At 40.6% G+C, this 41,995-nt stretch carries 36 protein-coding genes; 14 read left to right on the plus strand and 22 right to left on the minus strand.

Annotation, left to right across the window (positions count from 1 at the left end; translation table 11 throughout):
- Nucleotides 1-7: 7 nt before the first annotated feature.
- Nucleotides 8-247, minus strand: a complete 240-nt coding sequence (locus ACFE93_RS18470; RefSeq protein WP_375474949.1) for an SDR family NAD(P)-dependent oxidoreductase — start codon at nucleotides 245-247, stop codon at nucleotides 8-10.
- Between the two features lie 70 nt (nucleotides 248-317).
- The gene (locus tag ACFE93_RS18475) at nucleotides 318-548 is read right to left on the minus strand and encodes a hypothetical protein (RefSeq protein WP_375474951.1); all 231 of its coding nucleotides are present in this window, start codon (nucleotides 546-548) and stop codon (nucleotides 318-320) included.
- Nucleotides 549-962: 414 nt separating this feature from the next.
- Here ACFE93_RS18475 and tatC point away from each other — a divergent pair, with 414 nt between their 5' ends.
- Complete coding sequence (tatC, locus tag ACFE93_RS18480) at nucleotides 963-1,757, plus strand: twin-arginine translocase subunit TatC (RefSeq protein WP_375474953.1); 795 nt, start codon at nucleotides 963-965, stop codon at nucleotides 1,755-1,757.
- A 251-nt stretch (nucleotides 1,758-2,008) separates the two neighbouring features.
- Here tatC and ACFE93_RS18485 read toward each other — a convergent pair whose 3' ends face one another.
- From ACFE93_RS18485 to ACFE93_RS18495, 3 genes are all read right to left on the minus strand, one after another.
- A complete protein-coding gene (locus ACFE93_RS18485; protein WP_375474955.1) occupies nucleotides 2,009-2,926 on the minus strand; it encodes a DUF1350 family protein in 918 nt (305 codons plus the stop codon).
- A 416-nt stretch (nucleotides 2,927-3,342) separates the two neighbouring features.
- Nucleotides 3,343-3,900, minus strand: coding sequence for a hypothetical protein (locus ACFE93_RS18490; RefSeq protein WP_375474957.1), 558 nt, complete (start codon nucleotides 3,898-3,900; stop codon nucleotides 3,343-3,345).
- Nucleotides 3,901-4,033: 133 nt separating this feature from the next.
- Nucleotides 4,034-4,342 (minus strand): DUF3067 family protein, encoded by a 309-nt coding sequence (locus ACFE93_RS18495; protein ID WP_375474959.1) that lies wholly within the window; start codon nucleotides 4,340-4,342, stop codon nucleotides 4,034-4,036.
- 228 nt (nucleotides 4,343-4,570) lie between these two features.
- Here ACFE93_RS18495 and petC point away from each other — a divergent pair, with 228 nt between their 5' ends.
- The 4 genes from petC (at nucleotide 4,571) to ACFE93_RS18515 (ending at nucleotide 7,820) form a co-directional block, all read left to right on the plus strand.
- Nucleotides 4,571-5,110: a cytochrome b6-f complex iron-sulfur subunit gene (gene petC / locus ACFE93_RS18500; RefSeq protein WP_375474961.1), complete on the plus strand. Its 540-nt coding sequence runs from the start codon at nucleotides 4,571-4,573 to the stop codon at nucleotides 5,108-5,110.
- A 138-nt stretch (nucleotides 5,111-5,248) separates the two neighbouring features.
- Nucleotides 5,249-6,250: a cytochrome f gene (gene petA, locus ACFE93_RS18505; RefSeq protein ID WP_375475020.1), complete on the plus strand. Its 1,002-nt coding sequence runs from the start codon at nucleotides 5,249-5,251 to the stop codon at nucleotides 6,248-6,250.
- A 295-nt stretch (nucleotides 6,251-6,545) separates the two neighbouring features.
- Complete coding sequence (locus ACFE93_RS18510; protein ID WP_375474963.1) at nucleotides 6,546-6,923, plus strand: hypothetical protein; 378 nt, start codon at nucleotides 6,546-6,548, stop codon at nucleotides 6,921-6,923.
- A gap of 210 nt (nucleotides 6,924-7,133) precedes the next feature.
- On the plus strand, nucleotides 7,134-7,820 hold the full coding sequence (locus ACFE93_RS18515) for a Uma2 family endonuclease (RefSeq protein WP_375474965.1): 687 nt from the start codon (nucleotides 7,134-7,136) through the stop codon (nucleotides 7,818-7,820).
- 82 nt (nucleotides 7,821-7,902) lie between these two features.
- Here the strand turns inward: ACFE93_RS18515 and ACFE93_RS18520 are convergent, their stop codons facing one another.
- From ACFE93_RS18520 to grpE, 9 genes are all read right to left on the minus strand, one after another.
- Entirely contained in the window at nucleotides 7,903-8,121 is a 219-nt protein-coding gene (locus ACFE93_RS18520) for a DUF6887 family protein (RefSeq protein ID WP_375474967.1), read from the minus strand.
- Complete coding sequence (locus ACFE93_RS18525) at nucleotides 8,084-8,227, minus strand: DUF6888 family protein (protein ID WP_375474969.1); 144 nt, start codon at nucleotides 8,225-8,227, stop codon at nucleotides 8,084-8,086. Before ACFE93_RS18525 ends, ACFE93_RS18520 begins: the two co-directional genes overlap by 38 nt.
- 117 nt (nucleotides 8,228-8,344) lie before the next feature.
- Complete coding sequence (locus ACFE93_RS18530; RefSeq protein ID WP_375474971.1) at nucleotides 8,345-9,934, minus strand: glycoside hydrolase family 57 protein; 1,590 nt, start codon at nucleotides 9,932-9,934, stop codon at nucleotides 8,345-8,347.
- 507 nt (nucleotides 9,935-10,441) lie between these two features.
- Nucleotides 10,442-11,161 (minus strand): Uma2 family endonuclease, encoded by a 720-nt coding sequence (locus ACFE93_RS18535; protein ID WP_375474973.1) that lies wholly within the window; start codon nucleotides 11,159-11,161, stop codon nucleotides 10,442-10,444.
- A 92-nt stretch (nucleotides 11,162-11,253) separates the two neighbouring features.
- Entirely contained in the window at nucleotides 11,254-12,360 is a 1,107-nt protein-coding gene (rsgA, locus tag ACFE93_RS18540; protein WP_375474975.1) for a small ribosomal subunit biogenesis GTPase RsgA, read from the minus strand.
- Nucleotides 12,357-12,614 (minus strand): sulfurtransferase TusA family protein, encoded by a 258-nt coding sequence (locus ACFE93_RS18545; protein WP_375474977.1) that lies wholly within the window; start codon nucleotides 12,612-12,614, stop codon nucleotides 12,357-12,359. Before ACFE93_RS18545 ends, rsgA begins: the two co-directional genes overlap by 4 nt.
- Entirely contained in the window at nucleotides 12,614-13,744 is a 1,131-nt protein-coding gene (dnaJ, locus tag ACFE93_RS18550; protein ID WP_375474979.1) for a molecular chaperone DnaJ, read from the minus strand. The genes ACFE93_RS18545 and dnaJ overlap by 1 nt, the downstream gene beginning before the upstream one ends.
- A 690-nt stretch (nucleotides 13,745-14,434) precedes the next feature.
- Nucleotides 14,435-16,393, minus strand: coding sequence for a molecular chaperone DnaK (gene dnaK / locus ACFE93_RS18555; protein ID WP_375475022.1), 1,959 nt, complete (start codon nucleotides 16,391-16,393; stop codon nucleotides 14,435-14,437).
- 227 nt (nucleotides 16,394-16,620) lie between these two features.
- Nucleotides 16,621-17,367: a nucleotide exchange factor GrpE gene (grpE, locus tag ACFE93_RS18560; protein ID WP_375474981.1), complete on the minus strand. Its 747-nt coding sequence runs from the start codon at nucleotides 17,365-17,367 to the stop codon at nucleotides 16,621-16,623.
- A 555-nt stretch (nucleotides 17,368-17,922) separates the two neighbouring features.
- Between grpE and ACFE93_RS18565 the strand changes: the two genes are divergently transcribed.
- The 6 genes from ACFE93_RS18565 to ACFE93_RS18590 all read left to right on the plus strand — a co-directional run bounded on the left by ACFE93_RS18565 (nucleotide 17,923) and on the right by ACFE93_RS18590 (nucleotide 27,287).
- The gene (locus tag ACFE93_RS18565) at nucleotides 17,923-19,929 is read left to right on the plus strand and encodes a GspE/PulE family protein (protein ID WP_375474983.1); all 2,007 of its coding nucleotides are present in this window, start codon (nucleotides 17,923-17,925) and stop codon (nucleotides 19,927-19,929) included.
- Nucleotides 19,930-20,018: 89 nt separating this feature from the next.
- Nucleotides 20,019-21,146, plus strand: coding sequence for a type IV pilus twitching motility protein PilT (locus ACFE93_RS18570; RefSeq protein ID WP_292774174.1), 1,128 nt, complete (start codon nucleotides 20,019-20,021; stop codon nucleotides 21,144-21,146).
- A 76-nt stretch (nucleotides 21,147-21,222) separates the two neighbouring features.
- A complete protein-coding gene (locus ACFE93_RS18575; RefSeq protein WP_375474986.1) occupies nucleotides 21,223-22,446 on the plus strand; it encodes a type II secretion system F family protein in 1,224 nt (407 codons plus the stop codon).
- Nucleotides 22,447-22,591: 145 nt separating this feature from the next.
- Nucleotides 22,592-23,152: a hypothetical protein gene (locus ACFE93_RS18580; protein WP_375474988.1), complete on the plus strand. Its 561-nt coding sequence runs from the start codon at nucleotides 22,592-22,594 to the stop codon at nucleotides 23,150-23,152.
- 470 nt (nucleotides 23,153-23,622) lie between these two features.
- On the plus strand, nucleotides 23,623-24,723 hold the full coding sequence (locus tag ACFE93_RS18585) for a protein kinase (RefSeq protein WP_375474990.1): 1,101 nt from the start codon (nucleotides 23,623-23,625) through the stop codon (nucleotides 24,721-24,723).
- A gap of 536 nt (nucleotides 24,724-25,259) precedes the next feature.
- Entirely contained in the window at nucleotides 25,260-27,287 is a 2,028-nt protein-coding gene (locus ACFE93_RS18590; protein WP_375474992.1) for a protein kinase, read from the plus strand.
- A gap of 245 nt (nucleotides 27,288-27,532) precedes the next feature.
- Here ACFE93_RS18590 and ACFE93_RS18595 read toward each other — a convergent pair whose 3' ends face one another.
- The 7 genes from ACFE93_RS18595 to ACFE93_RS18625 are packed head-to-tail and all read right to left on the minus strand — an operon-like array spanning nucleotide 27,533 to nucleotide 36,636.
- Complete coding sequence (locus ACFE93_RS18595) at nucleotides 27,533-29,479, minus strand: TIGR03986 family CRISPR-associated RAMP protein (protein WP_375474994.1); 1,947 nt, start codon at nucleotides 29,477-29,479, stop codon at nucleotides 27,533-27,535.
- On the minus strand, nucleotides 29,460-30,074 hold the full coding sequence (gene csx19, locus ACFE93_RS18600; protein ID WP_375474996.1) for a CRISPR-associated protein Csx19: 615 nt from the start codon (nucleotides 30,072-30,074) through the stop codon (nucleotides 29,460-29,462). Before csx19 ends, ACFE93_RS18595 begins: the two co-directional genes overlap by 20 nt.
- Nucleotides 30,067-31,536: an RAMP superfamily CRISPR-associated protein gene (locus tag ACFE93_RS18605; RefSeq protein WP_375474998.1), complete on the minus strand. Its 1,470-nt coding sequence runs from the start codon at nucleotides 31,534-31,536 to the stop codon at nucleotides 30,067-30,069. Before ACFE93_RS18605 ends, csx19 begins: the two co-directional genes overlap by 8 nt.
- A gap of 32 nt (nucleotides 31,537-31,568) precedes the next feature.
- Nucleotides 31,569-33,203 carry an RAMP superfamily CRISPR-associated protein gene (locus ACFE93_RS18610; RefSeq protein ID WP_375475000.1) on the minus strand — a complete coding sequence of 545 codons (1,635 nt, stop codon included), beginning with the start codon at nucleotides 33,201-33,203 and terminating at the stop codon, nucleotides 31,569-31,571.
- Entirely contained in the window at nucleotides 33,200-33,871 is a 672-nt protein-coding gene (locus ACFE93_RS18615; protein ID WP_375475002.1) for an RAMP superfamily CRISPR-associated protein, read from the minus strand. The genes ACFE93_RS18610 and ACFE93_RS18615 overlap by 4 nt, the downstream gene beginning before the upstream one ends.
- Entirely contained in the window at nucleotides 33,872-35,503 is a 1,632-nt protein-coding gene (locus ACFE93_RS18620) for a hypothetical protein (RefSeq protein ID WP_375475004.1), read from the minus strand.
- The gene (locus tag ACFE93_RS18625; RefSeq protein WP_375475006.1) at nucleotides 35,500-36,636 is read right to left on the minus strand and encodes a Card1-like endonuclease domain-containing protein; all 1,137 of its coding nucleotides are present in this window, start codon (nucleotides 36,634-36,636) and stop codon (nucleotides 35,500-35,502) included. Before ACFE93_RS18625 ends, ACFE93_RS18620 begins: the two co-directional genes overlap by 4 nt.
- Before the next feature lie 255 nt (nucleotides 36,637-36,891).
- Here ACFE93_RS18625 and ACFE93_RS18630 point away from each other — a divergent pair, with 255 nt between their 5' ends.
- Complete coding sequence (locus ACFE93_RS18630) at nucleotides 36,892-38,283, plus strand: TIGR03985 family CRISPR-associated protein (RefSeq protein ID WP_375475008.1); 1,392 nt, start codon at nucleotides 36,892-36,894, stop codon at nucleotides 38,281-38,283.
- Between the two features lie 101 nt (nucleotides 38,284-38,384).
- Nucleotides 38,385-38,561 (plus strand): hypothetical protein, encoded by a 177-nt coding sequence (locus ACFE93_RS18635; RefSeq protein WP_375475010.1) that lies wholly within the window; start codon nucleotides 38,385-38,387, stop codon nucleotides 38,559-38,561.
- Here the strand turns inward: ACFE93_RS18635 and ACFE93_RS18640 are convergent.
- Nucleotides 38,551-39,789, minus strand: a complete 1,239-nt coding sequence (locus ACFE93_RS18640; RefSeq protein ID WP_375475012.1) for a pre-peptidase C-terminal domain-containing protein — start codon at nucleotides 39,787-39,789, stop codon at nucleotides 38,551-38,553. The two genes, ACFE93_RS18635 and ACFE93_RS18640, sit on opposite strands and share 11 nt — an antisense overlap.
- Nucleotides 39,790-40,335: 546 nt before the next feature.
- Between ACFE93_RS18640 and ACFE93_RS18645 the strand changes: the two genes are divergently transcribed.
- Nucleotides 40,336-41,995: protein kinase (locus ACFE93_RS18645; RefSeq protein WP_375475024.1), on the plus strand; the 1,660-nt coding region annotated here is incomplete at its 3' end.

A 41,995-nucleotide genomic window follows, 5' to 3' on the forward strand; every position in this document is an offset into this window, starting at 1 on the left:
TCTCACATCAAGTTATGTAAATTGATTTTTTACTGCTTGTGAGAAATCCGGGTGAGGCGTCAGTAACATCTAAAAAAATCGGAATCAGCCTTTGTGACCCTTTCTGTTTGAGTATTTGAGCATCAGCATCTTGACGCACTCCAGCAAAAACAGAGAAACCCAATTGGTCTAAAAGCAAAGCACACGCTTGACCAATTCCTGTTGAGGCTCCTGTAACCACTACTGTACGTTGATTTTCTACAACCATTAATTTTCTTTGATGATGGGCTGCCGTAATTACGAATTACGAATTACGAATTACGAATTACGAATTAGTATCAATCTTTGCAAGTGCCAGCACGAAGGCAATCTTCGGTTTGGTCATCTCTAGCCGATGTTTGCCACGGCAAGATGCCTGACTGAGCATTTGTACTGTAAGCAATTAGAGCAGCTATTGTGGGATACTGGTTTCTAACAATTGTCACGTCACTACTAGAAGTATTGCCTAGCTCAACATTGTATAAATAAACAGGCAATGCCATCAGGGCAATGTAAATTATCCGGTTCATACCCAACCTCAGTTAACAATTTCCGATTACCCTATGTATAGATGCCACCTTAATGAACCGGATTTTTAAAACTGAGTATTAAATGTTGATGTTGTGTGAATTTATGCAGCCCTACTAGCTACAAAGACGTGATTTATAAATTATTGGTTCCAGCTTTTTTAGGTTAGGCATTGCCTACAAGATGGCTTCCTACTTACTTATGCAGATGCAAACCCAAAAAACAGGACAAAAAACCCACATCACCCAAAAACATATCTTATTAACTGCATTCCCCAGATAAAATAATGAAGAATGCTGAGTCACCGAAATGGTGGATGACCTACAAACACTCATGATACAAGCCCATAAATAAATTTAGGGTATTGTCAATTTTGAATTTTGAATGCGTGAATTTTGAATTCGGAGCGAAGCGACGTGACGCCTTCACAAGACGTAGATACTGTAAACGTTCCTAACCTCGACCCAGAAGGCTATGGCAACTCTGACACCGATCCTCTTGATGAGTTGCCTGGTGAAGTCGAAATGTCCCTTTTCGACCATCTAGAAGAGTTGCGGCAACGGATTTTCTATTCATTGATTGCCGTAGCAGTGGGCATTATTGGTTGTTTCTTTGCCGTTAAGCCAATTGTCCAGTTACTTGAAGTTCCAGCACAAGGAGTAAAATTTCTCCAACTTGCACCTGGAGAATATTTCTTTGTCTCCCTGAAAGTTGCGGCATACACTGGCTTCGTACTTACTAGTCCTTTCATTCTTTACCAGATTATCCAGTTTGTGCTTCCAGGACTGACTCGCCGCGAACGCCGCTTACTAGGGCCTGTGGTTTTGGGTTCGAGTGTGCTATTTGGGGCGGGTTTAGTATTTGCCTATTTACTGCTTATCCCCGCAGCCTTGAAATTTTTCATTAGCTACGGAGCAGATGTAGTCGAACAACTTTGGTCAATTGATAAATATTTTGAATTTGTGCTGCTATTGTTATTCAGCACTGGTTTAGCATTTCAAATTCCCATCATCCAACTGTTGCTCGGTAATTTGAACATTGTCTCATCAGAACGGATGGTTTCTGGTTGGCGTTACGTGATTATGGGAGCAGTGGTTTTAGGAGCCGTCCTCACACCTTCTACTGACCCTCTGACTCAAAGTCTTTTAGCAGGAGCAGTTTTAGGGCTTTATTTCGGTGGTGTTGGATTAGTGAAGCTTACAGGTAAATAACATCTGAAATCGGTAAAAAGATTTTCAATCTTAGTTTGTGACAAATGTTTACTCAAACCCCGACCGCTTTTATCGAGTCTGCCGACTAGCCACTGTTACAAAGCAAGCATCCCAAATTAAAAGCCTTGGCAAATGAAATTTTGAGAAATTGGGATGCGGTGGTTGCGTTTTTCTATAATCCACAAATGAAGCTGAATCTGCTCTGCGACATCCAGTAATTGCGCGACGTATCAGCTATGGTACTTGTACCTCTAGCGATTAGATTGTCGATATTTAAGCTCATCAAAGAAATGTACAATGCTCTGACCTAAATGCTCAATGTAAATACTGAGAGGTTGAAAATGCCACCCTTCTAGCTCCTTATATAAATAGGGTTGGAAATATTTATCTTTAATCTGTTCTATTATGAACGCTACGTCATCTTCAGCTATACTATCCCAGTTAAAAGAAATAACGCCCGTTAAGTTAAAGAGTTCTTTACTAGATCGGATCAAACATTCAGTTTGTTTCTGATTTGGATTGGCTAGAGAGTTCGATATTCTCCAGCCCGATTTCAGAATTCTGACTGTGTTACTGATTTCAGGTGCAAGTAAGATAGAAGACTGATCCTTAATGAAAAATTGATTAACTGATTCTGTTGTAGGTAATAACTGGTCAATGACTCCTTTAGATATTTGCTGCACAGATTCTATTGAAGCTATCTGTTTAATGGCTTCCTCAGCATCTTTTTTGTCTAAGCATTCCCGAAGAATTTGCATTCGCCTCGTTGGCTCATTGCTCGCAATTTCCAAAAGAATAATGTACTTACATCCGAGGCTATGACCAAGCCATGAGTAATTAGCATGATTTGAATATGTATTTATAACATCATCAGGTTGATTCTCTTTTTTTAAGGTTTTGATAATCTCAGTTTTCAGAAGATATTGCTCTTTGAGTAGGTCAAAAGAAACCTCCCAATGATTAAATTGAATCGGATTTAGAGGAAATCGGTATAAAATCAGTGAATATCCTTGATCAAAGAGATATTGATGTAAATATTTATATGCCCACGCAGGAAAAGAACCAAAAATAAAGCTACCAATAAATTGGATGATTCCTTTAGGATTTGGATGTAGCGCTACCTGACTGTTGGATAGCTTTCTAAAGTTTGGTTCAGTATTTTGCAACATATACTTAATATTTTTTAATTTTTAATAGACCACAATAAGATTAGGTGGAAGGTGTCTCACCTAATCCTATTCAGTATAAATTAAGTAATTAGTAGTCTGAACTCAAAATTAATTGAGACAGCTAGTTCGTATAGTTTCCGATTTCTAGTAACAGATAAAGTGTCAATAAACTAATCAAAGCATTGTAGAAATGATTGGTTATGCTGATAAATTAAATATTAATTACTAATTCGTAATGACACTCGACGACTCGCTAACGTAATTCGTAGTTAAACCGATAGCGCAGCATTAGCGAGTCGTCGAGCGTCGGGTCAGAGTCCCCAACCTCTACAGGTCGTACCGTTAACGTCATTACGAATTACAAATTGTCAATGTATGTCAAAGCTCCGAATTAGGTTAGTATTTATCAAATAGAGTTAACTATTTGGGCCTAACTCAAATAGACTTTTTCCATTAGCAAGAGGCAACACATAAGCAATCTCACCTAGCTCCGCTTTCTCTGTCCCAAAAAACGTACCTCGATGTTCAGGAGTGATTAGCAATTGAGTTGTTTTTGGAGTTGATAGTGAACTAATGGATATCTCGACATAACCCCGCAACTCAAAATTTGCCTCTTCTCGAAGTTTTTGATTAGTAGCATCCGGTTGCAGAATAAATAAGCCTGTGTCATTAGCATTGACAGGAAATGTAAAGCGTGATTTCTCTATACCTCCTGTGCCGTCAAAAACACTGCTTACAGGGCCATTTACACCAGTGGTATCCAAAACAGTGAGGATTTTTTCAGGCTCTAGTCCGGGCGTTCTGGTTGTAACTACAAGGGAGAGAAATACGAGTTCATTTGTGACATTGGCAATCGTAAGGAAATAGCCCTGAAGAACTTTTCTCGCTAGTGGGCTAAGTTCAGGTTTTGTATCTGTAAGTTGCTTTGGAAGTTGAGGCTTAAGAAGAAGTTCAAATGTTGAGATAAAAGCCATTAGTTTTTTCCTTGAGTATGTGTATTTTTATCACATTACCAGTGAGTAAAAGTATCATACATAAGCTATGGTATTTTGGGATAAAAAATACTGTGAATACTTAGAAATTTATAAATGTTAATGCAATAATCGGTCACAATATCCATTCCGAAGAACGTTCACCCAAATCGAGAGGAATGCTAACAGCTTTGCCAAGCCGGGGGCGATCGCGTGTTTGGGCAATAAAAGTTTGTACCTGTGTTGACCCACCCAAGCCATGAAGATAATTGGCAATGCTATCGAGATGTTCTTGGTACTCCGCCTCACTCAAAGGAAAAGAAGCTTGCTCCAGATATTTCCACATTACTTGCAAAAATATCTTTCCTTGTGCCCGCCGGAACTGGATATCGTAAGAATATCCCCACTTATCAAGCAACATCTGACGTAATTCCTGTCCTGTCATAGCTTTTCTCAATCAGATTTTACATTTAGTTATGATGTTAAGTTCCGTGACTCCAGTATGATAAGGATATAAAGAAATGTAATGCTAACAGAAAAGATGCTAAATATATCTTGGAACAGAGAAGTATGGCATCGTTGTGAGCGCTAGCATTTCGACTTAGACAAGAGTTCCTCAAGTACAGTACTTTTGTCAAAATGCTTAACAAAATACACAAAGAGCGCGTAGATTATGGCTCAATTTTCTGAATCAGCAGACGTGCCCGATATGGGGCGTCGTCAGTTCATGAATCTGCTCACTTTTGGGACTGTCACTGGAGTAGCTCTGGGTGCATTGTATCCCGTTATCAACTACTTTATTCCACCCGTAACTGGTGGTGCTGGTGGCGGTGTAACGGCAAAAGACGAGTTAGGTAACGATGTTAGTGTCGCTAAATTTCTAGAAAACCGGAATGCAGGCGATCGCAACCTAGTTCAAGGACTAAAGGGAGATCCTACCTATATTGTGGTAGACAGCAAAGAGGCGATCAAAGATTATGGCATTAACGCCATCTGCACCCACTTAGGTTGTGTCGTCCCCTGGAACGTTGCTGAGAACAAATTCAAGTGTCCTTGTCATGGTTCCCAGTATGACGAAACTGGTAAAGTTGTTCGGGGCCCAGCACCTCTGTCTCTGGCTTTAGCCCATACCAACGTCAACGACGACAAAATCGTTTTAACCCCTTGGACTGAAACCGACTTCCGCACAGGTGATGCACCTTGGTGGGGTTAATCAGTGCTGAGTTATGAGTGCTGAGTGCTGAGTAAGGGATGAGGGAGATGAGGGAGTGAGGGAGAAATAACCCATACCCAATGCCCAATGCCCAATGACTAATGACTAATGACTAATTCAATTGTCGCCCTTATAGAGATGAGAAATGTTTTCATAACAGCGAGGTTAACTCGCAGTGCTAGAGCGATTGTAAAAACATTGCTCATAGCGATCGCCACTGTGACATTTTACTTCACCAGCGATCTAGCCCTTCCCCAATCAGCTGCTGCCTATCCCTTTTGGGCACAGCAAACCTATCCCGAAACCCCCCGCGAACCAACAGGGCGAATTGTTTGTGCCAACTGTCACCTAGCCGCCAAGGTTACAGAAGTGGAAGTTCCCCAATCGGTGCTACCTGACACTGTATTCAAAGCTGTGGTGAAAATCCCCTACGATCTGAGCGCCCAGCAAGTTGGTGCTGATGGTTCTAAGGTTGGCTTGAACGTCGGTGCAGTACTGATGCTACCCGAAGGCTTTAAGATTGCTCCTGAAGACCGTCTTTCCGAAGAACTTAAAGAAGAAGTTGGCGACACTTTCTACCAACCCTACAGCGAAGACAAAGAGAACGTCGTCATCGTCGGCCCTTTACCCGGCGAACAGTATCAGGAAATCGTCTTCCCAGTTCTTTCTCCCAACCCCGCAACCGACAAAAATATCCACTTCGGTAAATATTCAGTTCACGTAGGTGGTAATCGGGGACGCGGACAAGTTTTTCCCACTGGCGAAAAGAGCAATAACAATGTTTACAACGCTTCCGCTACTGGCACAATTACCAAAATTGCTAAAGAGGAAGATGGAGACGGTAATGTTAAATATCTAGTCAACATCCAACCTGAATCGGGTAATGTTGTCGTTGATACGATTCCTTTAGGGCCAGACCTGCTTGTTTCCGAAGGGCAAGCAGTTAAAACTGGTGATGCTTTGACCAGCAACCCGAACGTTGGTGGATTCGGTCAAACAGATGGAGAAATCGTATTGCAAGACGCTTCTAGAGTCAAATGGATGATTGCGTTCATCGCTCTTGTCATGTTGGCTCAAATTATGTTGGTGCTGAAGAAGAAGCAGGTTGAGAAAGTTCAAGCGGCTGAGATGAATTTCTAAATTATTTGCTAATTCATTACTTGCAAGACAGGCAATAAGCCTGTCTTTTTTAACGTTATTTACACGTATAGCAGGGGACAGTGAACAGGCTTGAAAGTCTCTTAATATCAGGGTTTTATCAAACAGAATTCAGGAGTCAGGAGCCAGAATTCAGAATGAATTTTGTGCGACTGGCAGACGAATAAATGAGTTTAAGACCACCAAATTGAAAATTTGGTGGTCTTAAATCAATGTGGGCTTGTACCTTAGTGTATTCTCTCAATGCATAGAAAGAGGTGGATAGGTAAGATTATTGATGGTCGATCCTTATGACCAAGCTTTAGAACTAGCAGCGAAGCGATTTGTTAAGCATCAAGATCCTGCTCGTTTTCTTCGTGAGTCTGAACACGCTCTAGACAATTTTTCTTCACTACATAATGACGCAAATCTAAAACAGGGCTTTCATCTGGGTTTTGTTCAAGTTGTTCCTCCCTATGGCATGTGGGTAATCGATGTGGGTACTCCTAAAGCTGAAATATGGGTTCAACTTTATTCTTTCCGGGATGAAGTGCAACCATCGTTTCAATTGCTACCACCGAGAGATGGTGAAATGTATAGTTTTTTTCAGAGGCAGTTTGAACTGTTGTGGCAATCAGGTAAACTTTGGACACCTACAAAATCAAGACAACCGTAGCCCGCAGACTAACAATCCGCTTGCACCCAACCGAATCAAAGTTATCTGTTGGGAGCCAGAGGGGAATTTCCAGAAGTGCGATCGCAAAGCTAAGATTTGAAGATTATGAACGCCATGCTGCCAAATGTCGGAGTCAGTGAGATGTCAGTTTGACTAAAGAGTTCAGATGCTAAATTTAATCTAGCCCTAATTGAGTTGAGATATCTGCTCATGACAGCCTCAGTAGAGTATATCCCCGTTACCCCGATTGAGTACCCAGATGAGGACGGTAAGCCAATGGCTGAAGGAGATATTCAGTGCAGTTACTTAACTTATGCAAGAAATGCACTACGAATTTATTTCCAAAATCACCCAGATGTATACGTTGCTGGTAATCTATTTATTTACTACGAAAAAGGTTATCCAGAATCAGTTGTCGCTCCAGATGTATTTGTGGTGTTTGGAGTGGAAAACCGTGACAGACGCTCTTACAAAACCTGGGAAGAAAATAATCAAACCCCAGATTTTGTTCTAGAGATTACCTCAAAAACCACCCGCAGCAAAGACCAAGGTGCAAAGAAAGGAATTTACGCCTTTCTGGGAGTGCGTGAATATTTCCAATATGACCCCACAGGCGATTATCTCAATCCCCAACTCCAGGGTTTACACTTGGTCGATGGAAATTATTTCCCAGTGGCAGCCAATACCCTGCCAGATGGTACAGTGTCCCTAGCTAGTCAAATTTTGGGGCTAGAGTTACGCCTGGAAGCAGGAAAACTGCGTTTTTACAATCCAGCTACGGGTGAAACACTCCTAACTCATGAAGAGGAAGCATTTGCACGACAAGCCGCGGAAGAGAAAACGCAAAGATTAGCTGCTAAACTTCGAGAATTAAATATTGATCCAGATAGCCTTTAGCTAAATCCGGCAGTGTTAATAAAATAATAGGGTGAGTATGATTTACCCACCCTAATTATGCTTACTGAATTAAACAATAATCTCAAAGTTCTCCATTAATCTTGCGCCTGATGATTTCCATCTGGGCTTGCATATCAGCTTCTGTCACCGGCATAGGATACTTTGGAGAATTAGAGTCGCGTTTACTCATCAGAAAACGTATAGCTTCAATGTCTTCACGGTTTTCCACGACATAAGCTCTCAATTCTGAAAAACTCATTTGTTCATAATTCAGGTTCATTGACAAACTCCCATTCGCCATTGCGATAAACAATGATTTGCAGTTCATCCGCAGATAGGATGTAAACTTCTTCGATTTTGTCGTCAAATCGAAATAAGCGGATGTCTTTGTAAAGATTTGACAGCATTTGACAAACCCTTACACACGCTAAGGCTTGCTCTGTTGTTGGTAAAATAAACGCTCTTCACTACTAATATAGGGTGGGCAATGCCCACCCTACTGCTGTTGATTATTTTTTGTGAGACTATAACGGACGATAGACGCGATAGTTGATTTCCGGGAAGATATTATCCATTAACTCGACTTTTTCTAGCCAACCACTGTCAACTTTGCCGATTTTAACGTCTTCGTACAGCTTATTGAACCGCATTAGGTGCGATCGCGTCCGTCTAACTGCATAGGGTACCATTGTTCCCGTCCGCATAATAAATGCCCAGTCGGAAGATTGTGCTAATAACAATTCTCGCGCTGCTTGGTTCAAGGCTTTCGATCCCAACTCATCTTCTGGTTCCAGGTGCGAGATTTCAATCATCCGTTCAGCAGCTTTGTGCAAATGTGGATAAACCCACGCATTTGTCTCATTCAACCAATACTCGTGGAAACCCTTGAAACCCCAACTCGACTGCGAAGGACGACAAACTTGCTGCGTCGGCTGCTCTCGCAAATAGTCTGCTAAATGGGTCATTTGATATGTTCCTTGGTCATACCACGACTTGCGAAATAGGTAATCGATGAACCAAGGGCCTTCATACCACCAATGTCCAAATAACTCTGCGTCATAAGGCGAAACGATAATTGGTGGGCGCTGCATAATACCATAGAGATGCTCAGATTGCCGCTCTCGGTTATACATAAAGTTAGCAGCGTGTTCTGCGGCCTTTTCCTTAGCCCAATAAGGATCGTAAAGTGCCTTATCTGACAGTCCTAAACCACGTCCAGTAATTTTGTGATATTTAATGCCCGTGTTTTTTCGTTGACCGTTGGGCATAATGTAGGGCTTGATGTACTCATATTCTGCTTCCCAGCCCAAATCTTTGTAAAATTCCCGATATTCCGCTGCCCCAGGATAGCCTACCTCAGAAGACCATACCTGTTGGGAAGATTCATGATCTCGACCAAAGACAGCAACACCAGTTTCTGTATAAATTGGGGCATAAGTGCCAAAGCGCGGCCGGGGACGGGCATAAAGGATGCCATGCCCATCAGTGAGGAAGTAGCGTAACCCAGCATCAGCTAGCATCCGCTCTAAACCTTCATAGTAGGCACATTCCGGCAACCAAATGCCTCTGGGTGCTTGTCCAAAGGTTTGTTCGTAATGTTCGCAGGCTACCTGAATTTGCGCCCACACTGCTTGTGGATACATTTTCATCAACGGTAAATAGCCGTGAGTAGCGCCGCAAGTGATAATTTCCAGGTTGTTACTGTCTTGGAACTTCTTAAAAGCTGTCACCAAGTCCCCGCCATAGCGTTCCCATAGCTGACGTGCTTCGCTAAACTCAGTCACGTAATGTTCGGCTAAATAACGAAGATGCCCGTTGTTGACATTATGTTCTGCTTCTAGTGCTGTAAGTTCTTCTAGTTGAGCTAAGTGTGCTTCGTAGCGTTCTTGAAGCAGAGGATCGCGAAGCATCGACACTAAAGGGGGTGTCATACTCATCGTGATTTTAAAGTCGATACCGTCTCGCTTTAAGCCTTCAAATACTTTCAATAAGGGGATGTAGGTTTCTGTAATGGCTTCATAGAGCCATTCTTCCTCCAGCACGTAGTCACTTTCCGGGTGACGAACGAAGGGTAGATGTGCGTGGAGTACAAGCGCGACGTAGCCGATAGCCATAGTGATTTTGGGGTGATACTTGTAAGTTGAAGGTCGAGAGGTTTGGCTGAAATTAACAATATTTTAAGACTTTATGGGGATAGTGAAGATACGAGTGTCAATTTTTCACATAAAAGGAACACTTAGGCTGCTGCTTCATGTTAACTGTTCATCTCTAACCAAATTATCAACCCTAATCTCTAGTACCTACTAGATGTACATGACTTAAAGTTGTGACAAGTATATTTCCCAACTTTTTTGGTTCATGGCGTAAAAGTAACGAAGTTGGAATTGTATCTACTAATTACTATTTTCATAATATATTCATCCTCATCAGACAGTGGTGATGTGATTTCGTCATCAGCCAACAAGGTTGCGATCGGTTTTAATTGAGCAACTTCTCTGCGATAAAGTTCTAGCTGCTATAATTGCCAATTTGCAATCCAATATTCTTGGACTCCTGTGGATGAGTATTTTAGTTCATAGCATTATTTTTCTATGCCTAGTTTAGAGATAAAATTCTATTTTTCAGAATATTTGCTCAGGATCAATACCTGCCGCTCGCAAGCGTTCTGCCAATATTGCAGCCCGTTGACGTTCTTGTTCTAGTTGTTGATTTGCTTGCTCTAACTGTTGATTTGCTTCTTCCTCTGGCAACATCACCAGCTGCCTATCTGGTGTAAAAAAGCGTAATTTGCCCAAATATACTGCCAAATACAGCCCTAATTGCTGACTCCACAACCAACCCGACTCAGTGGGTACAAGTTCTTGATATTGCCCATCAACTATGTGAAATCCTTGTAATTTTAGGTTATTTGGGTCAAACCAAAAGTAATCTGGAGTGCGAAATGTATTCTGGTAAATTTGCTTTTTTAAACCTTTATCAACCGAGGCAGTGGAATTAGATAATAGCTCAATAATTACATTGGGGTATTTGCCATCTTCTTGCCACACAACCCAGCTTTTGCGGCCTTTTTTTTCTGTATCTAAAACCACAAAGAAATCAGGACCTCGAAATTCTTCTGACTTTTTCTGGTTGGGACTGAAATAGATCGTTAGGTTACCAGTAGCATAAAAATCCTGACGATCGCGCCACCACCATTTAATCAGGCGGATAAGTAAATCAATTTGTTCGCGGTGGAAATCAGATTCCAAGGGGGGTTCATCACTATAGATATCACCTGGTGGGAAAATTATACTCTCAGTGACAGCTTGTAAACTAGGGGTGTTGGCAATGGGCTGAGACATACAAGATACTTTTTCTGTTTGTATCTATGCTATCGTGACCAACCTTTGGATTATAAATGCGTAGGCGCAGTCGGTCGTAAATATTGCGCTCCTTATTCTTCATCCCGATATAACTCCTGCAAGTCTTGTAACTGAGTCTTCCGGGAAATCCGGCGATATTTTTTACTTTCTAGCTTGGGTTCGTATTGACTCTGCCCTTTGCCTTTGCTTTTGCTTTTTAACTTCATGGTAGATTCTGGATCGGCTTGTTGGTGTAGCTGTGTTTGATAAGCGATCGCAGCGTCCAAAAATTCTAAATAATGTTCATATCGTTCCCAGTCTCCCCGCACCGCACACTCAGGCTCGTCTCGATGCAGACAATCACTAAACCGACAGCTAGCAACTGCTAACCGCTTTCTTGCTTCTGGGAAATAATGGATTAATTCTTCTGGGATACAATCCATATCTGGCTGATTAAAGCCGGGAGTATCTGCCAGTAAACCACCGCTAGGTAACTCAAATAATTCTATATGGCGAGTGGTATGACGACCACGAGCTAGTTTACCAGAAACTTCGCCCACTCGCAGCTTTGCAGAGTCAATCAGCGTATTTATTAAGCTGGATTTACCAACACCAGAAGGCCCAGCGATTACGGTAATTTTATTGCTCAAATATTTGGCTGCTTGGTCGGTATTAATACCATCTTTAACACTGATAAATATCGGCTGATAGCCCCAACCGAGTAGGCGATCGCTAACTTGTTGTTGTTCCAACGGTGAAATTAAATCACTTTTATTCAAACATAAAAGCACATCTAAGCCAGTAGACTCAGCTTTAATTAGAAACCGACTCAACTGATAAGGTTCCAAAGGTGGATCGGCTACGGCAAATACTAATAAAATTTGGTTGACATTGGCGATCGCCGGACGATCTAACTCACTTTGGCGGGGTAAAACCTCAGCGATCGCACCCCGTCCTCCAGCCCAATCTGGCTCTTCTACCACAACGCGATCGCCTACCATCACCTGTTGTCCAATTTTTTTCAGGCGTGTTCTGCGAGTACAGAGGAGGAGGGGATGAGGAGGAGCTTGCTCCTTCATCTCCCTCATCTCCCTTATCTCCCCATCCTCTCGATCCAGCTGTACTCGGTAAAAATTAGCCTGTACAGCTACCACCGTACCCAATAATTGTCCAGTTGCGCCAAAAATTTCCCCTGTCATTGGCTAGCAACTGGACGGCGCACTAATAGAGAAAAATAACTAGTGCAGTCTGTAATTTGTTCTACTTGATAACCTGCCATTGCCAAACTATCAGGAACCTGCTCAATTGGCTCACCTGGGTCTAACCAGACTTCTAGCAAACCTCCCAATGGCATTTTCTCCAGACGTAATTTTGTCCGTACGAAATTAATCGGGCAAGGGGTGCCTCGTAAATCAAGTTGAGCATCGGGAGTTAAAACAGAAGAGGGCTTCATCACTTAAATAAATTTCCCAAAAATCCTTCTAAACCGCCTTTACCAGTGCGATCCCCCTTAATTTTAGCCAGCTTCTCCAGCAGTTCCCTCTCCTCTGGGGTGACTTTATTGGGAATATCTATTAAGACATTCAGCATGTGATCCCCACGACTTACAGTATTACCCAAGCGGGGTACGCCACGATTTTCCAACTTCATCACTGTATTCGGCTGAGTTCCAGCTGGAATGATTAGTTCTACTGGCCCATCTACTGTATCTACCTCTAACCGACAACCTAAAATCGCTTGCAGGTAGCTAACTTTGATTTCCGAGAGAATATTAATGCCATCCCGTTGGAATTCCTCGTCTTCATTCACGAACAAGTAAACGTACAAATCCCCAGGAGGGCCATTACGTTGACCAGCATCGCCTTCACTAGAAATCCGCAAGCGAGTGCCATTATCCACCCCAGCTGGAATGGTAATTTTGAGTTTCTTGGTGACTTGATTTGCGCCCTTACCATCACAGGCATCACATTTATCTTCAATTACCATCCCTGTGCCATTACAGGTGGGACAAGTCGAGACTTGGGTGAAACTGCCAAAGGGTGTTCTAGTTACACGGCGTACTTGAGCCGATCCGCTACAAGTCGAACAAGTCCGAGGGCGGGTTCCAGGTTTAGCACCAGAACCGCTACAAACTTCACAATTTTCTAGATGGGAAATGCGAATTTCTTTTTCGCCACCAAATATCGCTTCCCGAAAGTCTAACTTTAGGTCTAGCCGCAGGTCATCACCCCTAGCAGGCCCACTGCGCCGTCTTTGTTGCGTGGGATTACCCATACCGCCAGCAAAGCCACTAAAAATGCTTTCAAAGATATCGGCAAAACCACCCATATCGCCGACATCTTGAAAGCCCGCGCCAGCAGCACCCGATACACCCTCTGGGCCAAAGCGATCGTAACGAGCGCGGGTTTCGGGTTCTGAGAGTACCTCATAAGCGCGGTTAATTTCTTTAAAGCGATCCTCCGCCCCCGGTTCTTTGTTCACATCTGGGTGATACTTCCGGGCTAGACGGCGATAGGCTTGTTTGATTTCTTCTTTGTCAGTGTCACGAGAGACACCCAGGATTTCATAATAGTCGCGGGCCATATAGCAAAGGTAAAAGTTAGAAGGAAGAAAGCAGAAGTCAGTAGAACGTCATTCACGGTCACTTGCTACCCTATGGATTAAGTGTTTTGCTTGACAGATATGCAAGAGCAACACATTATCCTTTAGAGGGCGGCTTGCCGGAGGGCAGGCAGAAGATAAAATTAATTTTTGTTAATAACTGATTTTACCCTTTACCTTTTACAAAAATCACCGACAAATCTTGAGCAACAGATGCTTTCCTCGTGGGAGACGACAAAAGCTATAGAAGTTAGGAGCTGGTTGTAAGCCTTTGCTCAGACTTCTCACTGCCGAGTCGGCTGTCTCTTTTACAATTGTGCTACGTACGAGAGGAAAACTCGCCCATCAACCAGAGGGGCTAGCCGCACCATTAGGTGTGGAAAACCACCCTTATGCTTTGAATTGGCTTTGAACTTGCATATTGCCTAGCGCAAAGTAATTTGCTTCTACAATCTAGCAAACCGCTGGGGTCTTGTGAAACTTCGCTAAATCTAAATATTTAGATATATTAAAATATCTTAATAAAAATTTGCAACTTAGGAGAGTGGGGAGTGGGGAAGATGAGGGAGACAAGGTGACAAAAGTTAGAACTTGCAACAAGTCTTTCCCTTCCCCTTGTCCCCTTGTCCTGTTCTTCCCCATGCCCAATACCCAATGCCCAATGTCCAACCCCTAATCTATCGCCTCATAATCAGCCTGAGCAGTACTTTCTTCGTCAAAATCAAAGTTGAATTGTGGTATTAGCGTGCCATTCATTGGTGAGTCTACTTCTGGGGTAAAGTGACCAGATGAACCCTTTTCAATCTCATCAGTTTGGCTGTTAGCTCGATTGTAGACATCAGCACCAATTGCAAACAAGGTTTGTTGAAAGTCGTCTAAGCGCTGCTTAAATTCCACTGTGGAAATGCTGGAGTCAATCATTGCAGCTTGGAGTTGTGCAACTTTTTCACTGGCCAAAGTTTTCATCTGGTCGCCGATAAAGTTGCTATTATCCTTGATGGTGGATTCATAACTGAACAACAAATTATCTGCTTGGTTTTTGAGTTCAACCAGTTCTTTACGTCTTCTATCTTCTTCGGCAAACAGTTCTGCCTCTTGGCGCATCCGTTCGACTTCGTTGCTACTCAAACCACCTGTATTGGTAATCCTGATACTCTGTTCTCTACCTGTACCTTTGTCTTGAGCAGAAACCTTTAGGATGCCGTTGACATCGATTTCAAAGGATACTTCAATTTGCGGCACACCTCGGGGCGATGGGGGAATTCCTGCGAGTAGAAACTTGCCCAGACTCTTGTTATCTCGTGACATCGCCCGTTCACCTTGGAGGATGTGAATTTCCACCGAGATTTGTCCATCAACGGCTGTGGAAAAAACTTGTGACCGACTTGTAGGAATTGTGGTGTTGCGTTCAATGATTTTAGTGAACACTTCACCCAAAGTTTCAATTCCCAAGGACAGAGGGGTGACATCCAATAGTAGGAGATTATCAACTTCGCCACCCAACACACCTGCTTGAATAGCTGCTCCCAATGCTACGGCTTCGTCAGGGTTGATGGAGCGATCGGGAGCTTTGCCGTTGAAAAACTTAATTAGCGCGTTTTGGACTGCGGGAATACGCGTAGAACCACCTACCAAAATAATCCGATCTATGGATTGTGGTTTGAGATCCGCATCTTTGAGTGCTTGAATCATTGGTTCAATGGTCGCTTCAATTAATTTGGCAGCAAGTTCTTCAAATTTCGAGCGACTGAGTTCCATCTCCAAATGCTTTGGCCCGGTGTCATCAGCTGTGATAAAGGGCAAGTTGATGGAGGTATTCACCATACTGGAGAGTTCAATTTTTGCCTTTTCCGCTGCTTCTCGCAGGCGTTGCAATGCCATCTTGTCTTGGGAAAGGTCGATTTTCTCTTGTTGCTGGAAGCGTTCCATCATCCAAAGGACGATCGCATTATCAAAGTCGTCTCCCCCCAAGTGGTTGTTACCACAAGTCGCCTTGACTTCAAAAACACCATCCCCAAGTTGCAGGATCGATACGTCGAAGGTACCGCCTCCCAAGTCAAATACTAAAATTAGCTGCTCTTGGTCTTGCTTTTCTAATCCGAAAGCTAAAGCCGCAGCTGTTGGTTCATTGATGATTCGCAGAACTTCTAGTCCTGCAATCGTGCCAGCATCTTTAGTTGCTTGTCTTTGGGCATCTGTGAAATATGCTGGTACGGTGATCACTGCTTGAGTGACTTCCTCACCCAAAAAGTTTTCCGCATCCTGCTTCAGCTTTTGCAGGATCATCGCGGATAATTCTTGGGGCGTGTAATTTTTTGAGCGAATTTGGACATCAACAGTTTCGTCTCGACCTCTGATGCAGTTGTAGGGGACGCGATCGCGTTCTACTTCAGTATCTTCCCAACGCCGCCCGATAAATCGTTTAATACTGTAAATTGTGTTCTCAGCATTGGTTACGGCTTGGCGCTTTGCCAATTGACCAACCAAGCGATCGCCACTTTTCCCAAATCCCACAATACTTGGAGTAGTTCGTCCCCCTTCAGAATTGGAGATCACAAGTGGTTGACCACCCTCCAAAACTGCGACGCAACTGTTAGTAGTGCCTAAGTCGATCCCAATAACTTTTCCCATATTTGCCAGTATTTTTACTGAATCTCTCTGCTGTAATATGTCGCGGACTAACTTTTTGCTAAGAACAAAGGCTAGCGGATAACGTCTGTGGAACCCCTGTTGCTGGTAGCAAAAAAGAAGTTGAAACACAACAGAGTTATCCAAAGCCTTGTCCAAGTTTTAGGTACGCGATGCTCGTCCTTGCTATAACCCAGGCACTTGAGGTCAGCGAGGCGAGCGACTACAGCTTAACTGCTGGCTGAACTCGACTGATCTTCTGGTGCAAAAGGTGTATCTTCCTTGGGAGCAGCTACTTTGACCATTGCATGGCGTAGCACGCGATCGCCCAAGTAATATCCGCGCACTAACTCTTCTAACACTGTTCCTTCAGGATGTTCATCCGTAGGTTCCCGCATTACTGCTTCGTGCAGGTTAGGATCGAATTCTTGACCTTCGGGACGCATTGGTGATACACCCAAGCGCTTCAGGCTATCTACTAATTGTTTGTAAACGCCTTGGTAACTTTTGTGCATGGTCATTTCGGCATCAGATTGCGGTTTGAGGTGCGATCGCGCCCGCTCAAAATTATCGACTATTGGCAGCAATTCCAAAATCGTATTCCGCTTCACCTGCAACTCAAGGTCTTCTTTTTCTTTGCTAGTGCGTTTACGGTAATTCTCAAAATCAGCGGCAATCCGCATATATTGAGTACTACGCTCTTCCAGTTGCATTTTGACAGACTCGATTTGTTGAGTCAGTTCTGCCAAAGCTGCCCTTTCTACTTCAGTTTTCTCAGTTGCTGCAACGCTATTTTCTGAATTGACAGCAGTATCGCCTGATATATTTGTTTGGGCTGCCACTTGCTCTGTCACCTCGCTACCAGATTCATTGAAATTAATGTGGGCTGGAGAGTCACTCTTCATTGCTTGCTTTACCTCTGTTGGTTCACCCAATTGCTGGCTTGTATTGTTTATCTGTTTATTTTCATCGATCATTGTCTACTCATTCCAGATTCTATTTATGGCAGTTTATCTCTACAGCTTGCAACCGTCGTCATCCACGACTTGCAACTGAGGCTGATTTTATTGCCGACAAGTTCCTGGAAGTTATGTAACCGTCCTCTTATTGTGACAAATGGTGAACACGTTAGCCCAGACGCCACTAAGGCGGGAACCCGAACGAGTAGTTTGCAATAGTAGCGCTGAATGCGACTCGCCCCTCATCTTATGTGAAAATATCTTTAATTTTGTTAGCGCAGAATAAAGCCTTCTCTACGAGAGGCTTGTCTGCGACACGCTGCGCGAACCTAAAGAGAGTCATTTTGAATTCAAAGCAAAGCAACTTCAGGAGTGCTATTAGCGTTAGCGGGGATTGAGCCACTGCGATTATTACTTTTTTGACTCAGCACTCGTTACTCAGCACGGGCTAAACCATAGCTATCCGCTAACAGCACTGTTTGAGTGACTCAGGACTTTTTTGGGAAATGAGAATTCTATCTCACAGTAGGGGAATACTTTAAGCAGAGGTTTCCCCTACTCAATTGCTCATTTATGACTTACTCGTCAGCACAACGGCGCAGTACCGCTCTAACTACCAGAACAGAGTTTTCGCCCTTCGGCAACAAGCTAGTGCAATCTGGCTATGTCAATACCGAACAGATGAGGCAGGCACTAATTGAAAGCCGCAAATCTGGCAGACCCTTAACAGAAGTATTAGAGTCAATCACTGGTCAACAACTATCACCTGAGTTGCTCAGGCAATACAAAAAACAGCAACTATTTGAACTTAAAATACTATACGGAGTTGAATTCCTCGATCCAGAAGTCAATTCCGTTGGCAACACGATGATGGGGAACCTGATTGAAACCCTCATCCCAGTGGATATCTGCCGTCGCCATCGTTTAGTACCACTGTCGAAACACGAAGACCAAACCCCGCCCTCAGTTTTAGTGGCGATGGTTGCTCCAGATAATCTAGAGGCTTCCGATGACCTGAACCGCATCTTGCGCCCCCAAGGCTTGGCGTTGCAGCGCATGGTGATTACACAGGAAGACTACCAGCAGTTAATCAACCAATATTTGGATGAAATGGCTGTTCGGCAAAAACATCTAGAACGAGAAAACTCTACAGATATTAGTCAAGATTTAGAAAATCTCGGAAATCTCGATATTTCGGATGCTCCTGAAGAAATGGAGGCTGATCTAGGGGCAGCGATGAAGGGCGCAGAGGATGCCCCAGTTATCAATCTAGTTAATAGAATCCTAGCTAAAGCCTTACATGAGGGCGTTTCTGACATTCATATTGAACCGCAAGAAGAAAACTTACGCATTCGCTTTCGGAAAGATGGCGTACTGCGTGAAGCTTTCCCCCTAATGCCGAAAAAAATCATCCCGGCGGTGACAGCCCGATTTAAAATCATCTCCAATCTAGACATTGCTGAACGCCGCCTACCCCAAGATGGACGTATCCGGCGGCTGTTTGAGGGACGTAAGGTGGACTTCCGGGTGAATACCTTACCCAGTCGCTACGGGGAAAAGGTGGTACTGCGAATTTTGGATAACTCCTCCACCCAGTTGGGATTGAATAAGTTAATTACCGATCCAGAGACTTTAGATATTGTCAAGGATATGGTTAGCCGTCCCTTTGGGCTAATTTTAGTGACAGGGCCGACTGGTTCTGGGAAAACAACCTCGCTGTATTCTGCACTCTCAGAAAAGAACGATCCCGGAATTAATATCAGTACTGTAGAAGACCCAATTGAGTACAGTCTTCCAGGGATTACTCAAGTACAGGTGATTCGGGAAAAAGGGCTAGATTTTGCTACCGCTCTGCGGGCTTTCTTGCGGCAAGATCCAGATGTGCTGCTGGTGGGTGAAACGCGGGACAAGGAAACGGCAAAAACCGCAATTGAGGCTGCCTTGACCGGTCACTTGGTATTAACTACCTTACATACTAATGATGCCCCAGGTGCGATCGCTCGTTTGGGAGAAATGGGGATTGAGCCTTTCATGGTTTCTAGTTCCTTAATTGGCGTTTTAGCTCAACGTTTGGTGCGGCGTGTATGTTCTGAATGTCGCATTCCCTACACTCCCACAACTGAGGAACTGGCTCGTTATGGTCTATCAGCTTCCTCTGATGTAGGAGTCACCTTTTATAAAGCTAACACCTTGACATTAGATGCGATCACTGAAGCCAAAGCTAAAAATCAGCTTTGCTCAAAATGTAATGGGGTCGGCTACAAAGGGCGTTGTGGTGTTTATGAAGTCATGCGAGTCACCGAAAACCTGCAAACTCTGATCAACGAAGATGCACCCACAGAACGCATTAAGGAAGTGGCAATAGAAGAGGGCATGAAAACCTTGCTGGCTTATAGTTTGGACTTAGTGCGTGAAGGTTCCACCACTCTAGAAGAAGTAGAACGAGTGACGTTTACTGATACTGGCTTGGAAGCAGAGTTAAAAGCCAAACGCAAGACAGGTCTTACCTGCCGGAGTTGCGATGCCACATTGAAACAAGAATGGTTGGATTGTCCTTACTGTATGACACCTCGCTTTTAAAACTAATAGTCATTGGGCATTGGTCGATGCTTAGTAACTTTAAACAAATGACAACGGACAAATGAAAAACATTAAAAGGAAGTAGAACTATGGAAATGATGATTGAAGATTTGATGGAGCAGTTGATTGAAATGGGTGGCTCGGATATGCATTTATCCGCAGGTTTGCCTCCCTACTTCCGCATCAGTGGCAAACTTACTCCCATAGGTGAGCATGTATTGACCGCTGATCAATGTCAAAGGCTGATTTTTAGTATGCTCAACAACACCCAGCGTAAAACCTTAGAGCAGACCTGGGAATTAGATTGTTCTTATGGTGTTAAGGGTTTGGCTCGTTTTCGGGTCAATGTCTATAAAGAGCGTGGTGCTTATGCTGCTTGCTTACGAGCATTAAGTTCTAAAATTCCTAACTTTGAAAAATTGGGTCTGCCAGATATCGTGCGGGAAATGTGCGATAAACCCAGAGGACTTATTCTGGTGACAGGCCCTACAGGTTCCGGCAAGACAACTACCCTAGCGGCAATGATTGACTTGATTAACCGCACCAAGGCAGAGCATATTTTAACGGTGGAAGACCCAATTGAATTTGTCTATGAACCAATTAAAAGCTTGGTTCACCAGCGGCAACTAGGAGAAGATACTAAAAGCTTTGCTAATGCTTTGAAAGCAGCCCTGCGGGAAGATCCAGATATTATTCTGGTGGGGGAAATGCGCGATTTGGAAACGATTTCTTTGGCGATTTCTGCTGCGGAAACAGGACACTTGGTATTTGGTACGCTACACACCAGTTCCGCCGCCCAAACTGTTGACCGGATTATTGACGTTTTCCCCCATGAAAGACAAACTCAAGTGCGGGTGCAATTGTCTAACTCATTGGTAGGGGTATTTAGCCAAACCTTGGTATCCAAGAAAAACCCTAAACCCGGTGAATATGGTCGGGTGATGGCTCAAGAAATTCTGATTGTCACTCCTGCTATTTCCAACTTGATTCGAGAAGGCAAAACATCTCAAATTTACTCAGCGATTCAAACTGGCGGCAAACTGGGAATGCAAACTCTAGAGAAGGTTTTAGCCGATTTTTACAAAGCCGGAACAATTTCCTTTGAAGCGGCAATGTCTAAGACTTCTAAGCCAGATGAAATTCAACGTCTCATTGGTAATTCTACACCGCAAGCTGCCGCAGGTGCTAAACCCGGTGTAGCTGCCAAAGCACATTAAAAGAATTGAGGATAGGGGAGATGAAAAATATTTCATCCCCTTGAGTATTTTGAATGCGTGAATTTTGAATTTATTTATGCCAAACTTCGTTGCCCGTGTTCGCGATTCCCAAGGAAAATCCCGAACAGAAAAAATTGTTGCTGAATCCTTGGTACAAGCTCGTACTAATCTTAGAGATCAAGGTTTTGTAATTCAAGAACTCAAGCAATCTCAAGGATTTCAGCCAGATGTTGCCTTCAAAAACTTTCAGAATTCCTTAGTTAAGGTTTCTGTGAAAGACAAAGCCGTTTTTTCGCGTCAATTTGCCGTTTTGATGAATGCGGGAGTTGCGATCGTTAGAAGTCTGGGGGTACTTTCTGAACAATGTAGTAATACTAAACTGAAACAAGCCCTTGTGGAAATTAGTACCGATGTTCAAAGCGGAATGAATCTATCAGAGGCAATGCGGAAGCATCCTGACTGTTTTGATGGATTATATGTGAGCATGATTCAAGCTGGCGAAGTTGGTGGTGTTCTAGACGAAGTATTGAATCGTTTAGCCAAGTTGTTAGAAGATGTTGCCCGTTTACAAAACCAAATTAAATCAGCACTGTCTTATCCAACGGTTGTGGGTTTTATCGCAGTTGCTATTTTTCTGGGCATGACTATTTTTCTTATTCCCATTTTTGCCACTATTTTTGTACAACTTGGAATCACATTACCAGCTTTAACGCAATTCTTGATGGATGCTAGTAAATTTTTGAGAAGTCCGGGTGCTTTAGTTCTTCTTGCTGCTCTTATCGGACTGAAATTTGCCTTTACACAATACTCTAAAACTCCTGTTGGTCGCATCACTATCGATCGTCTTTCCCTCAAAATGCCATTGTTTGGTGACTTAATTCAAAAATCTTCAGTTGCCCGCTTTAGCCGGACTTTTGGTTCTTTGACTCGTTCAGGTGTACCAATTTTAACTTGCTTAGAAATTGTCCGAGATACATCAGGAAACCAAGTAATTGCTAATGCCATAGATGCAGCCCGCATAGAGATTCAACAAGGAGGTATGATTAGCATTGCTTTACAAAAAGATGCTGTTTTTCCGGCTATGGCAATTCAGATGATTAGTATCGGAGAAGAAACTGGAGAATTAGATGGAATGTTGATGAAAGTTGCCGATTTCTATGAAGATGAAGTCGAACAAGCAGTAAAAGCAATGACTAGTATTTTGGAACCGGTGATGATTGTAGTTCTAGGGGGAATGGTTGGAACCATTTTGCTAGCGATGTATCTGCCTATGTTTGCGGTATTTGAAAAGCTGGGATAAAGGATTAATAGTTAATAGTTATAAGTTATGAGTTAGGAATAAAAATTTTTATTCCTAACTTTTAACTCCTAACTGATTAATTTTATTCTTAACTCCTGTACAGACGCGATTAATCGCGTCTCTAATCCTGACTATTTAATAAACTATGACTGTGCAAAAATCTCAGTACGAAGCGAGTTTAGCAGAGTACAGCAATCATCTAGCTGCGATCGCCTTACTAAAGCAATATCGGCCATACTTGGAGATGATTCCCAGTCTGCGCCGTCCAGATGAAAGTATCATCACTATACCTTTGCCAATTGTCCGGCTTCGCAATACTGCTACAACAGCCCCACAAACGATTTGCTTATCCTGTGATGTGGCAATTTTGATGTGCGATCCGGAGTGGAAAATCAAAACTGGAGTAGAAATTTTAGTCTTTATTCATCGCGCTCACGAAGACTTTTCTGATTTGTTAGGACGTTGGCGACAAACCCAAGTTTATCTAGACAATGATTATGAGTGGTTGATGCCTCTGCGTCACAGTCATATTTTGAGTGAAGGAGCTAATACTATATATCCTCTGTTTATCGTTTTTAGTGAGACTTTAGAACGCGTCAAAAGAGGCCTTGTAGGAGCCGAACTGCCATTTATTATGCAAACACCAGATTTGCTGGTTGAGGAGAATCTCACTGATATTTTCTCTTCACAAACTCCACCAGCTTAGGTACTTATAGTTAAAAAACATCCCATCGTCAGGATGCAAGGACTTGCATCCCTATAAATGTACTAAAGTGTGAAACTAACTATATATTTTTACCCCCGGCTACGCCGTCCCCCTTTTGCTAAACCAGAGGGGTTTTATTATGTGCGTCTTCATACAAAATGGGTACAAGTACCTACGCAACAGACTTTCACCTCTACTAAACTACAAATTAGCTCGTCACACATCCGTGAAAGGGCTAGTACCGCAAGGCGGAAGTCAAAAATCAAAAGTCAAAAGTATTATGGAATAAGCTCTTTAGGGCTTTTCAATGGTCTGCTTATTTCCGCCGTGCTGTACTAGTTCTACAAAAATTTATTTTTACTTTTTGAAGAGTAATGAGGATTTGGCAAAGATTCAGTAATCTTACTGTTGTCAATAAAGAATTGTCATAGAATTAAAGACATTCATTTAAGAGTAGATATTTTATACTAATGAATCCGAATCGTTTTTCTCAAAAAACAACGAATTCTCAAGAGAGCATTTCACAACAAACTCAGTTGAGTCAGATGTGTGGTTCTAAACGGCTATTTCGCGATCGCTATGAAATACTGCAAATTTTAGGTAAAGGTGGTTTTGGTGTGACATTTTTAGCCAAAAATGCCGTATTACCTGGGAATCCTTTGTGTGTCATTAAACAACTTTGTCCAAAAGTAACTACTCCCCAAAGTTGGCAAAAGGCATGTATGCGCTTTGAAAAAGAAGCAAGAACTTTGGGACAACTCGGTAGTCATTCGCAAATTCCCATGCTATTAGACTACTTTCAGGCGAATGGGCAGTTCTTTTTAATTCAAGAATATGTGCCGGGTTTGACTTTGGCGCGAGAAGTGCGGCAAACTGGGCCCAAAAGTGAAGCCTCAGTTAAGCAGTTTTTACAGGAATTATTACCTGTATTACAGTATCTTCATAAACATCATGTGATTCATCGAGATATTAAGCCCCAAAATCTATTACGGTGTGAATATGATGGGCGCATAGTGCTGATTGATTTTGGTGCGGTGAAAGAGAAATTAGTTGATGCTTGTGAAAACTCAATCAATCAAGCTGCAAAGACCAACTTTATCGGGACTAAGGGATTTGCACCACCAGAACAGTTTTCTCTACGTCCAGTTTATGCCAGTGATGTTTATGCACTGGGTGTAACTTGTATTTATATGTTGACTGCTAAAAGTCCTTTAGAATTGGACTACGACCCAAAAACTGGTGAAATATCTTGGCAAAAACAGGTAAATATCAGCAACAGTTTCGCTCAGATTTTAGGAAAAATGGTGAAAATCACCTTAGAGGAGCGGTTTAAGACTGCCGATGAAGTGATAAAAGCTTTAAGTAGTGAAAGTTATTCACCTACTTTAGCTAACTGTCTAACTACCCAAAAATTAAATAATAAAAGTATTACACAACACGAAATTACACAACACAAAATTACACAGCATGAAATTACACAGCACGAAAATTATGATGTATACATGCCACCTGTAGCCAGAACTGCTAGTGCCATTCGGAAATGGAGAGCAAGATTCAAGGAAACAAGATAGCACATACAGTAGAATTCAAAATTCAGAATTCAGGAGTAAAACACGCTTTATCCTTGAGTAACAGACGAATCGTTATGTACCTCACCAACTTTAAATCTGCTGTAAATTGCAGCTTTTTTTTAGCTAAAGTATCAAATGAATAATTAATTATGGGCAATTTAAAATAGCCAAAACAAATTTAGTAAGCATTTTAACTATATTTGATAGTCAGTAATCATTAATTAATCAGGGTTTATCTTCAATACTTAGTTAATTATCGCTTGCCAAGATACAAGCAAAATTACTATGTTTAAAAGTTCAAAAAACTTTTTTTATTCAGATTATTATATAATCGATAGAATAATTAATCTTATGGCTCTCGTAGTTTTCCACAGATGAGGAAGACTGACTACTATTTACAAAAGCTAACTATATAAGTAATTCCCCAATCCCCAGAACAGGGTTTATCTACCACAAGTAAGCGAGAGTCAATTATCTTAAGGGAAAGTTAGGGGCAAACTTAGCCTAAGTTGTCATGCAGTCGCGCCTGTCAGATCATGATCTGCTGCTTAAATCCCGATTGCTCAAATCCCCTGAATCCCAATGGAAAGAAGTTTTGCCAAAGTTGTAGCACCCCGCTGGTGTCACTTTTAAGAAATCGCTTTCGTGTCATCCGAGTCCTTTCAGATGAGGGGGGATTTGGCAGAACCTATCTGTCAGAAGACGTAGATAAACTCAATGATCGCTGTGTTATCAAGCAATTAGCTCCAAAATTTCAAGGAACTTGGTCGCAAAAAAAGGCGATGGAGTTGTTTGCAGAGGAAGCGCAGCGACTACAAGACCTTGGGGAACATCCCCAAATTCCAACTTTGATAGCTTACTTTGAGCAAGACGGCTGCCTATATTTGGTGCAGCAGTTTATCAATGGGGAAAATTTATTAAAGGAGTTGCAACAGCGCAAGGCTTATAACGCTAGAGATATTCAATCTATTTTGCTAGATTTACTGCCCATCCTAAAATTCATCCACGATCGCAAAGTTATTCATCGGGATATCAAGCCAGAAAATATTATCCGCAATAAAAATGATGGACGATTAAGCCTGATTGATTTTGGTTCCTCAAAGCAATTTACCGCCAAAGTTCAACAGAAATCTGGTACATCCATAGGTTCGCATGGTTATTCTCCCCTAGAACAAATTAGAGATGGGAAAGCTTTCCCTGCCAGCGACTTGTTCGGTGTGGGGGCTACCTGCTTTCATCTGCTAACGGGAAATTCTCCGTTTCAGTTGTGGATGGAATCTGGTTACGCCTGGGTAAGTAATTGGCGGGAATATTTGCGGAGTCCGCTAAATCCTGAGTTGGATTTTGTCATCGACAAGCTTTTGAAAAAAGATATCCATGAACGTTATCAGTCAGCCGAAGAAGTCCTTAGAGACTTGACTCCAAAACAACTCCTCGCCCTGCCACCTGCGGGTAAATCATCTGGGAAATTACCACCAACTAAAGCACCAGCTTTACCAAAAAGTTATCCCTTACTGAGAATTTTAATCTTAGTCAGTGCTTTCATTCTGTTGTTTGGATTCAGCGAATCTTGGTATAAAAATTTTCGCCGGATTCAAACCAGTTTGGTCTCTAGGTTGATTCAGCACAATAGTCCTGGTAAAAATGACGCAATTTTGAGTCAGATTAGCTTGGGTAAGGTTTCCTTAACTAACACCCTCCAAGGACACGAAAACTCAGTTTTATCTGTCGCCATCAGCCCCGATGGCAAAACCATAGCCAGTAGTGGCAGCGATCGCACAATCAAACTTTGGAATCTCGCAACTGGAAAACTAATCTCTTCACTCAACGGGCATTTTCAGCAGGTGAATGTTGTAGTAATTAGTCCAGATGGCAAACTTCTGGTTAGTGCCAGTGATGATAACACCATTAAAATCTGGAATCTGGCAACGCGAAAACAAATTCGCACTCTTATGGGGCATTCTGACTCAGTTCATGCCCTAGCCATCAGTGCTGATAGTGAGACTCTAGTTACTGGTAGTGATGACAACACCATTAAAATCTGGGATTTGGCAACAGGAGAGCAAATTCGGACACTAGCAGGGCATACATTCTGGGTGCGTTCAGTGGCTATCAGTCCCGATGGTGTGATTCTGGCCAGTGGCAGTTTTGATAAGACGATCAAAATCTGGAATCTAGCAAAGGGATACCCAATCCGCACCCTAGAAGGAAATTCTCAAACAGTGACAACTGTGGCTATTAGCCCAAATGGTAAAACTTTAGCTAGTGCTGGCCGCGATCGCACCATCAAACTTTGGAATTTAGCTACGGGAAGAGAACTTCGCACCCTAACGGGACATGACAACACTGTCACATCCGTAGCCTTCAGTGCCGATAGTAAAATTGTTGCTAGTGGTAGCCGCGATCGCACTATCAAACTGTGGAATACAGCTACAGGAGAAGAAATTCTCACATTGGCGGGACACACTAACACCGTCACATCTGTCACCTTCAGTCCTGATGGCAAAACCCTTGTTAGCGGTAGTGAAGACAACACTATTAAGATTTGGCGGTTGTCTGAGTGAGTGGAAATGTGGTACTCGATTTGCGGACTCGACAAATGAAAGTAGGCGGGAGCAACTAACACTCTATAAAAAATCGGTTTTATACCAATTCTCTAAAATGAGGCAACACATTCAAACCCCCAAACCTAGATTCAGTCTAGCTTTCTTAATTACGAATTACGAATTACGAATTGGTATTAATTGTCGTTAGGAGATGAAATTATGGGAAACTGGCACTGCAACATAGGACGCAATTTGAACGTACATTAACTTATTACGTCTAAAGGAGTTGGTAAGACACGCCGATTTTTGTATTCATTGGGTTCGCCATCTAATGGATTTTGCTCTCGTTCAATTTCCATATATCGAGTTTTTGATAATGGTGGACTTTGCCAACTCAGCATTGTTAAAAGCATTTGAATCCTGGGTATATCATTAAACCTCCCTGTTTGCTTAAGCTCCTGAAGGATATAATTTTCAAAAAACAGCTGATAATCTCGGTTATCATCTAGACTTTCTGCTGTTGCCCAACTGTTATTATTAAATAACTGGGTGTATCGTGCTTGCCGTTTGCTTATATATAAGTTATTTTCTATTTTTACTGCTCCCATACCCAAAGGTTTACCCATCCCTAACGAGAGACGGTAATCATTATTTTGAGCAATATTAATAATCCACATTAATGCACCAATTTCAACTCTACTTAAATTTTCAAATTGGATAGTAAATTGAAATTTAACACCTGATTTAATTGGTTGAATCTGAGTTGTTTGAGTATTTTTAACTTCATTGGGTTTAGGATGTTGAATATCAGGATTACTTCCTTTATGCCAATACAGTTTATGTCCGCGAATTACAGTTTCTTCAGTGGGTTGACTAGCATAATGCTTGAGTTTTGATTTCTCAGCATTAGTTTCTTCTGGTTGCACTAAGTAATGTTGATGTGTAGTTGGCTTGGGACTTGCAAGAATTTTAGGAGTAATCACATCTTGAGTCATAAATATGTCATTTGCGGAACTCAGACAAATTGCATCACTCACAAAAATTCTACCAGCACGACTTTGTTCTTTCTCTTCAGACTTATCGCGTCTCACAAAACCAAAAATCGCCTCAGCAATATCAATTATGGAATCATCTCGTAAATTTTCTGGAATAAAATCTACGACTGTAGCAGCTTTACCATCATCATTGGGAGAGTAGGGAATTCTAAAATTAGGACTATGACCAAATAATGTAACTATATTTCCTTGTGTAGGTTGACAATAAAATACAGGACGATTTTCTTGCAACATCCCTAATTTTTCGTCAAAGGGAGGTTGTTTTTGGAAGTCAGTTAAAGCATTCAAGTAATTATTAATTGCCTCTGGGTCAATTGTATATGTTTTATTAGGGTTAGGACTGGGAGCAAATACAACGCAGTGATAAGTACGTATGCTTTCACTATCGGAGTCAGAAGTTTCCTTCATGTTTCCGCTAGTGACTAATCTTCCTTGATTGAGCGGGTATTTTTTGGGAATTGTGACATCTTCTACTATATATCGTCCCTTTGCTTTAGTAATTGAATGAAAACTAATTGGTATATCTTGGGATAAATAATCTGCATCATCAAATTTCTTTAATTCGGGAAAATCATCAGACGATAAATCTTCTTCCTTTACCCAAGCAAATGATGTTGAGGTATTGTTGACTCTAATTTTCTTTGCTGCATGAATTTTCAAAGTATCTCCATCTTGTTTGAGATAACCAGCTTTTACTTTACTTGGTATAAACTCTCGGTATGCTGTAGCAAGGGAATCTTCTCTGGGTAAAGTGGCAACAGCACGAAAAAATAATCGCTGATAGTCAGATACTGGGGATATCTTGCTGAAACTAATAATTTCAACTAAAGTCCGCAGCATCCCTCGCAAGCTACTACCAGGAAGTACGGGTTTTTTAGTAATTTTGTCAATGTAATAAAAATCTGGTAAATCTTTTGCTTCTGTACCACATTCAAATTCTTCTTTAGTTAACCCACAGCGAATGTAGAGAGGAGAAGAAGTTGTTAATGTGCATTCAATTTTGCCTGTATATCTATCTGAATAATAGCGGTTATTGTCGCGCAGCTTACCATTGCTTTCTAATTCTGCTGAAACTATTTTATCAGGTAGTTCGACAAAATTATAAGGTGCGATCGCTTTCTTATTATTCGGAACTTTACGAATGTGTTTTTTCATCGATAACCTTTCTTGACTTAAGTGACACGAGCCGACTGAGATAAATCCGAGCTAAACCTGTTTTTTGGTCATAATCAATATAGTTACGAACAACAAGATATAGGGGACGATATAATTTTTCAGTTTTATTAAACTCAATGTTTGGTAAGGGTACAGCATGACGTAAACCTTGGGAACCATCTGAGACTAAAGTAAATTTATCCCTAACTTGTTCTGCTTGCGTTCCCCAAAGGATATGCTGTTCAGGAATAAATTCTGTATCTTGATTATCTTTAATAAGAATAGCTTTAAAACCATCTTCAGTTCGCCAAAACATGATTTCCTCGCTGTCACCAAAAACTCGACATTGCTGTAATGTTTCATATCTAAACACTGAAAACTTATATTTAGAAAATAGTTCTTCTGGCTCAGTTGCTGTAATTAAATTTCCTTTGGAGTCAAAATATCCCCAAATCACACCATCTTCTGCATGAGCTAAGAGATATTTAAAGTGAGATTTTGAAGACTGAACTTTGTCTTGTAGCCATTTACGTAAGTTAACAGTGTCAGAGATTATTTGAATATCATCAAGTACTTTACAATCGGGTTTACTCATCCTGTTTTACCTGATTTATAAATTCAGTTACTAAGTTATTTAATTCTTCTTGTACTTTTTTGAGAGAAGACTTTTTATTAAGAATATCTTCAATTTGTAGTTTGTTATCCTTAAGTTTTATTTTCCACTTCTTTGGATTATTTTCATTCTTCCAAGTAATAGTCGCTTCCTTACCTTGTAATCTTCCACGTCCAATACTGCTTGTACTACCTACAGGTAAATCACCAGTCCATAAGTCCTTCAGTAATAAAAGCAGTAATCCAATTTCAGAATTTTTTGGTTGACGCAATTCGATTTTTAACTCTATTTCTGTTTTATCACTAGCAAAAATTGGTTGTTCTTGAAATAATGCTCCGTGTAATGCACCACCTGTAAATCTATCAATAGCAATGCGGGTTTGGACTAAATCGTTGGTTTCCTTAATGATGCTTTCATCGACTATTAAGCGACTAGCTTGCGCTTTTCTCTTGTCATCATCATAAGTTGAATCAAGAGTATCTTTTTTATCTTTCACAAAACCGAATAGCTGATCAATTATCTGGGTATTTTCAGCTAGCGTATTTACAATGCGTTCGGCTCGGTGACGCAATACACCAGCTAAACTTGTCCCAGATAAAATAGATTTGAGTTCGCCATTGCGTCGAGATTTGAGGTGTACGTCGTCCGGTGTTTTTTCAGTATCAGCTTGACTAGAACGAATTAATAAGGGACTCGCAAGGGTAAATATAGCTTCGATTATGAAACGATTTCTATTATCTTTCCAGTCTGTTTTTATCTTAATTTCTGCTTTTTGAAATGCTTCTACTATTGTTGGATAACTGTTATGACTTGGGAGTAAGTCTGTTGTCCAATGTGGAAAATTCAACCATTCTATGAAATCGTCGATTTTTTGCAAATCAAATCGCCATACTTGCCATTTTTTCACATGACAGCGACCAAATCCGCGTCGTTTTTTCATTCCCACAGAAATTTCCCCGTTTTCTAATCCTTGAAGGATAATTAATAATTCTCTAATTAATTGCTCTCGATTGTCTTGTTCTGCAATTAATAATTCAAAGTCAAGTTCAAATATAGTACCAGCTTCTAATAGCTCTAAATCATATTTAGCTTTATTTGCGGCTGTTCCTGTGAGACTACAAATTTTAACTCCATCTCTTAATTCAGCTTTGATTAATTCGCTGCTAAGTGCATCATTGATAATTAGTGGACTTTGTTCGCCATCTTTATCACTGCGATTACCACCAAATAGTAACGATGTTTCAGTTGCATTGTAACCATTTTCAAATTCTCGTAAATAGTTTCTTAATGCTCCAGAGATTGATGAACCCATGAGCAATGCTTTATCTTCTATACTATCTCGTAAAATTACTAAATCAGTATTGCCATCAGCATCACCACTTCCCAAGCAAGCTGGTGTATCTAATATTAAAGTTGCTTTGATGATTATGCGTTCAATAATCAAGCGTTGATTGCGGCTTTTGAGGCGTTCACAATTCATCTATTTTCCTCCTTTGTTGCCTTTTTCGCTAGTGCCATAATTAGGCGTAAGGTATATTTTTCTGCCAGTTTATTTGTCTTGGCGAATTCATCGTTAATACTTCGCTCTACATTGGCAATATTAACCTTTAATTCTTGTTTGTTACTCAACCAAGACCAAGAATCTGGATAAAGTAACCAATTATCTAGTTGCTGTTTTAAATAATAATTATTTTCATTAGGTTCAATTTTTGCTCTTTTAAATTGACTGCTAGCATGAGGAGGAAGATTATTTAAAAGTGATAAAACTAAATTACAATCACCTGTGGTAATAGCTTGTTTAGCTATCAATTCTAAGCGAGAAAGTTGACTATTACGAATATCACCTTTAATAGTTTTACGTCCAAGATAATTTTGTAATGCTAGTTCTATTTTTTTATACAAAATTCTCTCAGCCATTTGTGTAGCTAAAGTGCATGATATATCTGTTTGTAATCTAGGCGAATAAATGCTTGGACTTTTATCTGGTAGCTTGAGTTGAAATTCTTCTTTTTTGTTGAACCAGTTAATAGCAACTCTACCAAACCCCTCAGTTCTTTTCTCTCCAATCCCTTTGGTTTCTATTGCTTGAATTTGCTCTGATGTTAGAGAAGAGTTTTTCAATTCAAAAACAAAAACACTCCCGGCTGCAAGTGCTGGAACTGTGGGTAGAGGTAATCCCCATTTACCATTGAATCCACCGATTATGGTACTACTGGTAAAGCATCTTTGCGGCTGAATTTCTCTACCTAAAACTTTTTTTAATTCTCGTGTTAGCGGTGCAGGTATTTCGTGCTTGGTTGAAGGTGGAATTATGGCATATTGCCCCCAATCATCGCGTAGAATCAAGTCACTCAGGAGTGTAACTGTCAAAAATTCTCTATCCGTTCTATCATCATCTACAGGAATATTTACTTCATTCCAGTCAGCAGCATCAATGATATTACTAATATTAGTAATTTTAGTGTGTCCATAACCTGCACTTTGGGAACCACCAAGCCAAATGTCTGATGATTTTGCTAACAAATCTCTGATTACCTGAACATCAGTTTCGCTACTACACAAAATCACAGCTTGGAAAGTTTGTTCGCTATCTATAGCTTCGTAACGAAATATTTCTCCTTCTCCTTGAGTTGAGCGTCCTTTTTTGCGATCGCGTTGATTATGAATATTAATCCGTCGCTTTTCTGTATAATAATTTATACTGCCACGTTCTGTAGTCCAAAAACCTTCACCAACAGGTTTGAGGTTTTCTAGTTCGTCTCCTCTTTCAGGGCTAAAATCATAAACCAGTATAAAAGATTCATCAGTTAATTCTGCATTTTTTTCCTTATACCAAGAACGAAGAACGGGAAGCGTGCGTTGATTTTCGTTACTTTGCAAATAACCATTTAAATAACAGGTACTATTCCCATCAAAAAACAACCGCTTAACTTCATTCTTGGCTAAATCTAATTCCGATAAACCATGCTGCTTCATATACCGTCTAATCACAGCACCCCGAATCATACTACCGGGAATATAAGAATAAGAAACGTCACTATTTGGGTCGCCTTCAAATGAAGTCGCAAGTAGTGGTTGTTGCGTTCGCAATGAAAAAGTGATTACCTTCACTTAACTTTCTCCTCAATTTTCCCAAATAAGTTTAAATAATTATGGGTAATATCTTTTCCAGAAGTATCATGTAGGGTGCATTTTACGTGACCTCTCCCTCTGTTGCATCCACTTCCTATGCGTCGCAAAGCTAAGATACTTGCAGATAAAAGAGACAGAATTTCATGACTTGGTTGAGTTTCAAAAATTAAATCAGCCTGGAATTCCAGTTGACGTATAACTACGCGAAATGAGCGCAGACTTCCTTCATCAGCTACACCTATTTGCGAATTAATAGCAGTTTGACGGCGAATAGTAGTCAAAGAATCAAGAACTTCATTGTTCGTTAATTCTTCATTTTTAATTTGCCAAGCTACTGCTGTTCGTAAATCTTCTGGTAAACAAGCATCTCCAACGTGCATGATTCCCATCGTTTGCAAAGAACTACCGGGTACACCAAATAAAGTACAAGCAATATTTTCCCAGTAACAACAAACATCTGCTGGTAGTAGCACGCCAATTAAATTGTCTGATTCTTCGCTTAACAACCCCTTCAAAGTCCGTCCGCGCAAGTAAGGAAATCCATAAGCATCATGCTCTACTTCTTGGTCAATTAAACCAGCTATACCGTCACCTCTACCAAAAGTTGTATCACTCAAAAGTGTAATTTTCAGTTTATATATAGTCACCTAATCACTCCCAACTCCTAGATAAAAATCCATAGCTTCAATTGCATCGAAGTAACCGCAAATTTCGTTGTTCCAACCCTGCTTTATCAATTGTTCGCTTTGACTAGATGATTCTGGGAACAATGGTAAATTTGGTAATTTATAATTCAGCAAAAATTCTTCAACAGCTTCAATAGAACCTTTCCGTAGTACTTCTCGCAACGCCATAATTTTGTTTTGACGTTTTCTCCAATTATCTCCTTGCTTAAATTCGCTTACAACTTGAGTAAAACCTGACCAAGTACACCATTCATCATCGCGCTTTAACCATAATGGACGCATTTCTAAATACCAAGATTTATTATTTACTCGATATTCACGCTGACGAATTTCTGATATTGAACCAATTAAACCGCTAGCTGCTAAATGCCAATCAATTGCCGAAAAATAATCTACTCCATGTTTTTGTTGCTCAGATTTCACAAATTTTTTTGCAACTTTACATAAATCTTCACTCATCTGATAAGCTTGTGAAAAAGGATAATGAGCTTTGACAACGCAAACACCAGCACAAGCTGTTAAAGGTTTTCTATCGGCGACTTTTTGCTTTTCAAACTTTTGCAAAAATAATGCAGCTAATTCTATACCTAATCTACCTTCGCAAATAAAAGTAATGTCATCACCTGCGTAAACTAAAGGACGGAAAGGAAGATAAAAAATATTACTTTTGCTATCTTTCTTTAAATCAAATCCTCCAAGTTTCCCTACAAATCTTCCCGAATTAATGGAACTTACAAGAGTTTCATTCACAGCTTTGAACGCCTCAACACCTGCTGTATCAACACTTTTAGAAAACTCTCGCATTGCATTAATGTAATCTCTATTCTCCTTACCCTCACCATGCTTTTTAAATCTATCTCCCATTCCATTACCATCAATATGCACAACTGCTACATAGCTAGATTTACCTTCAGAACGACCTAAATTATCGCTTCGGTAGGGAAATTGATAAATATTTTCGTTAACTACATTCGAGAAAATTTGCTGGAGTTTTAGATTAGCTTTTTTAAAAGCTTTTAGCTTTTGCCTTGTTTCAGTAGAAATTAAATAGCTATCTGTTCCTTCATCGTCATCATAATCGATGTGCTTATCACTTCTATCGACAGCAGGGAGTTGAGTTGAATTACAACTAGCAGTTACACCTAAACCAAGTAATGGTGCAGAATGTATCCGCTCGTATTTTTGATGCTCTAATTCATTTTTCTTTAAGTCTTCAACTATTGTATATAAATTGTCCTTCTCCCAATCAAAATCAGTATGAGCAACTAATAAATTAACCCCTGATGCTTCAGTTAAAACTTTTTTACTCAATATTCGAGTAAAGTTGACAGCAATTTCCCGTGACTTAAATACTATCAACGCATTTCCACCGTTGGCATAAATTATTTCTGCATCAAGTCCACTAGTTTCAATCGGTTCTGCTTGAGGCTTTTTAGGAACTCCAAAGCTAGTTTCTAGTATGTCTTCAACCCATTCTTTTGTAGCTTGGGACAAAAGAAACGAAGCTCCAATATTTTCGCGCAGACGGTTGGTATTGAAGATATAATTTTGCTTGCCAGTTGTATCAACTACACTAATAGTAAACTGTGTCATCTTGCCTCTCTGTCATTTTCAACAATCCACTTAATAATGTTGTCTGACAGATTTAGTAAATCTGCACGTCCAAAAACAGCAATTTTTCTATTGGAGAGTGTATCGGCAATTTCTGCTTTGAGTGTATCTGGTTCATCAGAACAGCAAACTAAAGCCACTCTTGCTTCTTCTCCTCCCATTTGTATAGCTCTTAAATATGCTTCAAAAAGTTTACTCTTGCACAAATTTCTATCGCTAGCAGTTGTACAAGAAATTGCAAAAAGCTGATAACCGCGTGTAAACGCAACATCAAATTGAAATCCATCTTTAGTTCCGTCAAGCGGAATTTTAAAATCTAGTCCATAGTCTTGTATCGATTGGCTATTAGCAATTTCTTTGATTTTTTCTAAGACATAATGCTCTAGCCATATCCCATCCAGCCATTCACAGAATTTCTCAATTTCTAGGAAAAACTTAATATTTTTGGCTTGTACTAAAGCAAGCTTATCATCACTGCTTAATAGTTGTGCTTTTCTAAATGCTTCTACTATCTGCGATGGTAATTTATCTAAAGGTATTAACAACTTAGCTAAATCAGTCTTGCTTTTCCATTTTCGGTTATCCTTGCGTGCTTCTTTACAAAAAATTTCGTGATACCAATTAAACCATTGTGTTACTTTAGCCCTATCAGCAAACACTTTGACAAGTTCTTGGGCTAATTCTGGTAATTGTGCTTCTTGACTTGGACGCTTTTGTTGTAAGCTTAATCCATGTAATTGAAAAAGCGTTTCCAGTTTTAATTCCAACGTATCTGGTTTGACTTTTAAATGCTCCCGTTCATTATCTTCCCTATCTATACATATTTCTAACCTACGAGGGTCAAGATAGCTAAAAATAATACCCTTACGCCGTCTGTATGCTTTACCAGTTTTATCTTGAATCTCTTCATAAAACAACGTCCGGTAAGAGTGCGCGGACATTGCTTTTGTACCACCTGTATAATTTAGCCCTATTTTTCCACTTTTAATGCTTTCTAGCTTTGCTCCAATTTCTTTTTGAATGTGGTAAGCATCTGACTCATAATGATTAAGCGATCGCAATTCTACATTAAACTCACTTCCAAAACTCTTTTTTAGCCGCGTGGCTTCATCCAAAGTATCTGTCGTATGTACCAAATACGCTGTCCCACCCTGCTGAAGCAACAGCTTGGTTGCTACATAGTTGGGTAGGGGATTTTTACCTACTAGCAAAAACAGATGGTCAACTTTATACTGTTCAAACTCGGTTGTACTCATGGGGTTGAGGTATCAGTTTTTGAAAAATCTACCCCTAGTATTGCATAGTATCGGAAATACCCCCTTCCAATACTTGCTAACCTAGAAAGCGTATCTCAGACATACTCAGCTACCGTGAATATACGCTTTACTCATCTCCCATCGCCACAATTATTACAACAATTAGCCAAAGGCTCTTTAGACCAAAGTCAAAATCTTACCCGTGCTATCCGGTTATGGACTTTGCTGTATTGGCTTTATCACGACAAAGAGTATACCAAATTAGAAAATAATTTTACTTATGCTGATTGGCGTAAAGCTTTCTTTAGTGAAACTCATAAAGACGAGAAACAGGAAGATATTCTCAATCACCAAGACCCGAATTGTGCTTGTATCAAAACCATTAGACAATGGTTTATAGAATTTGAAGTACGTGTAGATGAATGGAAATATTCCCTACAACAAGAAATATCAATATCTAATTTTGAATTGGAAAAGTTACTAGAAGAACGCCTATTTGCTCAAGTTCGGAAATCATTGCAACGTGATTTAGATTTATTAGTCAGTCGAAAGTATTTGCAAAGGGTAGATTGCATACCTGGGAGAAGTAAATATTACCATCGAGTTACAATATTGCCATTTTTTGAAACTTCTTTTAGCCATAAAAATCAAGTTTATTTGGCAGAGACTTTAGGTATGTTCAGTTTTCTAGACCCCAGTTTACCTTTACTCGCTGAAGAATTTTCGCAACAAATAGATGAAGATAATCATCGCGTATTTTTGTATGTTGATTATCTCGTACCAGAATCAAGTCCTATACAAGATGCAGTAGATGAAATTCAAAGTGAATTACAGACGCTTTGGAATTCAAGAGAAATTCTCCCCATACTATTGACTTATTACAGCGCTCATAGCAATTTCCAAAAAGAGTGTGCTGTTTATCCTGTTTGTATTTACTTTATGGAAAAAGCTAAATATTTATGTGCTTACGGGAATACGCCAACAGGTGAAATTAACTGGTATAAATATCGCTTAGATAGAATAATTCCTAAACGGATAGAAACTCTAGATTGGCAAGATACCCGCGTTCCTCAATTATTAAGAGAACAATATTATGATAATCAACTACCAACGCCAAAGACAGTTCATACCAAATTAAAAGAAGCTTGGGGATGCGACTTTTATAAAGATAAAGAGTTAATGATATTGCGGTTTGAACGAGATTTTCATAAACGCTATATACAAGGAATTAGTATTCACGATACTTTCAAAAGTATTGACTACCAAATAGTAGCAAAATTAATTCAACAAAATACTCTTAATTCAGAACATCAAAAGACTATTTTAGAAACTCTCCAATCTCGTGCTAGCACAGATGCTTATTACCAAGTAGATTATCGAGTTAAGGACTATTATGTACTTCGATGGTTGCGAGCTTTAGGTTCTAAAGTTGAAGTTTTACTTCCTTTAAATTTGCGCCAAGAAATGGCTGACGAAATCCAAAACCTGTGGAATTTGTATAAGTAATCGGTTATGAATTGCCTACACTAATAACCATTATCAAGGGCGTAGGCGTAGCTCGTCGTAGACATCGCCTGACTTGACTTAAGCAAACATTGCCCAATGCGATGTCTGATGACAAGCTGATTCTCTACGAGAGGCTACGCCAACGCGTCTACGCACTGGCTGTCTCAAGTTTTTCCATCCCCATGACGGCTAAAGATTTAAAACTATCGTCCCACAGTGGTTTCAGCTATAGCGATCGCGTTGCCAAAAAAATGGATAAAGTCGAGCTTAAAATATAGTTAATCTATATTTACCGCGTTCCTGTGGATTCTTGGAAGTAACAACTATATAGTATGTATCATCTTCAGGCAACCTAGCTCGGTCAATTAAAGCACTGTAGACACCAGCTTTGTCTTTGTCTTTATCGATAGCGATCGTCTGTCCTTTAGAATTTAGTAAAGCTAAGTAAGGAGAAAACTCTTCATCAACGCTATCTACACGAATACTTATAAGCTGATTTTTTTTACCTTGAAAATTAGAAACATTGTAAGCGCCTCCATTTTGTTTCAGGGTTGAGCTTTTGGCAGTTAGTTGGCCTGATTCATCTAAAGTATAGCTAGCTCTGTCATTTCTGAGAGCCAAGCTATAGCGACCTGTATCTCCAGGATTTTGGCTAGTAACTGCAATCTTGTAAGTGCCATTCTTAGGCAGTCGCGCGAAAATAAATGCATCATCGCCACCACTGTTTTTATCCAAAGCGCCTTTTTTAACGATGATATTGTTATCAGGGTCGTGCAGAAACAACAAGGGTTTTAAACTCAAGTTATTGGATCTACGTGTATCATTACTACCAATCAGCCTAATTTGAACTAATTGATTTTCTCTACCCTCAAACTCATAGAATTGAAAATATCTACCTTCAGATTTAAAGTCACTCCTACTCAAAATACCTAATGCAACATCTACAAAGTTAATCTCTTTGTAAGTTGGTGTTGCAGACGAAGAAAGCGCTGAATTATCGAGAGTTTGGTTCCTAGTTGTAGCGACATTAGAACTTGGCTTGCGAACTCTCCCGGAGCCACCATTAGAACGATTGGCGTTTGAGTTAGCAATTCTAGCTCTAGACGATCTAGATGCACCACCACCATTGGAACGATTAGAATTTGAGTTATAAGTCCTACGTCTAGACGATCTAGAAGTAGAGCTATTATCTGAAACGCTGGAAGTTCGTTGAGAATTTTCTGTATGAGACGATACACGAGGAGTCTGTTGTATTGGTGACTCAACAGGCGTTTTCCGTCTTGGAGATATTGATGCCTCAGAAGCAGGAATTTGCTCAATTCCTTTTTTTACTGCTTCTGGTTGTCTCTCATCTGGTGATTTAGCAATTATAAAGTCTTGAGAACTTTGAAATTTCACCAAAGCACTTATAGGCAGCACATTACTTGTGATTAACAAACTACTAGTTACGCAACCAATTAAAACATGGCTTAATTTGCGACAATAGTTTTTGTTTTCTAATAGCATAATTACGCTCCTAATTTTGCTGATAATTTTGTCTATTACTGAAAGACAAAATTAATACTAGTTGCTGTTCTAACCGCAGCAGTTATTTAAACGGAAAGGGAAATTTAGCGTATATACCTTAGCGGCTTGCTAAAGGCATCGCCTGTAATCAGATGAATTCGTATATACTACATATAAAAATGTTTGCCACAATCAAATCAGAAAAATTATATTTTCAATTTAGACTACTAGAGGAAATCTCAATTCCGTAGGTATATACTGAGCTACAAACTTAAATTGCTGCTTTTCGGATTTTTGCCCAGATATTTTTGTAAACCTGACTAAATGGCTCACACAGATGTAATACACAAGCAGACTTGATGCCGATCAATTCCTCAAAAGGCATCGCTCAAACACAATTTTTTGCAAATTATCTAAATTGTTCAATACCTGATGAGGTAAGGAAATTGGGGATTTGTATGCTGTCTCAGTGATATTTACTAACAAGAGAGATTATACTGTATGACTTAAGATGAATATATACCCCAACTGAAATGGATTCCCAGTATGCTCTGTTGTGTGAATCCCGATTGCCAAAAACCCATAAATCCTGATAAAAACAACTATTGCCACAATTGTAGAGCGGAATTGATACCCCTGCTAGGAGGTCGCTATCGTCCCACTCAGGTTTTATCAGACGAAGGCGGATTTGGTAGAACCTATCTGGCAAAAGATGTACACAAACTAAATGAATGCTGTGTTGTTAAGCAATTTGCGCCAAAACTTCAGGGAACTGGGCCACTAACAAAGGCCGTTGAACTATTTAAACAAGAAGCCAGCCGACTCCAACAACTGGCAGAACATCCGCAAATTCCAACTTTATTGGCTTATTTTGAGCAAAATAGCTATCTCTTTTTGGTGCAGCAGTTTATCGATGGGCAAAACTTGCTCAAAGAATCGGAAACGCGGGCAAACTATAACGAAACGGAGATTCGCCAACTTTTGCTAGATTTACTGTCGGTACTGAAGTTTATCCATGTGCAAGGAGTGATTCACCGGGATATCAAGCCACAGAATATTATTCGCCGTCAAAGCGACGGACGATTAATCCTAATTGATTTTGGAGCTTCTAAGCTGTTGACAGCAACAGTGCAGACTAGAATGGGCACTGTTATTGGCTCACACGGTTACACTGCACTTGAACAGATGCAAGATGGAAAAGCTTACCCAGCCAGTGATTTATTCAGTTTGGGAGCTACTTGTTTTCATCTTCTGACTGGAGTTCGCCCATCTCAACTGTGGATATACCAGGGTTATGGTTGGGTTGCATCTTGGCGACAACATTTAACCAGTCCAGGTAGAGAAGGGATTTCTATATCTATAGAGTTGGGTGAAGTTTTGGATAAGCTGTTGCAACTAGACATCCAAAAGCGTTATCAATCGGCTGATGAAGTCATCACTGACTTGACACCTCAACTACTACCATTGTCATCAGTGCCCCCAACTATACTTACACCAACATTTGCAGCTACCCCAGCAAACAAGGGGCCAGTTTCACCAAAATCAAATAACAATCTGAAAAGTCAACTGTTGTTAGGTTCTAGCATTTTGGTCTTAGGATTAGGGGGAGTTTGGTATTTTCAGTATCGTCCCCATACAGTCAGCGAGGTTCCTGAACCTATTTCTCAGCCTATTCAGCCCCAAAAAAACGTCTCAGAAAATTCTTATCTACCCAAACCCTTCAAGGGACATTCTAGTGACGTAAATTCCGTAGCTTTCAGTCCTGATGGTACAACCCTTGGCAGTGCCAGTGATGATAAGACAATCAAGCTATGGAATCTGGCAGATGGACAGGAAATCCGCACTTTAGAAGGACATTCCAATTGGATTTGGACTATAGCTTTCAGTCCTGATAGCAAAATCCTCGCTAGTGGCAGTGCAGATAAGACAATCAAACTGTGGAATCTGGAGACAGGAAAGTTAATCCGCACCTTGCAGGGAAATAATGACGGAGTTACTTCTGTAGCTTTCAGTCCTGATGGCAAAACCCTTGCGAGTGGCAGTGCTAGTAAGGATATGAAAATCAAACTGTGGAATCTGGAGACAGGAAAGTTAATCCGCACCTTAGAAGGACATACCAGTGGTGTTGCATCTGTTGTTTTTAGTCCTGATGGTAAAACCCTTGCTAGCGGTAGCTGGGATAAAACAATTAAATTGTGGAATCTGG

The organism is uncultured Nostoc sp. (genome assembly GCF_964247315.1).
Lineage (GTDB): Bacteria > Cyanobacteriota > Cyanobacteriia > Cyanobacteriales > Nostocaceae > Nostoc.

Bases quoted from the DNA above. Each gene is read 5' to 3' on its own strand.
- petA (WP_375475020.1), top strand. From the start codon at position 5,249: ATGAGAAATGTTTTCATAACAGCGAGGTTAACTCGCAGTGCTAGAGCG.
- ACFE93_RS18530 (WP_375474971.1), bottom strand. From the start codon at position 9,934: ATGGCTATCGGCTACGTCGCGCTTGTACTCCACGCACATCTACCCTTC.
- dnaK (WP_375475022.1), bottom strand. From the start codon at position 16,393: ATGGGAAAAGTTATTGGGATCGACTTAGGCACTACTAACAGTTGCGTC.
- ACFE93_RS18490 (WP_375474957.1), bottom strand. From the start codon at position 3,900: ATGGCTTTTATCTCAACATTTGAACTTCTTCTTAAGCCTCAACTTCCA.
- ACFE93_RS18545 (WP_375474977.1), bottom strand. From the start codon at position 12,614: ATGAAGCCCTCTTCTGTTTTAACTCCCGATGCTCAACTTGATTTACGA.
- ACFE93_RS18470 (WP_375474949.1), bottom strand. From the start codon at position 247: ATGGTTGTAGAAAATCAACGTACAGTAGTGGTTACAGGAGCCTCAACA.
- ACFE93_RS18475 (WP_375474951.1), bottom strand. From the start codon at position 548: ATGAACCGGATAATTTACATTGCCCTGATGGCATTGCCTGTTTATTTA.
- ACFE93_RS18565 (WP_375474983.1), top strand. From the start codon at position 17,923: ATGACTTACTCGTCAGCACAACGGCGCAGTACCGCTCTAACTACCAGA.
- dnaJ (WP_375474979.1), bottom strand. From the start codon at position 13,744: ATGGCCCGCGACTATTATGAAATCCTGGGTGTCTCTCGTGACACTGAC.
- ACFE93_RS18495 (WP_375474959.1), bottom strand. From the start codon at position 4,342: ATGACAGGACAGGAATTACGTCAGATGTTGCTTGATAAGTGGGGATAT.
- ACFE93_RS18585 (WP_375474990.1), top strand. From the start codon at position 23,623: ATGAATCCGAATCGTTTTTCTCAAAAAACAACGAATTCTCAAGAGAGC.
- ACFE93_RS18635 (WP_375475010.1), top strand. From the start codon at position 38,385: ATGTCTGATGACAAGCTGATTCTCTACGAGAGGCTACGCCAACGCGTC.
- ACFE93_RS18510 (WP_375474963.1), top strand. From the start codon at position 6,546: ATGGTCGATCCTTATGACCAAGCTTTAGAACTAGCAGCGAAGCGATTT.
- ACFE93_RS18620 (WP_375475004.1), bottom strand. From the start codon at position 35,503: ATGACACAGTTTACTATTAGTGTAGTTGATACAACTGGCAAGCAAAAT.
- ACFE93_RS18570 (WP_292774174.1), top strand. From the start codon at position 20,019: ATGGAAATGATGATTGAAGATTTGATGGAGCAGTTGATTGAAATGGGT.
- ACFE93_RS18535 (WP_375474973.1), bottom strand. From the start codon at position 11,161: ATGTCTCAGCCCATTGCCAACACCCCTAGTTTACAAGCTGTCACTGAG.
- ACFE93_RS18485 (WP_375474955.1), bottom strand. From the start codon at position 2,926: ATGTTGCAAAATACTGAACCAAACTTTAGAAAGCTATCCAACAGTCAG.
- ACFE93_RS18575 (WP_375474986.1), top strand. From the start codon at position 21,223: ATGCCAAACTTCGTTGCCCGTGTTCGCGATTCCCAAGGAAAATCCCGA.
- ACFE93_RS18515 (WP_375474965.1), top strand. From the start codon at position 7,134: ATGACAGCCTCAGTAGAGTATATCCCCGTTACCCCGATTGAGTACCCA.
- ACFE93_RS18590 (WP_375474992.1), top strand. From the start codon at position 25,260: ATGATCTGCTGCTTAAATCCCGATTGCTCAAATCCCCTGAATCCCAAT.
- csx19 (WP_375474996.1), bottom strand. From the start codon at position 30,074: ATGAGTAAACCCGATTGTAAAGTACTTGATGATATTCAAATAATCTCT.
- petC (WP_375474961.1), top strand. From the start codon at position 4,571: ATGGCTCAATTTTCTGAATCAGCAGACGTGCCCGATATGGGGCGTCGT.
- ACFE93_RS18525 (WP_375474969.1), bottom strand. From the start codon at position 8,227: ATGCTGTCAAATCTTTACAAAGACATCCGCTTATTTCGATTTGACGAC.
- grpE (WP_375474981.1), bottom strand. From the start codon at position 17,367: ATGATCGATGAAAATAAACAGATAAACAATACAAGCCAGCAATTGGGT.
- ACFE93_RS18520 (WP_375474967.1), bottom strand. From the start codon at position 8,121: ATGGCGAATGGGAGTTTGTCAATGAACCTGAATTATGAACAAATGAGT.
- ACFE93_RS18595 (WP_375474994.1), bottom strand. From the start codon at position 29,479: ATGAAAAAACACATTCGTAAAGTTCCGAATAATAAGAAAGCGATCGCA.
- ACFE93_RS18580 (WP_375474988.1), top strand. From the start codon at position 22,592: ATGACTGTGCAAAAATCTCAGTACGAAGCGAGTTTAGCAGAGTACAGC.
- ACFE93_RS18640 (WP_375475012.1), bottom strand. From the start codon at position 39,789: ATGCTATTAGAAAACAAAAACTATTGTCGCAAATTAAGCCATGTTTTA.
- rsgA (WP_375474975.1), bottom strand. From the start codon at position 12,360: ATGACAGGGGAAATTTTTGGCGCAACTGGACAATTATTGGGTACGGTG.